This window comes from Streptomyces bullii (assembly GCF_042657145.1).
In the GTDB taxonomy this organism is placed as follows: Bacteria; Actinomycetota; Actinomycetes; order Streptomycetales; family Streptomycetaceae; genus Streptomyces; species Streptomyces bullii.
Genome location: NZ_JBHSNY010000008.1, coordinates 1 through 54799, shown reverse-complemented (window position 1 = coordinate 54799; position 54799 = coordinate 1). Strand labels below are relative to the sequence as shown.

57 protein-coding genes (1 of these 57 cut by a window edge) are annotated in these 54799 nt (G+C 71.6%); 30 read left to right on the top strand and 27 right to left on the bottom strand.

Annotated features, from left to right (window positions below):
- A protein-coding gene (locus tag ACFPZJ_RS23150) for a helix-turn-helix domain-containing protein (protein ID WP_003976983.1) crosses the window boundary here: on the top strand, window positions 1-212 show its 3' portion. Its footprint begins 10 nt before the window's first position; only the last 212 of its 222 coding nucleotides appear in the window; its start codon lies beyond the left edge, outside the window; the stop codon is at window positions 210-212.
- Between the two features lie 150 nt (window positions 213-362).
- Complete coding sequence (locus tag ACFPZJ_RS23145) at window positions 363-1166, top strand: enoyl-CoA hydratase/isomerase family protein (RefSeq protein WP_381024825.1); 804 nt, start codon at window positions 363-365, stop codon at window positions 1164-1166.
- Between the two features lie 27 nt (window positions 1167-1193).
- Here the strand turns inward: ACFPZJ_RS23145 and ACFPZJ_RS23140 are convergent, their stop codons facing one another.
- Window positions 1194-1958 carry a nucleopolyhedrovirus P10 family protein gene (locus tag ACFPZJ_RS23140; protein ID WP_381024822.1) on the bottom strand — a complete coding sequence of 255 codons (765 nt, stop codon included), beginning with the start codon at window positions 1956-1958 and terminating at the stop codon, window positions 1194-1196.
- Window positions 1959-2045: 87 nt separating this feature from the next.
- On the opposite strand from ACFPZJ_RS23140, the gene ACFPZJ_RS23135 reads away from it, so the two are divergent.
- The 5 genes from ACFPZJ_RS23135 to amaP all read left to right on the top strand — a co-directional run bounded on the left by ACFPZJ_RS23135 (window position 2046) and on the right by amaP (window position 4451).
- On the top strand, window positions 2046-2522 hold the full coding sequence (locus ACFPZJ_RS23135) for an Asp23/Gls24 family envelope stress response protein (RefSeq protein WP_381024819.1): 477 nt from the start codon (window positions 2046-2048) through the stop codon (window positions 2520-2522).
- A 105-nt stretch (window positions 2523-2627) separates the two neighbouring features.
- Window positions 2628-2813 (top strand): hypothetical protein, encoded by a 186-nt coding sequence (locus ACFPZJ_RS23130; protein WP_381024817.1) that lies wholly within the window; start codon window positions 2628-2630, stop codon window positions 2811-2813.
- A complete protein-coding gene (locus ACFPZJ_RS23125) occupies window positions 2810-3193 on the top strand; it encodes an Asp23/Gls24 family envelope stress response protein (RefSeq protein ID WP_381024815.1) in 384 nt (127 codons plus the stop codon). Before ACFPZJ_RS23130 ends, ACFPZJ_RS23125 begins: the two co-directional genes overlap by 4 nt.
- Window positions 3190-3867, top strand: a complete 678-nt coding sequence (locus tag ACFPZJ_RS23120; protein WP_381024811.1) for a DUF6286 domain-containing protein — start codon at window positions 3190-3192, stop codon at window positions 3865-3867. The genes ACFPZJ_RS23125 and ACFPZJ_RS23120 overlap by 4 nt, the downstream gene beginning before the upstream one ends.
- Window positions 3864-4451 carry an alkaline shock response membrane anchor protein AmaP gene (gene amaP, locus ACFPZJ_RS23115; RefSeq protein ID WP_381024808.1) on the top strand — a complete coding sequence of 196 codons (588 nt, stop codon included), beginning with the start codon at window positions 3864-3866 and terminating at the stop codon, window positions 4449-4451. Before ACFPZJ_RS23120 ends, amaP begins: the two co-directional genes overlap by 4 nt.
- Window positions 4452-4534: 83 nt before the next feature.
- On the opposite strand, the gene ACFPZJ_RS23110 is transcribed toward amaP, so the two are convergent.
- From ACFPZJ_RS23110 to ACFPZJ_RS23090, 5 genes are read right to left on the bottom strand one after another with little or no spacing between them, the layout of a single operon-like run.
- Complete coding sequence (locus ACFPZJ_RS23110; protein WP_381024806.1) at window positions 4535-5290, bottom strand: SDR family oxidoreductase; 756 nt, start codon at window positions 5288-5290, stop codon at window positions 4535-4537.
- 5 nt (window positions 5291-5295) lie between these two features.
- Complete coding sequence (locus ACFPZJ_RS23105) at window positions 5296-7080, bottom strand: glycoside hydrolase family 15 protein (protein ID WP_381024803.1); 1785 nt, start codon at window positions 7078-7080, stop codon at window positions 5296-5298.
- Window positions 7081-7113: 33 nt separating this feature from the next.
- A complete protein-coding gene (locus ACFPZJ_RS23100; protein WP_381024800.1) occupies window positions 7114-7422 on the bottom strand; it encodes a hypothetical protein in 309 nt (102 codons plus the stop codon).
- On the bottom strand, window positions 7419-8063 hold the full coding sequence (locus tag ACFPZJ_RS23095) for a sigma-70 family RNA polymerase sigma factor (protein WP_381024797.1): 645 nt from the start codon (window positions 8061-8063) through the stop codon (window positions 7419-7421). The genes ACFPZJ_RS23100 and ACFPZJ_RS23095 overlap by 4 nt, the downstream gene beginning before the upstream one ends.
- On the bottom strand, window positions 8060-9604 hold the full coding sequence (locus ACFPZJ_RS23090; protein WP_381024795.1) for a sodium:solute symporter family protein: 1545 nt from the start codon (window positions 9602-9604) through the stop codon (window positions 8060-8062). Before ACFPZJ_RS23090 ends, ACFPZJ_RS23095 begins: the two co-directional genes overlap by 4 nt.
- Window positions 9605-9839: 235 nt before the next feature.
- Here ACFPZJ_RS23090 and ACFPZJ_RS23085 point away from each other — a divergent pair, with 235 nt between their 5' ends.
- Together ACFPZJ_RS23085 and ACFPZJ_RS23080 are read left to right on the top strand one after the other, a co-directional pair.
- Window positions 9840-11993 (top strand): carbon starvation CstA family protein, encoded by a 2154-nt coding sequence (locus ACFPZJ_RS23085; RefSeq protein WP_381024792.1) that lies wholly within the window; start codon window positions 9840-9842, stop codon window positions 11991-11993.
- A complete protein-coding gene (locus ACFPZJ_RS23080; protein ID WP_381024790.1) occupies window positions 11990-12244 on the top strand; it encodes a YbdD/YjiX family protein in 255 nt (84 codons plus the stop codon). Before ACFPZJ_RS23085 ends, ACFPZJ_RS23080 begins: the two co-directional genes overlap by 4 nt.
- Window positions 12245-12303: 59 nt before the next feature.
- Here the strand turns inward: ACFPZJ_RS23080 and ACFPZJ_RS23075 are convergent, their stop codons facing one another.
- The 3 genes from ACFPZJ_RS23075 to ACFPZJ_RS23065 form a co-directional block, all read right to left on the bottom strand.
- Window positions 12304-13101: an SURF1 family cytochrome oxidase biogenesis protein gene (locus ACFPZJ_RS23075; protein WP_381024787.1), complete on the bottom strand. Its 798-nt coding sequence runs from the start codon at window positions 13099-13101 to the stop codon at window positions 12304-12306.
- A gap of 50 nt (window positions 13102-13151) precedes the next feature.
- Window positions 13152-13385: a hypothetical protein gene (locus tag ACFPZJ_RS23070; RefSeq protein WP_381024784.1), complete on the bottom strand. Its 234-nt coding sequence runs from the start codon at window positions 13383-13385 to the stop codon at window positions 13152-13154.
- 99 nt (window positions 13386-13484) lie between these two features.
- A complete protein-coding gene (locus tag ACFPZJ_RS23065; protein WP_381024781.1) occupies window positions 13485-14474 on the bottom strand; it encodes a DEDDh family exonuclease in 990 nt (329 codons plus the stop codon).
- Window positions 14475-14758: 284 nt separating this feature from the next.
- Between ACFPZJ_RS23065 and ACFPZJ_RS23060 the strand changes: the two genes are divergently transcribed.
- Window positions 14759-15640 carry a sterol desaturase family protein gene (locus tag ACFPZJ_RS23060; protein WP_381024778.1) on the top strand — a complete coding sequence of 294 codons (882 nt, stop codon included), beginning with the start codon at window positions 14759-14761 and terminating at the stop codon, window positions 15638-15640.
- On the top strand, window positions 15637-16329 hold the full coding sequence (locus ACFPZJ_RS23055; protein WP_381024775.1) for a lysoplasmalogenase: 693 nt from the start codon (window positions 15637-15639) through the stop codon (window positions 16327-16329). The genes ACFPZJ_RS23060 and ACFPZJ_RS23055 overlap by 4 nt, the downstream gene beginning before the upstream one ends.
- Here ACFPZJ_RS23055 and ACFPZJ_RS23050 read toward each other — a convergent pair.
- The 3 genes from ACFPZJ_RS23050 to ACFPZJ_RS23040 all read right to left on the bottom strand — a co-directional run bounded on the left by ACFPZJ_RS23050 (window position 16319) and on the right by ACFPZJ_RS23040 (window position 20627).
- Window positions 16319-17335: a CopD family protein gene (locus ACFPZJ_RS23050; RefSeq protein ID WP_381024772.1), complete on the bottom strand. Its 1017-nt coding sequence runs from the start codon at window positions 17333-17335 to the stop codon at window positions 16319-16321. The genes ACFPZJ_RS23055 and ACFPZJ_RS23050 overlap by 11 nt on opposite strands.
- Before the next feature lie 178 nt (window positions 17336-17513).
- Window positions 17514-19037, bottom strand: coding sequence for a S8 family peptidase (locus ACFPZJ_RS23045; protein ID WP_381024770.1), 1524 nt, complete (start codon window positions 19035-19037; stop codon window positions 17514-17516).
- 60 nt (window positions 19038-19097) lie between these two features.
- On the bottom strand, window positions 19098-20627 hold the full coding sequence (locus ACFPZJ_RS23040; protein ID WP_381024768.1) for a S8 family peptidase: 1530 nt from the start codon (window positions 20625-20627) through the stop codon (window positions 19098-19100).
- A gap of 318 nt (window positions 20628-20945) precedes the next feature.
- On the opposite strand from ACFPZJ_RS23040, the gene ACFPZJ_RS23035 reads away from it, so the two are divergent.
- From ACFPZJ_RS23035 to moaA, 3 genes are all read left to right on the top strand, one after another.
- On the top strand, window positions 20946-21302 hold the full coding sequence (locus ACFPZJ_RS23035; protein WP_381024765.1) for a DUF485 domain-containing protein: 357 nt from the start codon (window positions 20946-20948) through the stop codon (window positions 21300-21302).
- Entirely contained in the window at window positions 21299-22918 is a 1620-nt protein-coding gene (locus ACFPZJ_RS23030; protein ID WP_381024762.1) for a solute symporter family protein, read from the top strand. The genes ACFPZJ_RS23035 and ACFPZJ_RS23030 overlap by 4 nt, the downstream gene beginning before the upstream one ends.
- 157 nt (window positions 22919-23075) lie before the next feature.
- Complete coding sequence (gene moaA, locus ACFPZJ_RS23025; protein WP_381024759.1) at window positions 23076-24065, top strand: GTP 3',8-cyclase MoaA; 990 nt, start codon at window positions 23076-23078, stop codon at window positions 24063-24065.
- 35 nt (window positions 24066-24100) lie between these two features.
- Here the strand turns inward: moaA and ACFPZJ_RS23020 are convergent, their stop codons facing one another.
- Window positions 24101-24316: a hypothetical protein gene (locus ACFPZJ_RS23020; RefSeq protein WP_381024757.1), complete on the bottom strand. Its 216-nt coding sequence runs from the start codon at window positions 24314-24316 to the stop codon at window positions 24101-24103.
- Between the two features lie 230 nt (window positions 24317-24546).
- The gene (locus tag ACFPZJ_RS23015; protein ID WP_381024754.1) at window positions 24547-24945 is read right to left on the bottom strand and encodes a DUF3099 domain-containing protein; all 399 of its coding nucleotides are present in this window, start codon (window positions 24943-24945) and stop codon (window positions 24547-24549) included.
- A 260-nt stretch (window positions 24946-25205) separates the two neighbouring features.
- Here ACFPZJ_RS23015 and ACFPZJ_RS23010 point away from each other — a divergent pair, with 260 nt between their 5' ends.
- The gene (locus tag ACFPZJ_RS23010) at window positions 25206-25481 is read left to right on the top strand and encodes a GlsB/YeaQ/YmgE family stress response membrane protein (RefSeq protein ID WP_381024751.1); all 276 of its coding nucleotides are present in this window, start codon (window positions 25206-25208) and stop codon (window positions 25479-25481) included.
- Between the two features lie 57 nt (window positions 25482-25538).
- Here ACFPZJ_RS23010 and tyrS read toward each other — a convergent pair whose 3' ends face one another.
- From tyrS to ACFPZJ_RS22995, 3 genes are all read right to left on the bottom strand, one after another.
- The gene (tyrS, locus tag ACFPZJ_RS23005) at window positions 25539-26807 is read right to left on the bottom strand and encodes a tyrosine--tRNA ligase (protein ID WP_381024748.1); all 1269 of its coding nucleotides are present in this window, start codon (window positions 26805-26807) and stop codon (window positions 25539-25541) included.
- A gap of 66 nt (window positions 26808-26873) precedes the next feature.
- Entirely contained in the window at window positions 26874-28292 is a 1419-nt protein-coding gene (locus ACFPZJ_RS23000) for a metallopeptidase TldD-related protein (protein WP_381024745.1), read from the bottom strand.
- Window positions 28289-29812, bottom strand: a complete 1524-nt coding sequence (locus ACFPZJ_RS22995) for a TldD/PmbA family protein (RefSeq protein ID WP_381024742.1) — start codon at window positions 29810-29812, stop codon at window positions 28289-28291. The genes ACFPZJ_RS23000 and ACFPZJ_RS22995 overlap by 4 nt, the downstream gene beginning before the upstream one ends.
- A 276-nt stretch (window positions 29813-30088) precedes the next feature.
- On the opposite strand from ACFPZJ_RS22995, the gene fabG reads away from it, so the two are divergent.
- From fabG to ACFPZJ_RS22980, 3 genes are all read left to right on the top strand, one after another.
- Entirely contained in the window at window positions 30089-30793 is a 705-nt protein-coding gene (gene fabG, locus ACFPZJ_RS22990) for a 3-oxoacyl-[acyl-carrier-protein] reductase (RefSeq protein WP_381024740.1), read from the top strand.
- Window positions 30794-30798: 5 nt separating this feature from the next.
- Entirely contained in the window at window positions 30799-31566 is a 768-nt protein-coding gene (gene fabI / locus ACFPZJ_RS22985; RefSeq protein ID WP_381024738.1) for an enoyl-ACP reductase FabI, read from the top strand.
- Between the two features lie 181 nt (window positions 31567-31747).
- Entirely contained in the window at window positions 31748-32158 is a 411-nt protein-coding gene (locus tag ACFPZJ_RS22980; RefSeq protein WP_381024736.1) for a hypothetical protein, read from the top strand.
- A 4-nt stretch (window positions 32159-32162) separates the two neighbouring features.
- On the opposite strand, the gene ACFPZJ_RS22975 is transcribed toward ACFPZJ_RS22980, so the two are convergent.
- On the bottom strand, window positions 32163-32855 hold the full coding sequence (locus ACFPZJ_RS22975; protein ID WP_381024734.1) for a FadR/GntR family transcriptional regulator: 693 nt from the start codon (window positions 32853-32855) through the stop codon (window positions 32163-32165).
- A gap of 114 nt (window positions 32856-32969) precedes the next feature.
- On the opposite strand from ACFPZJ_RS22975, the gene ACFPZJ_RS22970 reads away from it, so the two are divergent.
- The 4 genes from ACFPZJ_RS22970 (at window position 32970) to ACFPZJ_RS22955 (ending at window position 35459) form a co-directional block, all read left to right on the top strand.
- A complete protein-coding gene (locus ACFPZJ_RS22970; protein ID WP_381024732.1) occupies window positions 32970-34277 on the top strand; it encodes a CynX/NimT family MFS transporter in 1308 nt (435 codons plus the stop codon).
- 84 nt (window positions 34278-34361) lie between these two features.
- Complete coding sequence (locus ACFPZJ_RS22965; protein WP_381024729.1) at window positions 34362-34478, top strand: SGM_5486 family transporter-associated protein; 117 nt, start codon at window positions 34362-34364, stop codon at window positions 34476-34478.
- A gap of 191 nt (window positions 34479-34669) precedes the next feature.
- Window positions 34670-34876 carry a hypothetical protein gene (locus tag ACFPZJ_RS22960; protein WP_381024727.1) on the top strand — a complete coding sequence of 69 codons (207 nt, stop codon included), beginning with the start codon at window positions 34670-34672 and terminating at the stop codon, window positions 34874-34876.
- A 64-nt stretch (window positions 34877-34940) separates the two neighbouring features.
- On the top strand, window positions 34941-35459 hold the full coding sequence (locus ACFPZJ_RS22955; RefSeq protein ID WP_381024724.1) for a SixA phosphatase family protein: 519 nt from the start codon (window positions 34941-34943) through the stop codon (window positions 35457-35459).
- Between the two features lie 243 nt (window positions 35460-35702).
- On the opposite strand, the gene serB is transcribed toward ACFPZJ_RS22955, so the two are convergent.
- Together serB and ACFPZJ_RS22945 are read right to left on the bottom strand one after the other, a co-directional pair.
- A complete protein-coding gene (gene serB / locus ACFPZJ_RS22950) occupies window positions 35703-36911 on the bottom strand; it encodes a phosphoserine phosphatase SerB (RefSeq protein WP_381024722.1) in 1209 nt (402 codons plus the stop codon).
- 164 nt (window positions 36912-37075) lie between these two features.
- Window positions 37076-39214: a streptophobe family protein gene (locus tag ACFPZJ_RS22945; RefSeq protein ID WP_381024719.1), complete on the bottom strand. Its 2139-nt coding sequence runs from the start codon at window positions 39212-39214 to the stop codon at window positions 37076-37078.
- A gap of 240 nt (window positions 39215-39454) precedes the next feature.
- Here ACFPZJ_RS22945 and ACFPZJ_RS22940 point away from each other — a divergent pair, with 240 nt between their 5' ends.
- Window positions 39455-42007 carry an ABC transporter ATP-binding protein/permease gene (locus ACFPZJ_RS22940; RefSeq protein ID WP_381024717.1) on the top strand — a complete coding sequence of 851 codons (2553 nt, stop codon included), beginning with the start codon at window positions 39455-39457 and terminating at the stop codon, window positions 42005-42007.
- A gap of 87 nt (window positions 42008-42094) precedes the next feature.
- Here ACFPZJ_RS22940 and ACFPZJ_RS22935 read toward each other — a convergent pair whose 3' ends face one another.
- The 3 genes from ACFPZJ_RS22935 to ACFPZJ_RS22925 all read right to left on the bottom strand — a co-directional run bounded on the left by ACFPZJ_RS22935 (window position 42095) and on the right by ACFPZJ_RS22925 (window position 45141).
- Complete coding sequence (locus tag ACFPZJ_RS22935; RefSeq protein WP_381024714.1) at window positions 42095-42856, bottom strand: transglycosylase SLT domain-containing protein; 762 nt, start codon at window positions 42854-42856, stop codon at window positions 42095-42097.
- A 300-nt stretch (window positions 42857-43156) separates the two neighbouring features.
- On the bottom strand, window positions 43157-44446 hold the full coding sequence (locus tag ACFPZJ_RS22930; protein ID WP_381024711.1) for an S-adenosylmethionine:tRNA ribosyltransferase-isomerase: 1290 nt from the start codon (window positions 44444-44446) through the stop codon (window positions 43157-43159).
- Window positions 44443-45141 carry an SDR family NAD(P)-dependent oxidoreductase gene (locus ACFPZJ_RS22925; protein WP_381024709.1) on the bottom strand — a complete coding sequence of 233 codons (699 nt, stop codon included), beginning with the start codon at window positions 45139-45141 and terminating at the stop codon, window positions 44443-44445. Before ACFPZJ_RS22925 ends, ACFPZJ_RS22930 begins: the two co-directional genes overlap by 4 nt.
- Before the next feature lie 274 nt (window positions 45142-45415).
- Between ACFPZJ_RS22925 and ACFPZJ_RS22920 the strand changes: the two genes are divergently transcribed.
- The 3 genes from ACFPZJ_RS22920 (at window position 45416) to ACFPZJ_RS22910 (ending at window position 47599) form a co-directional block, all read left to right on the top strand.
- Entirely contained in the window at window positions 45416-46561 is a 1146-nt protein-coding gene (locus ACFPZJ_RS22920; RefSeq protein ID WP_381024707.1) for a GAF domain-containing sensor histidine kinase, read from the top strand.
- Window positions 46554-47195: a response regulator gene (locus ACFPZJ_RS22915; protein ID WP_381024704.1), complete on the top strand. Its 642-nt coding sequence runs from the start codon at window positions 46554-46556 to the stop codon at window positions 47193-47195. The genes ACFPZJ_RS22920 and ACFPZJ_RS22915 overlap by 8 nt, the downstream gene beginning before the upstream one ends.
- A gap of 158 nt (window positions 47196-47353) precedes the next feature.
- A complete protein-coding gene (locus ACFPZJ_RS22910; protein ID WP_381024702.1) occupies window positions 47354-47599 on the top strand; it encodes a chaplin in 246 nt (81 codons plus the stop codon).
- A 437-nt stretch (window positions 47600-48036) separates the two neighbouring features.
- Here the strand turns inward: ACFPZJ_RS22910 and ACFPZJ_RS22905 are convergent, their stop codons facing one another.
- Entirely contained in the window at window positions 48037-48825 is a 789-nt protein-coding gene (locus ACFPZJ_RS22905) for a hypothetical protein (RefSeq protein WP_381024699.1), read from the bottom strand.
- Between the two features lie 151 nt (window positions 48826-48976).
- Here ACFPZJ_RS22905 and ACFPZJ_RS22900 point away from each other — a divergent pair, with 151 nt between their 5' ends.
- The 3 genes from ACFPZJ_RS22900 (at window position 48977) to ACFPZJ_RS22890 (ending at window position 51405) form a co-directional block, all read left to right on the top strand.
- Window positions 48977-49774 (top strand): ABC transporter ATP-binding protein, encoded by a 798-nt coding sequence (locus ACFPZJ_RS22900; RefSeq protein ID WP_381024697.1) that lies wholly within the window; start codon window positions 48977-48979, stop codon window positions 49772-49774.
- Window positions 49775-49870: 96 nt separating this feature from the next.
- Window positions 49871-50299, top strand: coding sequence for an NfeD family protein (locus ACFPZJ_RS22895; protein ID WP_381024695.1), 429 nt, complete (start codon window positions 49871-49873; stop codon window positions 50297-50299).
- A 146-nt stretch (window positions 50300-50445) separates the two neighbouring features.
- Window positions 50446-51405, top strand: a complete 960-nt coding sequence (locus tag ACFPZJ_RS22890) for an SPFH domain-containing protein (RefSeq protein ID WP_381024692.1) — start codon at window positions 50446-50448, stop codon at window positions 51403-51405.
- Between the two features lie 107 nt (window positions 51406-51512).
- Here ACFPZJ_RS22890 and ACFPZJ_RS22885 read toward each other — a convergent pair whose 3' ends face one another.
- The 3 genes from ACFPZJ_RS22885 to ACFPZJ_RS22875 all read right to left on the bottom strand — a co-directional run bounded on the left by ACFPZJ_RS22885 (window position 51513) and on the right by ACFPZJ_RS22875 (window position 53593).
- Entirely contained in the window at window positions 51513-52019 is a 507-nt protein-coding gene (locus ACFPZJ_RS22885) for an HNH endonuclease (RefSeq protein WP_381024690.1), read from the bottom strand.
- Between the two features lie 211 nt (window positions 52020-52230).
- On the bottom strand, window positions 52231-52770 hold the full coding sequence (locus ACFPZJ_RS22880; RefSeq protein ID WP_381024687.1) for a YbhB/YbcL family Raf kinase inhibitor-like protein: 540 nt from the start codon (window positions 52768-52770) through the stop codon (window positions 52231-52233).
- Window positions 52771-52810: 40 nt separating this feature from the next.
- Complete coding sequence (locus tag ACFPZJ_RS22875) at window positions 52811-53593, bottom strand: sporulation protein (RefSeq protein WP_381024685.1); 783 nt, start codon at window positions 53591-53593, stop codon at window positions 52811-52813.
- Between the two features lie 148 nt (window positions 53594-53741).
- On the opposite strand from ACFPZJ_RS22875, the gene ACFPZJ_RS22870 reads away from it, so the two are divergent.
- Window positions 53742-54392, top strand: a complete 651-nt coding sequence (locus ACFPZJ_RS22870; RefSeq protein ID WP_381024683.1) for a DNA-3-methyladenine glycosylase — start codon at window positions 53742-53744, stop codon at window positions 54390-54392.
- Window positions 54393-54799 lie beyond the last annotated feature (407 nt).

Here is a 54799-nt window from a genome sequence, read left to right as displayed (position 1 = left end):
CTCTGAAGAAGGGCAGCCGGGTGACCGGCGCCGCGCGCGACAAGCTCGCGGCAGACCTGAAGAAGAAGTACGACGCCGGTGCGAGCATCCGGGCGTTGGCCGAGGAGACCGGCCGCTCGTATGGCTTCGTGCACCGCATGCTCAGCGAGTCGGGCGTCACGCTCCGAGGGCGTGGCGGGGCGACGCGGGGCAAGAAGGCCACATCGGCCTGACCCCGGGTGGCCCCTCGGCTTCGATGGTGGCCACCCGGTCGGCCGACTGACCGGCCGGGTGGTTACTGTGCAGTCACTTAACCGTGCCGTCGTACGGCGTCATCGTCGTCGCGCGGCACGGAAGACGACCGCACCCATCGGAGGCGCCCCATGGCTTCGCCCGCCCAGGACCTCGGTCCGGTACTCGACAAGGACGGCGTACGGCTCACCGTCGACGATGCGATCGCCACGGTGACGCTGACCAACCCGGCCAAGCGCAACGCGCAGAGCCCCGCTCTGTGGCGGGCGCTGACCGAGGCCGGGCGGCTGCTGCCGGGCTCCGTCCGGGTCGTGGTGCTGCGGGCCGAGGGCAAGTCCTTCTCGGCCGGGCTCGACCGGCAGGCGTTCACGCCCGAGGGCTTCGACGGCGAGCCGTCGTTCATCGACCTCGCACGGGGCGGCGACGCCGAGCTGGACGCGACCATCGCCGAGTACCAGGAGGCGTTCACCTGGTGGCGGCGCAGCGACGTCGTGTCGATCGCCGCGGTCCAGGGGCATGCCATCGGAGCGGGGTTCCAGCTCGCTCTCGCCTGTGACCTGCGCGTCGTCGCGGACGACGTGCAGTTCGCCATGCGCGAGACCAGCCTGGGGCTCGTGCCCGACCTGACCGGCACGCACCCCCTGGTGGGGCTGGTCGGATACGCCCGCGCGCTGGAGATCTGCGTGACCGGGCGGTTCGTCACGGCCGAGGAGGCCGTCAGCACGGGGCTCGCGAACGTCGCCGTGCCCGTGGACCAGCTCGAGGGCACGGTCGGGGACCTGGCGTCGGCGATCCTGGCCGCGCCCCGGGACGCGGTCATCGAGACCAAGGCGCTGCTGCGCGGTGCCCAGGACCGTACGTACGAGGACCAGCGGACGGCCGAACGGGCCGCTCAGGCACGCCGGCTGCGTGACCTCGCCGGCCTCGGCGAATGAGGCCGTGCAGGGGCCGGGCCGTCTCCCTCAGCTGACCGACGTCACCAGGACCGCCACCGTCGGGCGGTCCGCCAGCGCGTCCGGCACCGCCGCGCGCACCGCACGGACCACGTCCAGGGGCCGGTGGTCCGCGTGCACGGCGATCTCCAGCCGGACGTGACGGCGCGGCAGGGCGCTGCCCTCTCTGGCCTCCTCGATGTGCACGGCCCTGCCCAGGCCCCCCAGGGTGCCCGTCAGACGGGCCACGCCCGGCACCGCCAGAGCGGCCGCGGCCGCGCGACCCGCGTCGGTGTCGGGCGCTTCGGCTTCCGCCGCCCGCGGTGGCTCCGGTGGTCCCGCGGCGGCGGGCTCGCCGTTCCCCGCCTCGTCGCCCTCGCCCGCCGTATCGGCCGCGTCGTCCAGCAGCGCGGTCACCCGCAGGTCCACCTCCGCCACCGTGAGGCCGAGGCGTTCCGTCGCCGCCGTCGCCAGGGCTGTCCGCAGCACGGCGGCCGTGGCCGGCAGGGGCTCCGCGGCCGTCGCAGCGAAGTCCGCCGTCAGGCGCAGGGGTCCGGGCGGCAGGGCGCTGGGCGGCGGTGGGACGGCCGGGTCCTGAATGTCCCGCGGGTCGGCGAGCGTGACGCGGAGCGTGCCGAGGCGCACGCCCGGCACGTCCCGCGCCGCGCGCCGCACCACCGCCTCCGCCGCCCGCTCCGTGATCCACGCGCCGTCGTGCGGGCCGCCCAGCGGGAGGAACCTGCCGAGGCCCAGCTGCTGTCGTACCGCCTGCGTCCACCGGTCAGCCGTCGTCATTCCTCCAGCCTGCCGCATTCCTGGCGCGCGGCCACGCAACCGTGCTTACGGTGGTTTCAGGACGACGACCGAAAAGGACGTACGGCGATGACTGAGACGACGGAGCAGAACCGGGGTCCGGAGGTCGAGACCCCAGGCAGGAGCCAGGTGACCAGGCGCGGTGGCGGAGACCCGGGTGGCCGGGGCCGGACGACCATCGCGGACGGCGTCGTGGAGAAGATCGCCGGGCTGGCGGCACGCGACGTGGACGGTGTGCACGCCATGGGCAGCGGCATCTCGCGGACCTTCGGGGCCGTGCGCGACCGGGTGCCCGGCGGGGACAAGTCGGTGACGCGGGGCGTCAAGGCCGAGGTCGGTGAGGTGCAGGCCGCACTCGACCTGGAGATCGTCGTGGAGTACGGCGTGTCGATCTCCGATCTCGCCCGCGACGTGCGCGAGAACGTGATCACCGCGGTGGAGCGGATGACCGGCCTCGAAGTCGTCGAGGTCAACATCGCGGTGAGCGACGTGAAGCTGCCGGAGGAAGAGGAAGAGGAAGAGGAACCGGAGCGGCGGATCCAGTGAGGCACCGGAGATCCCCGTGATCCCCCCCCGAATGCAGCGGCCGGGGAGTTCCTGGGCCGCTGGGCCGCTGGGCCGCTGGGCCGCTGAGGAACTGAGGAGCGCACCATGAGCATGGCCGTGGCCGGCATGATCGCCGGCATGGCGCTGGGCTTCGCCGGATACTTCGGCGGATTCGGAGCCTTTCTGCTGGTGGCGGCGCTGGGCGCCGTCGGCCTCGTCGTCGGCCGGTTCCTGGAAGGGGACATGGACTTCGGCGACTTCTTCCGGCCCCGTGACGAACGGCGGCGGTGACGTCCGTGAGCACGGGGACCGGTGAGCTCGGAAGGTCCCTCGCGACCGTTCCGCCGGGCGAGCGGGGCGCCACCCGGATCGCCGACCGGGTGGTGTCGAAGATCGCTTCCCAGGCGGCGCGCGAGGCGGTCGGGCCGTTGCCGCCGGACGCCGCGCCCCCGCACGCCACCGTCGTCGTCCACCACGACATCGCACGTGTCCGGGTCCACCTGGAACTGGACTACCCCACCGACATCGGCGGCCGGTGCGGGCACGTGCGTGGTCAAGTCGTCGAGCGGGTGGGCGCGTTGACGGGCATGGAGGTGCCGGAGGTCGTCGTCCAGGTCGAGCGGCTGCACCTGGCGGCGGCGTACGGCGCGGCACAGGGGAGGGTGCGATGAGCGAGCCCCGGGACACCGGACCGTCCGACGGCACCACGCAGCGGCTGCCGGTCCTTGAGAAGACCGAACCGGCACCGTCCGGCCCGCCCGCGGGCCGCGAACCCCCGCCTCCGCTCGACGACGGGCACGGCCGCGCCGGCCGTTTCTGGTCCGCGCGCCGTATCCCGGCGGGCCTCGTCGCGCTGCTGCTCCTCGCCCTGGCCGGTCTCTTCCTGTACGACATCGCCGCCGTACGCGCCGACCGGCCCGTCATGCGCTGGCGCCGCGCACTGGCCCGGGAGCTGGCCGAACGCTCCCTGGACGACATCTGGGTGCTGGTGGGCGCCGGTGTCGCCGCCGCCCTCGGACTGTGGCTGCTCCTCCTGGCGGTCACACCCGGCCTGCGCGCCCTCCTGCCCATGCACCGCTCCCACACCGACGTACGCGCCGGACTGCACCGAAACGCCGCCGCCCTGGTGTTGCGGGACCGGGCCGTGGAGGTGGCCGGCGTGCAGTCGGCCCGGGTGCGGGTGGGCCGCCGCAAGGCCGACGTCCGCGCGGTCTCGCACTTCCGTGAACTGGACGACGTACGGACCGATCTGGACGCCACGCTCGCGGACGCGGTCCGGGGACTGGGCCTGGCCCGGCCGCCAGCGCTGTCGGTGCGCGTCCGCAGGCCCGGCCGGAAGGGGTGAGCCAGGTGCTCAGAGCCGTCAACCGCGTACTGCTCGCACTGGTGGGCCTGGTCCTGCTCGCCCTCGGCGGTTCCGTCCTGGCCGTCGGGCTCGGCGCGCAGGCGCCCTCCTGGTGGATCCACGACGATCGGCACGACGTGCTGCTCACCGAGGCGGAGCGGACCCGGTGGCGGGACGCCGGCTGGTGGTGGCCGGTCGTCCTCGCCGTCCTCGCCGTTCTCGTGCTGCTCGCCCTGTGGTGGCTGGTCGCGGTCCTGCGCCGCCACCGGCTCGCCGAGGTCCTCGTCGACACCGGCGACGGCGAGGGGGCACTGCTGCGGGGACGGGCCCTGGAGGGCGTACTCGTCGACGAGGCGGGGGAGTTGAACGGTGTGGCACGCGCCCACGCCCATCTGACCGGGCGGCGCAGCGCCCCCGAGGCCCACGTACGGCTGTCGATGGAGCCGCACGTGGATCCCGGCACGGCTCTGCACGACCTCACGACAGGGGCGCTGGCCCACGCGAGGGACTCGGCGGGCCTCGCCTCGCTCCCGGCGGAGGTACGGCTACGAGCCGTCCGGCACCGCCCGGAGCGGGTCAGCTGACCCGCACGGAAGCCGTACGCGCACGCCGAACGTGGTTGGCCGTACTCGGAAGCCGTACTCGGTGGCCGAAGGCGGGGCCGGCCTCAGAAGCCGTGCCGTGCTCCGCCGTCCACAGGCACCATCACCCCGGTCAGATAGGAAGCCGCCGGAGACAGCAGGAACGCGGCCACGCGCCCGAACTCCTCCGTGGCCCCGTACCTGCGCAGCGGAATACGGGACTCGGCGGCGGCCCGAGTCGCCTCCGGATCCGCGGACAGGGCGTCCAGCTCCCGCACCCGGTCCGTGTCGATCCGGCCGGGGAGCACCCCGACGACCCGGATGCCCCGCGGCCCCAGCTCGTCGGAGAGGGACTTCGCGAACCCGGCGAGGCCGGGCCGCAGCCCGTTGGAGATCGTCAGCCCGGGGATCGGCTCGTGCACCGACCCGGACAGCACGAAACCGATCACCCCGCCCGGCTCCAACTCGGCCGACGCCGCGCGGGCGATCCGCACCGCGCCGAGGAACACCGACTCGAACGCCGTCTGCCACTGCTCGTCCGTGGTGTCGGCGACGAAGCCCGGCGGCGGCCCGCCGACGCTGACGAGGACGCCGTGGAAGCCGCCGAAACGCTCCCGGGCGCTAGCGATCAGCCGTGCGGGAGCCTCCACGTCCGCGTTGTCCACGGCCACGCCGACCGCGTTCGGCCCCAGTTCGGCGGCGGCGTCGGAGACCCGGTCCTCGTCCCGCCCCGTGACGACCACCTTCGCGCCGTCGGCGACCAGCTCGCGCGCGGCGGCGTTGCCCAGTCCACGCGTGGCTCCGGTGACGACGTACACCCGGTCCTTCAGTCCAAGATCCATGGCCCCTATCCTGCCCCGTCCGCACCGAACAGGGCCAGGGCGGTGTTCACCAGGCCGATGTGACTGAACGCCTGAGGGAAGTTGCCGAGCTGGCGGGCGGCCACGGGGTCGTACTCCTCGGCCAGCAGCCCCACGTCGTTGGCGAGCCCCACCAGCCGTTCGAACAGCTGCCGGGCCTCCTGCGTACGGCCCGTCATGTGTAGGGCGTCCGCGAGCCAGAACGAGCACACCAGGAAGGTGCCCTCGCTGCCCGGCAGGCCGTCGACGGCCGTGTCGTCCAAGCTGTAGCGGTGCAGGAGTCCGCCGTGCTCCAGCTCCTTGCGGACCGCGTCGATGGTGCCGAGCACCCGCGGATCGTCGGGCGGCAGGAAGCCCACGCGCGGGATGAGCAGCAGCGCGGCGTCGAGCTCGCGCGAACCGTAGGACTGCGTGAAGGTGTTGCGCTCGGGGTCGTAGCCGTTCTCGCACACCTCGCGGTGCACCTCGTCGCGCATCGCGCGCCAGCCGTCCAGGTCGCCGTCCAGCTCGGGGTGGGTCTCCAAGGTGTGCACGGCCCGGTCGGCGGCCACCCACACCATCACCTTCGAGTGCACGAACTGGCGCCGCCCGCCGCGCACCTCCCACAGCCCCTCGTCGGGCTGCCGCCAGGCCGTCCGCAGGAAGTCCATCAGGGCGCACTGCACGGCCCACACGTCCGGCTGGGCCGACAGGCCCGAACTGCGCGCCAGCGACAGGGAGTCCATGACCTCGCCGTACACGTCCAGCTGGAGCTGGTTGACGGCGTCGTTGCCGATGCGCACGGGCGTCGACTCGGCGTAACCCGACAGCCACGGCAGCTCGTGCTCGGGCAGCCGCCGCTCGCCCGCCAGCCCGTACATGATCTGCAGGTCCGCCGGATCGCCGGCGACCGCGCGCAGCAGCCAGTTCCGCCAGGCCTCGGCCTCCTCCTGGTAGCCGGCCGCCAGCAGCGCGCCCAGGGTGAGGGTGGAGTCGCGCAGCCAGCAGTAGCGGTAGTCCCAGTTGCGTACCCCGCCCGGCTCCTCGGGCAGCGAGGTGGTGGGGGCGGCCACGATGCCGCCGGTCGGGGCGTAGGTGAGCGCCTTGAGGGTGATCAGGGAGCGCACCACGGCGTCCCGGTGGGGCCCGTCGTAGCGGCAGCGGGACGTCCAGGTGCGCCAGTCGTCGACGCTGTGGCGGAGGGAGTCGTACGGGTCGACGAGCGGCGGGCGGGGCTCGTGGGAGGGGTGCCACGTCAGCACGAACGCGACCTTGTCGCCCTCCCCGACCGTGAACTCCGCGTGGGTGCCGAAGTCCTCGCCCCAGGTGCGCACCTCCGGCTCGCTGCGCAGCCACGCCGAGTCCGGGCCGGCCACGGCCACCCGGTGACCGTCGGCCCTGCGCACCCACGGCACGATCGAGCCGTAGTCGAAGCGCAGCCGCAGCGCACTGTGGACGGTCACCTCGCCACGCAGGCCCTCCACGATGCGTACGACGTCGGGGGCGCGATCGCGTTGCGGCATCAGGTCGGTGACCCGCACCGCCCCCTCGTCGGTCTCCCAGACGGTGTCCAGGACGAGGGTGTCGCGGCGGTAGGCCCGCCGGGAGCACCGCTCGGCTCCCTTCGGGGCGATGCGCCAGTAGCCGTTGTCCTCGTCGCCGAGCAGCTTCGCGAAGCAGGCGGCCGAGTCGAAGCGGGGCAGGCACAGCCAGTCGATGGAGCCGTCCTTGCCCACCAGGGCCGTGGTCTGCTCGTCGCCGATCAGTGCGTAGTCCTCGATGCGGGGGTGCACGCAGTGCGGGTTCCCGGCAACTCGGCGTGGCAATCAGAGGAGAAGCCGGGGGAGTGACGCACCCGCGGCGACCGGGGCGCCGGAGCCGGAGAAGATGACGCCCGGGTCCGACGGGGCCTGGTTGAGCACCCACAGGCCGATCAGCGTGGCCAAGGTGAACACGACGGCGATCAGCACGGCGAGCACGAGGCGCCGCCGGCGCTCACGGCGCAGCCACGCGCCGCGTGCCGTGCGGTAGGCGTCGGGGGCGGGGAGCACCCCGCCGGCCAGGGCTTGCAGGGCCTCGCGCAGTTCGCGTTCGGTGCGGCCGTGGTCCGTGCGGTCGGAACTGGTGTCGTTCATCGCCGGGCCTCCATCACCTGGGTCAGGGCGGCGATGCCGCGTGCCGTGTGTGTCTTGACGGAACCGCAGGAGATGCCCATCGCCGCCGCGATCTCGCTCTCCTTCAGCCCGAGCCAGTGCCGCAGCACCAGGGCCTCGCGCTGCCGAACCGGCAGCTGCTGGAGCGCGTCGATCAGTACCCGCTGGTCGTCGCGGAGCAGCGCGGTGTTCTCGGCCGAGGCGACCGTCTCGTCCGGCGGGGCCGGCGGGTTCTCCTCGTGTCTGCGGGCGACCTGGAGGTGGCGTATGCGCATCCGCGTCAGATTGCACACCGTGGAGCGCAGATAGGCCTCCGCCGCGGCCACGTCCTTCAGCCGCCGCCACCGGCGGTAGATCTGGTAGTACGCCTCCGCCACGACGTTCTCGGGGTCGTCGGCGCCGAGCAGGACGGCCAGACGCAGCATCGAGGAGTAGTGCAGCTCGAACAGCCGGGCGACGCCGGCCTCCCGTTCCAGGTCGGCCGGGTCGCCGACCGCGGGCGTGAGCGGCTCGGCCGGGTACGCCTCCGCCGGGGCGGCGGGCGCGGGCGCGTACGCCTCCGCCGGGGCGGCGGGGGGTGGGACCGGCGGCAGGGTGGCCGGGGTGCGCTGTCTGCGTCTCACGGGTTCGCTCCCGTCTGCGGGCGTCGCCTGACGGTCAGGCGGGACGGCAGGTCGGTCGTGTCGGCGCCGCGCGGGACGCCGAGTCGTTCGAGGAGGGCGGTGCCGGCCACCGCGACGGCCAGGTTGAGCAGCAGGGCCGCGAGCCCCGCGTAGATCTCCACCGGCCCGGTGCCGGTGCCGAGCGGCACGATCGAGGAGAACCCCTCGCGCACCACCAGCCAGGTCCCGGCCGCCATGCCCACGCCCCACCCGGCGAGCAGCGCTCTCGGGTGCAGCCGCCCGGTGAACAGCCCGAGCGCCACGGCCGGGAAGATCTGCAGGATCCACACGCCGCCGAGCAGTTGCAGGTTGATGGCGTCCTGGTCGCGCAGCCCGAACACGAACGCCACGGCCCCCGCCTTCGCGGTGAGCGAGACCGCCTTGGCGATGCGCACCTGCCGCTTGGGCGTGGCCGTCGGATGGACGTACTCGACGTACACGTTCCGTACGAAGCTCGTCGCCGCCGCGATGGACATCACCGCCGCCGGGACCAGGGCGCCGACCGCGATCGCGGCGAACACCAGCCCCGCCAGCGGCGCCGGCATCAGCCGGTCGACCAGCATCGGCACGGCGGCCTCGGCGCCGCCCTCGGGGGCCCGGACGCCCGCCGCGAGCGCGGCCACGCCGAGGAACCCGAAGAGCGCGAGCAGCGCCGTCCAGGCGGGCAGCGCCACGGACACCTTGCGCAGCGTGCGCGGCCCGTCGGCGGCGAAACCGGCGGTCAGCACGTGCGGGTACATCAGCAGCGCGAGCGCGGAACCGAGAGCGAGGGTGGCGTACGCGGGCTGCTGCTCGGGTGTCAGCAGCAGCGCCGGGCCGCCCAGCCGTCGTTGCGCGCCCTGGAAGACCGGGCCCGGGCCGCCGAACCGATCCAGGACCAGCCAGGTCACGGCGGTCAGTGACACGAACACCGCGACCGCCTTCAGCGCGGAGATCACCGCGGGCGCCCGCAACCCGTGCCGGTAGGTGGCCACCGCGAGCCCCGCGAACAGTGCCACCATCACCAGGTCCCCGGCCGCGCCGCGCGGATAGACGCCCCCGGCCGTGAGCACCGCCCGTATCCCGAGCAGCTGGAGCGCCAGGTACGGCATCGTCGCGAGGATTCCGGTCAGCGCGACCACCAGCGCCAGCGGCGGCGAGCCGTACCGGCCGCGCACGAAGTCGGCGGCGGTGACGTAGCCATGCCGGCGGGCCACCGTCCACAGCCGGCTCAGCAGCACGAAGGCGAGCGGGCAGACGATGACGGTGTACGGCACCGCGAAGAAGGCGGGCGCGCCGTTGCCGTAGGCCAGTCCCGGCACGGCGGTGAAGGTGTACGCGGTGAAGATCGTGCCGCCGAGCAGCAGCCAGGTCCATCCCGGGCCGAGGCCGCGGTCGGCCAGCGCCCACCCCTCCAGGGACGGCAGCCGGTCGGTGGGCCGCAGCCGCCGCGCGGTGACGGCGAGCAGTGACGCCCCGCCGATCACGGCGAGGAACGTCGCGGTCATGGCGCCGTCAGCCATGGGTCACCGTCCTTGGTGTGCCTGTGCTCTCCCGTGTTGGTTGCGCGGACGGCCCGTCCGGAGGACACGGAACCGGCGGGAAATCTTCTCGGAACTTCGTGTCAACCACTTCCGGCGGGAGCGCAACTCTTGCACAGACCGACAGTGATCGGGAGAGGTGCGCAGGTCACGGGAGAGCGCTCGCACCGACCCCCCTCCGTGCTGTCGCACACCACCGCCACGGTGAGGAGCCGCCATGCCCGTGTCAGCCCTGCCCGAATCCGGCCTTCCCGCGCCCGGAAAATCCCGGATGTCCCCTAGATCGATCCTGCTGTGGGTCGCCGTCTCCCTGCTCGGCGCGGTCGCCTGGGGCGTCCTCGCCCTCGCCCGCGGGGAGCGGATCTCCGCGGTCTGGCTGGTCGTCGCCGCGCTCGGTTCGTACGCCATCGCCTACCGCTTCTACTCGCGCTTCATCGCGCGCCGCGTGCTCCGGCCCGACGACCGCCGGGCCACCCCGGCCGAGCGCCTGGAGGACGGTGTCGACTTCCACCCCACCGACCGACGGGTGCTGCTCGGCCACCACTTCGCCGCGATCGCCGGCGCCGGCCCGCTGGTCGGTCCGGTCCTCGCGGCGCAGATGGGATACCTGCCCGGCACGCTGTGGATCGTGGCCGGCGTGATCTTCGCGGGTGCGGTGCAGGACATGGTCGTGCTGTTCCTGTCGATGCGGCGGGACGGCAGGTCGCTCGGGCAGCTGGCGCGTGACGAGATCGGCCGGGTGGGCGGGGCCGCCGCCCTGATCGCCGTGTTCGCCATCATGATCATCCTGCTGGCCGTGCTCGCGCTGGTCGTCGTCAACGCCCTCGCGCACTCCCCCTGGGGCACCTTCTCGGTCGCGATGACCATCCCCATCGCCCTGTTCATGGGCTTCTGGTTGCATGTGATCCGCCCCGGCAGGGTCGTGGAGACCAGCCTGATCGGCGTGGTCCTGCTGCTCCTCGCCATCGCCGGCGGCAGCTGGATCCAGGACTCCTCGCTGGCCGACGCCTTCACCCTGAGCCCCACCACGCTCGTGCTGTGCCTGGTCGGATACGGCTTCGTCGCCTCCGTCCTGCCGGTGTGGATGCTGCTCGCGCCGCGCGACTACCTGTCCACGTTCATGAAGATCGGCACCATCGCGCTCCTGGCGGTCGGCGTCCTGGTGGCCGCGCCCGTGCTGCGGGCGGACGCGGTGAGCGACTTCGCCTCGTCCGGCGCCGGACCCGTCTTCGCCGGGTCGCTGTTCCCCTTCCTGTTCATCACCATCGCCTGCGGCGCGCTGTCCGGCTTCCACGCGCTGGTCTCCTCCGGCACCACTCCCAAGCTGATCCAGAAGGAGTCCCAGGTCCGGATGATCGGCTACGGCGCCATGCTGATGGAGTCGTTCGTCGCCGTCATGGCCCTGATCGCGGCGGCGACCCTGGAGCCGGGCCTGTACTACGCCATGAACGCCCCCGCGGGCCTGCTCGGCACGACCGCCGAGTCGGCGTCCCATGCGGTGGCGAACCTCGGCTTCACCATCACGCCCGAGCAGCTCACGCAGGCCGCGAAGGCGGTGGAGGAACAGACCCTGATCGCCCGCACCGGCGGCGCGCCCACGCTGGCCGTCGGCATGTCGGAGATCTTCTCCGGGGTCTTCGGCGGCACCGCGATGAAGGCCTTCTGGTACCACTTCGCGATCATGTTCGAGGCGTTGTTCATCCTGACGACGGTCGACGCGGGCACCCGGGTCGGCCGCTTCATGCTCCAGGACATGCTCGGCAACGTCTGCAAGCCGCTCGGCCGGGTCACCTGGAAGCCCGGCATCTGGCTGTGCAGCGCCCTGGTCGTCGGGGCCTGGGGCTACTTCCTCTACGTCGGCGCCACCGACCCGCTCGGCGGGATCAACCAGCTCTTCCCGCTCTTCGGCATCGCCAACCAGCTGCTGGCCGCCATCGCCCTCGCCGTCTGCACCACGGTCCTGATCAAGTCCGGGCGGCTGCGCTGGGCCTGGGTCACCGGCGTCCCGCTCGCCTGGGTGGTCGCGGTCACTTTCACCGCGAGCTGGCAGAAGATCTTCTCCGCCGACCCGAAGATCGGCTTCTTCGCCCAGCGCGACCGGTACGCCGAGGCCCTGGACGCCGGCCAGGTCCTGCCACCCGCCAAGACGCTCGACGACATGCACACCGTGGTCACCAACTCCACCGTCGACGGCGTGCTCATCGCGCTGTTCGTGCTGCTGGTCGCCGTGGTGATCGGCAACGCGGCGGTGGTGTGCGTCCGCGCCGTCCGTTCGCCCGTACCGCTCCCCACGACCGAGGCGCCCTACGTCGAGTCCCGCATCGCGGGGGCGGGCGAGTCCGCCGAGCCCCTGGTGGGGGCCCGCTCATGACGGCCCCGCGCCAGGCGCGGGCGGTGCACCGGTGCCCGCGCAGGCGGGGGTGGCAGGTGCACCGGCACCTGCGCGCGTGGGCGGGGGCGGTGCGCTGGTACCTGCGTGAGCTGACCGGCGAGGCGGAGTACGACCGCTACTGCGAGCACCAGCGGCGCCGGCACCCGCTCGCGCCCCTGCCGACCAGACGGGAGTACCAGGTGCTGCGCACACGGCACCGGGAGAGCCATCCGCAAGGGCGCTGCTGCTGACGGGGCCCGCGGCGGGCGGTGCGGCGGCCGGTGCCGCGAGCGGCCAAACCGGCCGGCGGTCACACCGCCGCCGGCTCGGCCTCCGTCGCCGTGGTCTTCTTCGCGGCCGCCTCCGCCCGCTCCCGGGCCTCGCGGCGGGCCAGGATCACCCAGCCGACCGGGACGGCCGCGGCGAACAGCCACCACTGGACGGCGTACGCGTAGTTCAGCGCGGCGTCCTCCTTGCCGGGGTCGCCGAGCAGCTCCGGGGTGCCGCCCTTCGGCTCGGGCGCCGTCTGCGCGATGTAGCCGCCGAGCACCGGGGCGTCCAGCCGCCGGGCCTCCTGAGCGCTGTTGATCAGCATGATCTGCCGGTCCGGCAGGTCCTTGAGGTCCTTGATGCCGCTCGTCGCGGTCGTCTCGTCGGGCATCAGCCGGCCGGTGACGGTGATTTCGCCGCGGGGCGGTGCGGGGACCTTCGGGTACGTGGTCTGGCTCGTACGGTCCCCGGGGATCCAGCCCCGGTTGACGAGCAGGACCTTGCCGTCGGTGAGGACGAACGGGGTCAGGACGTGGTAGCCGACCTCGTCGTCGGAGTTGGTGCGGCGGCGGACGACCACCTCGTCATCGGGGTCGAAGCGCCCCTTGGCCGTCACGGTGCGGTACCGCTCGTCGCTGGTGATGGCGTGCCCGGGGGAGGTCAGCCGCTCCACCGGCACCGGCTCGGCGGCCAGCGCCTCGGTGACCAGCCGGTTGCGGGCGGTGCGCTCCTCGTAGCGGTGCATCTGCCAGATGCCCAGTCTGATCATCGTGGGGATGAGCAGGAGGGCGATCAGCGTGAGGATCACCCATTGGCGGGACAGCAGGAAGCGGTACACCCCACGACCGTACAACTCGGTCGTGGGGTGCATTCGGGCGGGTACCGGTCTCACACCTTGTCGACGATCCCCACCTTCCCCTCGGCCCGGGCGCAGTGCGCGCCGCAGTACCAGTGGCCGTCGGCCTCGACTCCCTGGCCGATGATCTGCACCCGGCAGTGCTCGCAGATCGGTGCCATGCGGTGGATAGCGCAGGCGAAGCAGTCGAAGACGTGCACCGACCCCTGCGCGTGCACCTCGAAGGTCATTCCGTACTGATTGCCACATACCTCACAGGTCGCCATGCGCCACAGCGTGAGCCGTCGGCCTGGCGCGGGCGAGCGGCCTCCGGGCGAGTCGCCCGCCAATCACCCGTCCGTACGGTCACTCCGACGCGGCCGCGGTCACTCGGCCGCCGCCGGTTCCACGTCCGCGAGGAGCTGCCCGAACGCCGCCTCGTCCACGATCGGCGTCCCGAACTGCCGGGCCTTGACCACCTTGGACGTGCCCGAGTCCGGGTCGTTGGTGACCAGGAGACTGGTCAGCCGGGACAGGCTGGTGGCCACGTGCAGTCCGGCCTCGGTGGCCCGGTCCTCCAGCAGTTCACGCTCGACGGACGTGTCACCGGAGAAGGCGACCCGCATGCCCTGCTTGAGACGTTTGCCCACCTCGTACCGGCCGGGGTTGGGATAGGGGCATGCGGGCCTTTTGCGCGACGGGCGCCAACTGCCCGGCCGGTGACCGCCGTACCCCGCCTGCTGTCCGATCCGGGGCGCCGGCCGGTCGTTCCACTCCGTCAGCGGCCGGCACTCGTGCAGCGGCAGCCGTACGCCGCCCGCCGCCGCGGCCCGCAGGCTGGGCCGGAACGCCTCGGCGAGCACGCGGGCGTCGTCCAGCGCGTGGTGCGCCCGCCGCTGGACGACGCCGAAGTGGGCCGCCAGCGTCTCCAGTTTGTGGTTGGGCAGCGGCAGACCCAGTTCCTTGGACAGCGCGATGGTGCACAGCCGTTGCCGCACGGGCGCCTCGCGCTGGGCACGCGCGTACTCCCGGGCGATCATCTGCCAGTCGAAGACGGCGTTGTGCGCGACGAGCACCCGGCCGTCGAGCCGGGCCGCGAACTCGTCGGCGATGTCCCCGAACAGGGGAGCCCCGTCGAGCATCTCGCTCGTCAGACCGTGGATCCACACCGGCCCCGGATCGCGCTCCGGGTTGACCGTCGTGTACCAGTGGTCCTCGACCTCGCCGCGCGCGTCCAGCCGGTAGACGGCCGCGGAGATGATGCGGTCGTTCCGGGCCAGCCCCGTGGTCTCCACGTCAACGACCGCGTATCCCTGCGGATACGCGGCCGGCCACGAGGTGGGGGAGGGCGCTGCGGTCGTGAGGTCTTCGAGCATGGTCCCTGAGGATACGGGCCGCGACTGACAGTGCGGTCCGTCAGGTCCGTGGGAGCCGCGCGGTGCTCACGTCCCGTCAGACGGGTGCCGGTCCGGCGCGGGGCGGTGCGGTTCCCCGGCCGACCGAGCCCCTGCGCCCGCCGGCCTGCCCCCCCCGCAGCGGACACGTGGCACCGGGCGGCGGCGGATTGGCGGAGATCGCCAAGAAGCAAGCGCGTACCGCCGGTAATACTTGTCGGTAACAACGTCTAGGCGCGGCCGGACGGCGGTCCTACGGTGCATGCATGCCGAACCTGCCCGATGTCGTGCTGTGGTCCATACCCGCCTTCGTGCTGCTCACCGTCGTGGAGATGGTGAGCTACCGCCTCCATCCCGACGAGGACGCGGCCGGGTACGAGGCCAAGGACGCCGCCACCAGCATCACCATGGGGCTCGGCAGTCTCGTCTTCGACCTGCTCTGGAAGATCCCGATCGTCGCGATCTACACGGCCCTCTACGAACTGACCCCGCTGCGCGTGCCCGTGCTGTGGTGGACCGTCCCGCTGATGCTCCTCGCCCAGGACTTCTTCTACTACTGGTCCCACCGCGGCCACCACGTCGTCCGCATCCTGTGGGCCTGTCACGTGGTGCACCACTCCAGCAGGAAGTTCAACCTCACCACCGCGCTGCGCCAGCCCTGGACGTCCCTGACCGTGTGGCCGTTCTACGTGCCGCTCGTCGCCGCCGGTGTGCACCCGGCCGCGCTGGCGTTCTGCTCCTCGGCGAACCTCGTCTACCAGTTCTGGATCCACACCGAGCGGATCGACAGGATGCCCCGGTGGTTCGAGTTCGTGTTCAACACGCCCTCCCACCACCGCGTGCACCACGCCTCCCAGGGTGGCTATCTCGACCGCAACTTCGGCGGCATCCTCATCGTCTGGGACCGGCTGTTCGGCTCCTTCGTGCCCGAGACCGAGCAGCCGGTGTACGGACTCACCAAGAACATCACCACGTACAACCCGCTGAAGGTCGCCACGCACGAGTACGTCGCCATCGCCAAGGACCTGAGGACGGCGGGCAGTTGGCGCGAGCGGGCGGGGCGGGTGCTCCGGGGGCCCGGCTGGCAGCCGGCGCCGCCGGCTCCGGCGCCCGTGACGGCCGCCGCCGAGGAGACCACGGCCGCGTGAGACCCGCACGCGACCGCCTCGCCCGCTTCCTCCTCGCCCTCTTTCTTCTCACCGCCGCCGTCGACCTCCTCTGCCTCGCCGTCGGTCTGGACACGGGCCACACCGTCGCCAAGCCGCTGCTGATGCCGCTCCTGGCCGCCTGCGCGGTCCTGCGCGGCACGCCCCGACTCCTCGTCGCCGCCCTGCTGTTCGGCTGGGGCGGGGACGTCCTGCTGCTGTCCGAGGCCGACCCCGCCTTCCTCGCCGGGATGGCCTGCTTCGCTCTGGGGCACGTGTGCTACCTCGCGCTGTTCACCAGGTCCGGCGAGAAGACGGTCCCACGCGCGCGTGCCGGAGTCCTCGCCCTCGGCTACACCGCGGCCCTCGTCACCACCGTCGCCCTGCTGTGGCCGGACCTGCCCGCGGACCTGCGGGTGCCCGTGGCCGGCTACAGCCTGCTGCTGACGGCCATGGCCTACCTGGCCGCCCTGCGGCTCGGCCTCGTCGCCGGGCTCGGCGGAGCGCTGTTCGTGCTGTCCGACACCCTCATCGCCACCGGCGTCGCCGACTGGCCGCAGCTTCCGGCGCCGGACTTCTGGGTCATGCTCACGTACATCACCGCACAGGCCCTGCTGGCCGGTGCCGTGCTCGGCCGCGTGGGGCCCCGACTGCAGGGTGCCGCCCCCGTACGGCCCCGGCTCACCACCTGATGGGCACCGGCAGCGCCGTCAGCAGCCCTGACACCGCGACCACCAGTCCCAGGGCGACGACTTCGGCGCGCGCGGGGGAGCAGGCGGAGAGCGGGTCGGCCGCGCGGCGCAGCCGGATCCGCGCCCACAGCGCGAGCGCGGCGACGGTGGCCACGAGGATCAGCTTGGCGAGCAGGACGCGCCCGTACGCCGTCGCCGTCAGCTGCTCCAGGATCGTCTCCGGCGGCATCCGGCGCAGCGAACTGCACACTCCCGTCGCGGTGACGGCGGCGAGCAGCAGGGTCGCCACGCGCGCGTAGCGGCCCAGCAGGGCCGCGCCGGGGCCGGTGCCGCCCCACAGCCGCAGGGTGCGCAGCGCGTGCAGCAGACCGCCCGTCCACAGCGCCGCGCAGACCAGGTGCACGAGCGTCAGGCCCGAGCCGGTCAGCGGGCTGTGCTCGGTGGTGGGATGGGCCCGCAGGGCCTCCGCGACGATGACGGCGGCCAGTGGCCAGACCTGCGTGGCCGGACGGCGCGAGAGGGCGCACACGCCCGCCACGAGGAACGCGTTGACCTCCAGCAGGGCGAGCTTGCCGTCCCGGGACGCGTACAGGCCGCCGACGTCGATCTGGGCCGGGTCCGCCGGAACCAGGTTGCCGGTGGCCACGACCGAGGCGAGCCCCAGCGCCGCGAGGAAACCGGCACCGGCCGCGGGCGCGGACCAGCTGCGGGGCGCGCGGGCGGGGGCACCAGGCACGGTGCGGGCCAGCCGGTCGACGAACAGTTCGCCGACCGGCACGCACAGCGCCGCGAACAGCACCGTGCGCAGCAGGGCTATGCCACCGGAGCCGGGCGCCGCGGCCTCCCCGGTGCCGTGCAGCGCGGGGGACGGGCCGAGCAGCGGTATCAGCGCGGCCAGCGCCACGAGCACGACAACGGCGACCGCCCGGCCGGGCCCCGGGCGACGTCCGGGCCCGTGCGCGTCGGCCGTACCGGGGGTGGATCTCGTCAGGCTCACCCCCAGCATCTTGTCAGGCTCACCCCAGGTTCTTCACCAGTCGTCCCGGAAACGGACAAGTCCGGGGAAGGGACGGGGAGTACGGCGTTCCGCCCGGAGGCAGACGTCCCTGTCGAGGACCCCGCCACCGGGACACAGCGGGCCGGGCGGATGTGCCCGCCCGGCCCGGAGTGCCTTCACACGCGCCCTACTTCGTCACGGCGTCCAGTGCGTCCGCCATGCCCCAGCCGTAGAAGCCGTTGCGGTTCTTCGGGCCCTCGCACACCGCGTCGACCTTGCCGTCGCCGTTGATGTCGTACGGGTCCGCGCACGGCACGGCGTCGGCCTGCGCGTACAGCAGCGCCTTCACCAGGGCGGCGGGGGCGTACGGGTGCGTCGACTTGATGAGGGCGGCGACACCCGCGACGTGCGGGCTCGCCATCGACGTACCCGCCATGTAGCCCCACTTGCCGCCGGGCAGCGTGCCCAGGATCAGACCGCTGGTGGCCGGGGGCTCCGGCTTCTGGTAGGCGGTCGAGTCCCCGCCCGGCGCCGCTATGTCGATCACGCCCCGGCCGTAGTTCGAGAACGACGACTTCAGGCCCTTCGCGCCGGTCGCCGCGACCGTCACGACACCCGGCAGCTGGGTCGGGATGTCGAGGCATTCGGAGGGGTCCACGACCCGCTCGCCCGGCGTGGAGTCGTTCGGCGAGACCGGGTCGGTGATCTCGTCGGCCGCGAGGTCGTAGTTCTCGTTGCCGGCCGCGGCGACGTTGACCGCGCCCTTCTTCTCCGCGTACCGCGTGGCCCGGGTGATGGCGTCCACGAGCGCCTTCTGGTCCGGGTCGTCGGCGCAGTTGAAGTACCAGGGGTCGGTGTAATAGCTGTTGTTCGTCACGTCGACGCCGTGCTCGGCCGCCCACACGAAGCCGCAGACCACGGCCTCCGTGTAGAAGAAGCCGTCCGGGTTGGACACCTTGATGCCCGACACCTTCACCCCGGGCGCGACACCCGTCATGCCGACGCCGTTCTTGGCGGCGGCGATCTCACCGGCCACATGGGTGCCGTGCGGGCTCTCCGACGCGCCCGGCCGCCACGCCCCGTCGGTCGTGTCCGGCTTGCCCGACACACAGTTGACCGACGCGGCGCGGTCGAAGTTGGGCGCGATGTCGGGATGGGTGTCGTCGACGCCGGTGTCGAGCACGGCGACGGTGACCTCCCTGCTGCCCAGCGACTTCTCGTGCGCCTGGTCCGCCTTGATGGCGGGCAGGTCCCACTGCAGGGACTCCAGCGGGTCCTTGCCCTCGGCGGCCTCGGCGTCGGCGACCTCCGCCGCGCTGAGCACCTTCGGCGTGCCGAGGTCGCCCGTCGACTGGGCCGGCAGCGGCGCGGTGCGGGTGGCACCGGCCGACTGGACGCCGCGCACCTCGCGGATCGTCCTGGCGAAGTCGGGGTTCGAGGAGTGGACGACGATGACGCCGATCTGGTCGTACGACGTCACGATCGTGCCGCCGGCCGCCGTGACGGCCTTCTTCACGTACGCGGAAGTGCCGTGCCCCGGGCGGACGTTGACGACATAGCTGAGCGAGGTCGCGTCGGCCGAGACCGAGGGTGCTTCGGCAGCCTGCGCGGCGGACGCCGCGGTGTTCGGCAGGAACGCGAGGGCCGTCGCCATCGCCATCCCGGCCGGGATGGCGATCGCGCGGCGGTAGCGCGGGTGAGGCGCTGTCATGCTGTCTCCAGTTCGTTCGCGGTACGAGCGGGCCGTGCGTGAGCTTCTAGGATTCCTGGGTCACTTGACCGCGCGCAGGGCGTTGACGATCCCGAAACCGTAGAAACCGTTGACGCGCTCGCCGCCCTCGCACACGGCGTCCTGCGTACCGTCACCGTTCTGGTCGTACGACTCGGGGCAGCCGGGGTTGTCCGCCTGCGCCTTCAGCAGCGCCTGGAGCTGGGCCGGAGACGCCCACGGGTGCTTGGACTTCAGCAGCGCGGCGACACCGGCGGCGTGCGGCGAGGCCATCGACGTGCCCTGCAGGAAGGCGTACTGGCCGTTCGGCATGGTGGACAGGATGCGCCCGTTCTTCGACGGGGTGTCGGGTATCTGGTACAGGCGGTCGCCGCCCGGAGCCGCGACGTCCACGACGCGGTACCCGTACGTGGAGTAGTACGACTTGAGGTTCTTGACGCCCGTCGCGCTGACCGTGACGACACCCGGCAGCTGGGTCGGCACGTCGAAGCACTCGTGCGGGTCGATGGTGCGCTCGACCGGCGTGGAGTCGTCGGGGCTGGTGCCGTCGACGATCGCGTCCGCGTCCAGGTCGTGGTTGGAGTTGCCCGCCGACGCGAGGTGGAGGGTGCCCTTCTTCTGCGCGTACAGCTGCGCCCTGTTGACCGCGTCGACGATGGCCCGCTGGTCCGGGTCGTCCATGCAGTTGTACAGCCACGGGTCGACGTAGTAGCTGTTGTTCGTGATCTCGACGCCGTGGTCGGCGGCGAACACGAAGGCGCACACGACGCTCTCCGGGTAGAAGAGGCCGTTGTCGGGGTCGCTCACCTTGATGCCGGACACCTTCACCCCGGGGGCGACCCCGGCGACGCCGATGCCGTTGCGGGCCGCGGCGATCTCACCGGCCACATGGGTGCCGTGGTAGTCCTCGGCCGTGTACGGGCGCCAGGCGCCCTCACTGGTGTCCGCCTTGCCGCCGACGCAGTTGGCCGACTGGGAGGCGGAGAAGTTCGGGGCGAGGTCCGGGTGGGTGTCGTCGACGCCGGTGTCGATCACGGCCACGGTGACCTTCGCGCTGCCGGGGTTGATCCGCGCGGCCTGGTCGGCGCCGATCGCGCGCAGGTCCCACTGGTCGGCCTCCAGGGGCTCGCTGTCGGGGGTGGCGGCCGAGGCGGCCGTGGTCCTGGCGGCCTGAGCGTCCGTCAGGTACTCCGCTGCGCCCTGGTCCGTCGTCCCGGCGGCGGTCAGCGGCGCGGTCCGTGTCGCGCCCGCCGACTGCACGCCGCGCACGGCGCGCATGGACTTGGCGAAGTCGGGGTTCGAGGAGTGGGCGACGATCACACCGATCTTGTCGTACGTGACGACGACCGTGCCGCCGGCCGCCGCGACCGCCTTCTTCACCGCCGCGATCGTGCCGCGGTCCACCTCGGTGTTGACGACGTACGCCAGTTTCGGCGCGTCCGCCGTCGGCGCCGCCGCCTCGGTCTGCGGTGCCGCCGACGCCGCGGCCGGCAGGAAGCCGAGGGAAGCGGTCAGCGAGAGCACGACGGGAACGGCGAGCGCCAGCCGGCGTCTGGAACGCAGATGAGCCATGGGGTCTCCACATCATCCGGAAACGAAACCGGCCCGAACACAGGTGGTGCTCGGGCAGGTACATGACGAAATAGTGCCGGTGTGAAGCTATCTCCCCAAGTCGCCGGCCAGCAACGACCTTCGGCGAGCGACTTCGGAAAGACACCGATGGCTTTGAACCGCTCCTGTCGTGCCGCCGTGACGTTGAGCAGGGAGCGCGAGCACGATTCGAGCCCCTCTGTTGGATCACGCGCGGGACGCCTACCATCGGCCCCCGGCTCACGTGATCCACGTCACTGTGAGGTCCAAGCCGTTATGTCCGTCGTCCGAGGAGACTCCGTGGCCACCGACGCACCGCCCCCCTCGAAAGAGCAACACAAACTCCCCTCGCCCGAGGAGTTCACCGAGGTGCAGCAGAGCGCGGAGTTCGGTGAACTGCGCCGCTCCTACCGCTCCTTCGCCTTTCCGCTGACCATCGCCTTCATCGCCTGGTACCTCCTGTACGTCCTGCTGTCCAACTACGCGGGCGGCTTCATGGGCACCAAGCTGTTCGGCAACATCAACGTCGCCTTCGTCTTCGGCGTCGCCCAGTTCGTCACCACGTTCCTCATCGCCTGGTGGTACTCACGGCACGCCGCCGCGAAGCTCGACCCCAAGGCCGAGGCGATCAAGACCCGGATGGAGGGCGACGCATGAGCCCCGCGATGACCTTTGCCGCCAATGAGGCCAGCCAGCACCGGCCGCTGATCATCTCCCTGTTCGCGGCCTTCGTGATCGCGACCCTGTTCATCACCGTCTGGGCGGGCCGCCAGACCAAGGACGCCGCCGACTTCTACGCGGGCGGCCGCCAGTTCAGCGCCTTCCAGAACGGCCTCGCCGTCTCCGGCGACTACATGTCCGCCGCCTCCTTCCTCGGTATCGCGGGCGCGATCGCCCTCTTCGGCTACGACGGTTTCCTGTACTCCATCGGCTTCCTGGTCGCCTGGCTGGTCGCGCTGCTCCTGGTCGCCGAGCCGCTCAGGAACTCCGGCCGCTACACCATGGGCGACGTGCTCGCCTACCGCATGCGCCAGCGCCCGGTGCGCACCGCCGCCGGCACCTCCACGATCGTCGTGTCGATCTTCTACCTGCTGGCCCAGATGGCGGGCGCCGGCGTCCTCGTCTCGCTGCTGCTCGGCATCACCTCCGACGCCGGCAAGATCCTCATCGTCGCCCTCGTCGGCGTCCTGATGATCGTGTACGTCTCCATCGGCGGTATGAAGGGCACCACCTGGGTCCAGATGGTCAAGGCCGTGCTCCTCATCGGCGGCACGATCCTGATCACCTTCCTGGTGCTGCTGAAGTTCAACTTCAACGTCTCCGACCTGCTCGGCAAGGCCGCCGAGAACAGCGGCAAGGGCGCCGCCTTCCTGGAGCCCGGCCTGCAGTACGGCGCCACCGGCACCTCCAAGCTGGACTTCATCTCCCTCGGCATCGCCCTGGTCCTCGGCACCGCCGGCCTGCCGCACATCCTGATCCGCTTCTACACGGTGCCCAACGCCAAGGCCGCCCGTAAGTCCGTGAACTGGGCGATCGGCATCATCGGCGCCTTCTACCTGATGACCATCGCGCTCGGCTTCGGCGCCGCCGCGCTCATCTCCCAGGACGAGATCATCGCGTCCAACCCCTCCGGCAACACGGCGGCCCCGCTGCTCGCCCTCCACCTGGGCGGGGTCGACTCGGCCTGGGGCGCGATCCTGCTCGCCACCATCTCGGCGGTGGCCTTCGCGACGATCCTCGCCGTCGTCGCCGGCCTCACCCTGGCCTCGTCCTCCTCGTTCGCCCACGACATCTACGCGAACGTCATCAAGAAGGGCATGGCCACCGAGAAGGAGGAGGTCCGTGCGGCCCGGCTCGCGACCATCGGCATCGGCGCGGTCTCCATCCTGCTGGGCGCCCTCGCCCGCGACCTGAACGTGGCCGGCCTGGTCGCGCTCGCCTTCGCCGTCGCGGCCTCCGCCAACCTGCCGACGATCCTCTACAGCCTGTTCTGGAAGCGGTTCACCACCCAGGGCGCGCTGTGGTCGATCTACGGCGGTCTGATCGTCGCCGTCGGTCTGGTGCTGTTCTCGCCCGTCGTCTCCGGCGACCCCAAGGCGATGTTCCCCGACGTCGACTTCGCCTGGTTCCCGCTGAAGAACCCGGGCATCATCTCCATCCCGTTCGGCTTCCTGATGGGCTGGCTCGGCACGGTCCTGTCCAAGGAGGAGCCCGACACCGCCAAGTACGCGGAGCTGGAGGTCCGGTCCCTGACCGGCACCGGCGCCCACTGACCGGCCGGCGCCCGCACGGCCCCGTCGTAGCTCCCTACGACGGGGCCGCGTCCCATGTCGTGGGTTCGGGCCTTAGGCGTTGTCGGTGCGGTCACGTAGGCTCGCAGGTGTGGGGAGATGTGCTCCGCGCAGATCCACGACGAGGGAGGGGGCCCGCGTGCTCATCGACACCTACGGCCGAGTGGCCACCGACCTGAGGGTCTCGCTGACCGACCGGTGCAACCTGCGCTGCACCTACTGCATGCCCGAGGAGGGCCTGCAGTGGCTGGCCAAGCCGGACCTGCTCACCGACGACGAGATCGTCCGCCTGATCGACATCGCGGTCACCTCCCTCGGCATCGAGGAGGTCCGTTTCACCGGCGGCGAGCCCCTGCTGCGCCCCGGCCTGGTCGGGATCGTGGAGCGCGTCGCCGCCCTCGACCCGCGCCCCCAGATGTCGCTGACCACCAACGGCATCGGCCTCAAGCGCACCGCGGCCGCCCTGAAGGCGGCGGGCCTGGACCGGGTCAACGTCTCCCTGGACACCCTCCGCCCCGACGTCTTCAAGGCCCTCACCCGCCGGGACCGCCACAAGGACGTCATCGAGGGCCTGCACGCCGCCCGCGACGCCGGCCTGACCCCCGTCAAGGTCAACTGCGTCCTGATGCCGGGGCTCAACGAGGACGAGGCACCCGACCTGCTGGCCTGGGCGGTGGAGCACGACTACGAGCTGCGCTTCATCGAGCAGATGCCCCTGGACGCCCAGCACGGCTGGAAGCGCGAGGGCATGATCACGGCCGGGGAGATCCTCGCCTCGCTCCGCACCCGCTTCGAGCTGACCGCCGAGGGCGACGAGGCGCGCGGCTCGGCTCCCGCCGAACGCTGGCTGGTCGACGGCGGCCCGCACCGCGTCGGCGTCATCGCCTCCGTCACCCGGCCCTTCTGCGCGGCCTGCGACCGCACCCGCCTGACCGCCGACGGACAGGTCCGCACCTGCCTGTTCGCCCGGGAGGAGACGGACCTGCGTGCCGCCCTGCGCTCCGGCGCCCCGGACGAGGAGATCGCCCGCATCTGGCGTCTGGCCATGTGGGGCAAGAAGGCGGGCGCCGGCCTCGACGACCCGTCGTTCGTCCAGCCGGACCGGCCGATGTCCGCCATCGGGGGCTAGAGCGGCGCATCCGCCGTTCGGGCCTCCCTCTGGTCTCAGACCTCGCGCGCTTCCCACTCCTTCAGAAGGACCACGTCCTTCAGGAAGCCCCGCACCCCGAGAAACTGCGACAGGTGCTCGCGGTGTTCCTCGCACGCGAGCCATGTCTTGCGCCGCTCCGGCGTGTGGATCTTCGGGTTGTTCCACGCAAGTACCCACACGGCGTCGGCGCGGCAGCCCTTCGCGGAACAGATGGGCGTCTCGTCACTCACAGGTTCGTCTCACCACTGCACACGTCTCACCACTGCACACGAAAAAGGCGACGCCGAGCAGCCACGGGGGGAGCTGCCCGGCGTCGGTCCGTCGCTCCGACGGGGGATGCGGAGCGCGTACGAAGTATGTCACGGGTAAGCCCTCGCCCGGCACCGGAACAACATGATTGATCTGAGCTTTTCCTGAGCTTGGCGAGGAGCAGGCTTGCGTCGCCCGTCGGCCCGCCGGCTCAGGACCGCTCCCGCGGCTCCGTTCGTGCACCCGGCGCCGGTTCGGACACCACATCTTCCGCGTCGGGTTCCGCCGTACCGTCATTCGTCCGTGGCGGCGAGATCATCGGCGGCAGCGGGGCCGTGACGAACGTCGACGGCAGGGACGGCGCGTTCTCGCGCCCGCCGTTGGCGATCACCACCGCGATGTACGGCAGTACCGCCCCGAGCACCAGCGCCACGACGGCGACGTGCCGCTCGACGTTCCAGAGTGTGGCGGCGAGGATCACCGAGAGGGTACGGACCGTCATGGAGATCACGTACCGGCGCTGCCGCCCGCGCACATCCTCCTGGAGGCCCGCCCGGGCGCCGGTGATCCGGAACACCTGGACGTCACCACCGCCACGCAGCTTCCGCATCGCATTCCACCATCCGCCCGTATCGGACTCTCCCCGCCCCGTACCCGGTCCTGGCCGGTCGGGGAAACCGGGGCCCGGACAAGCTCCACGTTACGCCGCGGCCGCGGCGCCCACGAGACCGGGGCCAGGCTGCCCGCGCGGCCGGTCTGCGCCGGACCACGTAGGGCGGATACGTCGTAAGGCCCACCCGGCGTGCGCTGTGCGCCGCCCGGTCGGACACTGGCCGTAATGCTCACGTCGAGCCGTACGAGGAGGCAGCCATGGGCTGGTTGTGGGCGATCATCGTGGGATTGGTGCTCGGCCTGATCGCCAAGGCGATCATCCCGGGCAGGCAGCACGTTCCGCTGTGGCTGACCACCATCCTGGGCATGCTCGGCGCCATCGGCGGCAACGCGATCGCACGGGCGGCCGGTGTCGACGCCACAGCCGGCATCGACTGGTGGCGTCACGCCTTCCAGGTCGTGGCCGCGGTCATCCTGGTCGCCATCGGCGACCGGGTGTACATGGCGATGCGGGGCGGCAGACGCAGGGCCTGACGGCACGCGCGGCGAAGGGCGGCCTCCGGCTTGGGAGACGGCCCTTCGCGCGTCTGCTCAGCCGCCTACGACCTCCACCGCGGCGAGGTTCTTCTTACCGCGGCGCAGCACCAGCCAGCGCCCGTGCAGCAGGTCCTCCTTGGCGGGGACCGCGTCCTCGCCGGCGATCTTGACGTTGTTCACGTACGCGCCGCCCTCCTTGACCGTGCGGCGCGCGGCCGACTTGCTGGCCACGAGGCCGACCTCGGCGAACAGGTCCACCACCGGGCCGAGCTCGGCGACCTGGATGTGCGGCACCTCCGACAGGGCCGCCGCCAGCGTCCTGTCGTCCAGCGCGGCCAGCTCACCCTGGCCGAAAAGGGCCTTCGACGCGGCGATCACCGCGGCGGTCTGCTCGGCGCCGTGCACCAGCGTCGTCAGCTCCTCGGCCAGCGCGCGCTGCGCGGCCCGGGCCTGCGGACGCTCCTCCGTCTGCTTCTCCAGCTCCTCCAGCTCCTCACGGGACCTGAAGGACAGGATCCGCATGTACCGCGAGATGTCCCGGTCGTCCACGTTCAGCCAGAACTGGTAGAACGCGTACGGCGTCGTCATCTCCGGGTCGAGCCAGACGGCGCCGCCCTCGGTCTTGCCGAACTTGGTGCCGTCCGCCTTGGTCATCAGCGGCGTCGCCAGCGCGTGCACGGTGGCGTCCGGCTCCAGCCTGTGGATCAGGTCCAGGCCCGCCGTGAGGTTGCCCCACTGGTCGCTGCCGCCCTGCTGGAGCGTGCAGCCGTACCGCCGGTACAGCTGCAGGAAGTCCATGCCCTGCAGGATCTGGTAGCTGAACTCCGTGTAGCTGATGCCCTCGGAGGACTCCAGACGCCGGGCGACGGAGTCCTTCGTCAGCATCTTGTTGACGCGGAAGTGCTTGCCGATGTCCCGCAGGAACTCGATCGCGGACAGGTTCTGCGTCCAGTCCAGGTTGTTGACCATGACCGCCGCGTTCTCGCCCTCGAAGGACAGGAACGGCTCGATCTGGCGGCGCAGCCGGTCCACCCAGCCGGCGACCGTCTCCGGGTCGTTGAGCGTGCGCTCCGCGGTCGGGCGCGGGTCACCGATCAGGCCCGTGGCACCGCCGACCAGCGCCAGCGGCCGGTGACCGGCCTGCTGGAGCCGGCGCACGGTGAGCACCTGCACCAGGTGTCCCACGTGCAGCGACGGCGCCGTCGGGTCGAAGCCGCAATAGAACGTGACGGGACCGTCCGCGAGCGCCTTGCGCAAAGCGTCCTCGTCAGTGGACAGGGCGAACAGCCCGCGCCACTTCAGCTCGTCGACGATGTCCGTCACGGTTCTCGTGTCTCCTTGATGATCTTCGGGCAGTCGGGTGACAGCCGACCACGAACGCCTACGAGGTTATACGCCCTGACTGACAGAGCTCATATTGAAATCGGGGATGCGCAGCGCGGGCATCGCGGCCCTGGTGAACCAGTCGCTCCACTCCCTCGGCAGGGTCCTTTCCGTCCGCCCGGCCTCGCTGGCCCGGCCCAGCAGGCTCACCGGCGACTCGTTGAACCGGAAGTTGTTCACCTCGCCGGTCACCTCACCGTTCTCCACGAGGTAGACACCGTCCCGGGTCAGACCGGTGAGCAGCAGCGTCGCCGGGTCGACTTCGCGGATGTACCACAGGCAGGTCAGCAGCAGTCCGCGCCGGGTGCTCGCGACCATCTCCTCCAGGGAGCGGTCCTCGCCCCCGTCCAGGATCAGGTTCTCGATCGCGGGTGCCAGCGGCAGACCCGTCAGGGCCGCGCTGTGCCTGCTGGTCGTCAGGTGCCTCAGCTCCCCCTCTCGCATCCACTCGGTGGCCGTGAGCGGCAGCCCGTTGTCGAACACCGACTGGTCGCCCCCGGAGGAGTGCGCGATCACGAACGGTGCCGACTCCAGGCCCGGCTCGTGCGGGTCGCTGCGCAGGGTCAGCGGCAGGTCGGTCAGCTTCTCGCCGACGCGGGTGCCGCCACCCGGCTTGGAGAAGACCGTGCGGCCCTCGGCCGCGTCCCGGCCCGACGCCGACCACATCTGGTAGATCAGCAGGTCCGCGACGGCGGTCGGCGGCAGCAGCGTCTCGTACCGGCCGGCGGGCAGCTCCACGCGCCGCTGGGCCCAGCCCAGGCGCACGGCCAGCTCCGCGTCGAGCGCCGCCGGGTCGACGTCCTTGAAGTCCCGGGTCGACCGGCCCGTCCACGCCGAGCGCGACCGGTCAGGCGACTTGGCGTTCAGCTCCAGCGTGCCGTTCGGCTGGTCGTGCCGCAGACGCAGCCCCGTCGAGGTGGCGACGTACGTCGAGACGAGCTCGTGGTGGGCGAAGCCGTACAGCTCCCGGCCGCCGGCACGCGCGCGTGCGAACGCCTCGCCGAGCGCCGGAGCGAAGTCGGCGAACACCGCGGAGGAGGTCTCGGCGGGTGCCTCCGTGAACTCGGGCGACTCCGTCACTCCTGTGATCAGCGGCTGCGCGTCCTCGGCGGGCCCGGCGCCGCGCGCGGCGGCCTCGGCGGCCCGCACCAGGGGCTCCAGCTCGTCCACGGTCACGGCGGACCGCGACACCACCCCCGAGGCCGTGCCCTGACTGCCGTCGATGGTGGCGATGACGGTGAGCGTACGGCCCCGGGTGACCCCGTTCGTGGTCAGGGCGTTGCCCGCCCAGCGCAGGTTGGCGCTCGACTGCTCGTCGGCGATCACCACGCAGCCGTCCGCCCGGGACAGCTCGAGGGCGCGCTCGACGACCTCGTGCGGCTTGTGCGTCAGCGAAGCAATGCCGTCAGGCACACGGGCGCTCATCGGCCGGCCTCCTGGGTGGTGTTGAGGATGTTGACGCCCTTGAAGAGGGCGGACGGGCAGCCGTGCGACACGGCCGCGACCTGCCCCGGCTGCGCCTTGCCGCAGTTGAAGGCGCCGCCCAGGACGTAGGTCTGCGGCCCGCCGACGGCCGCCATGGAGCCCCAGAAGTCCGTGGTCGTCGCCTGGTAGGCCACGTCCCGCAGCTGCCCGGCGAGCCGCCCGTTCTCGATCCTGAAGAAGCGCTGCCCGGTGAACTGGAAGTTGTACCTCTGCATGTCGATCGACCAGGACCGGTCGCCGACGACGTAGATGCCCCGCTCGACGCTGCCGATGAGGTCCTCGGTCGACATCCCGGCGGGGTCGGGCCGCAGCGACACGTTGGCCATCCGCTGCACCGGCACATGGGCGGGGGAGTCGGCGAACGCGCACCCGTTGGACCGCTCGAACCCGGTCAGCCTCGCGATCCGCCGGTCCAGCTGGTACCCGACCAGGGTGCCGTCCTTCACCAGGTCCCAGGACTGCGCCTCGACGCCCTCGTCGTCGTACCCGACGGTCGCCAGCCCGTGCTCGGCGGTGCGGTCGCCGGTGACGTTCATCAGCTCCGAGCCGTACCTCAGCTTGCCGATCTGGTCGAAGGTGGCGAAGGAGGTGCCCGCGTAGGCGGCCTCGTAGCCGAGCGCGCGGTCGAGCTCGGTGGCGTGCCCGATCGACTCGTGGATGGTCAGCCACAGGTTGGACGGGTCGACGACCAGGTCGTACAGACCCGGCTCGACACTCGGCGCGCGCATCTTCTCCGCGAGCAGCTCCGGAAGCTGCTCCAGTTCGCTCTCCCAGTCCCAGCCGGTGCCCCGCAGATACTCCCAGCCGCGCCCCACGGGCGGCGCGAGGGTGCGCATGGAGTCGAACTCGCCGCTGGACTCGTCCACCGACACGGCGGTGAACACCGGGTGCAGCCGCACCCGCTGCTGCGTGGTCACGGTCCCGGCCGTGTCGGCGTAGAACTTGTTCTCGTGCACGGTCAGCAGTGAGGCGTCCACGTGGTCGACGCCGCCGGCCGCCAGCAGCCGCGCGCTCCACTCGGCCATCAGCCCGGCCTTCTCCTCGTCGGGCACGGTGAAGGGGTCGATCTCGTACGACGAGATCCACGTCCGGTCGGCGTGCACGGGCTCGTCGGCCAGCTCCACCCGCTCGTCCGACCCGGCCGCCTTGATCACCCGCGCGGAGAGCCTGGCCATCGCCACCGCCTGGGAGGCGACCTTGGCGGCGGCGTCCAGGGTCAGGTCGACACCGGACGCGAAGCCCCACGTACCGCCGTGCACGACGCGCACCGCGTACCCGAGGTCGGTGGTGTCCGACGACCCGGCGGGCTTGGCGTCCCGCAGCCGCCAGGAGGCGTTGCGCACCCGCTCCAGGCGGAAGTCGGCGTGCTCGGCCCCCAGCGCACGCGCGCGTGCCAGGGCGGCGTCGGCCAGGGCGCGTAGGGGTAGCGCCGTGAAGGCTTCGTCGATCGTATGAGGCACCGAGGTCTCTCCCTGTCGTGTGACCTGTGGTTGCTGCGCATCATGTCGCGTCGGCCGGTGCGTGGACCACACGTTTGCCCTCCGGGCTCCGCGGCTTTCTCCACGGACCCGCGCCCTTCTGTAGGGATCCGACAGTGCGGCCCGTGAGCCACTGTGGGTGCCCGAATGTCCGCGGGCGGGTGCCGACCGATAGGTTTTCGAGGAAGCCGCCTGTCATCGCCGCCTGTCGTCCAGGTGCCGGGCGGGGTATCAGACCGCTATCGAAAGGGTGATCCGTTGAGCCGCTCGGTTCTCGTCACCGGAGGCAACCGGGGCATCGGCCTCGCCATCGCCCGCGCTTTCGCCGACGCCGGCGACAAGGTCGCGATCACGTACCGCTCGGGTGAGCCGCCGGCCGGCTTCCTCGCCGTCAAGTGCGACATCACCGACACCGAGCAGGTGGAGCAGGCCTACAAGGAGATCGAGGACGCGCACGGCCCGGTCGAGGTCCTGGTCGCCAACGCGGGCGTGACCAAGGACCAGCTCCTGATGCGCATGTCCGAGGAGGACTTCACCTCGGTCGTCGACACCAACCTCACCGGCACCTTCCGCGTCGTCAAGCGCGCCAACCGCGGCATGCTGCGCGCCAAGAAGGGCCGCGTCGTCCTGATCTCCTCGGTCGTCGGACTGCTCGGCTCCGCGGGGCAGGCGAACTACGCCGCCTCCAAGGCCGCCCTGGTCGGCTTCGCGCGCTCCCTCGCCCGTGAGCTGGGCTCGCGCAACATCACCTTCAACGTCGTCGCGCCCGGCTTCGTCGACACCGACATGACCAAGGTGCTCACCGACGAGCAGCGCGCGAACATCGTGTCGCAGGTGCCGCTCGGCCGGTACGCGCAGCCGGAGGAGATCGCCGCGACGGTGCGGTTCCTCGCCTCGGACGACGCCTCGTACATCACTGGAGCCGTCATTCCCGTTGACGGCGGACTGGGAATGGGTCACTGATCACCATGAGCGGAATTCTCGAGGGCAAGCGCGTCCTGATCACCGGTGTGCTGACGGAGGCCTCCATCGCCTTCCACGCCGCCAGGCTGGCCCAGGAGCAGGGCGCCGAGATCATCCTGACCGCCTACCCGCGGCCCACGTTGACCGAGCGGATCGCCAAGAAGCTCCCCAAGCCCACCAAGGTCATCGAGCTCGACGTGACCAACGACGAGCACCTCGCGCGTCTGGCCGACGTCGTCGGGGAGGAGCTCGGCGGCCTCGACGGTGTCGTCCACTCCATCGGCTTCGCCCCGCAGGACGCCCTCGGTGGCAACTTCCTCAACACGCCGTTCGAGTCGGTCGCCACGGCCATGCACGTCTCGGCGTACTCCCTGAAGTCGCTGACCATGGCCTGCCTGCCGCTGATGCAGAACGGCGGCTCGGTCGTAGGCCTCACCTTCGACGCGCAGTTCGCCTGGCCGCAGTACGACTGGATGGGCCCCGCCAAGGCCGCCCTGGAGGCCACCAGCCGCTACATGGCCCGTGACCTGGGCAAGCAGAACATCCGCTGCAACCTGATCTCGGCCGGCCCGCTCGGCTCCATGGCCGCCAAGTCCATCCCGGGCTTCAGCGAGCTGGCCTCCGTGTGGGACAGCCGCTCCCCGCTCGAGTGGGACCTGAAGGACCCGGAGCCGGCCGGGCGCGGTGTCGTCGCGCTGCTGAGCGACTGGTTCCCGAAGACCACGGGCGAGATCATCCACGTGGACGGTGGGCTGCACGCCATCGGCGCGTGACTCCGGCCCCCTGCTGAAGGGGCCCGTGTCCTGTTGGGCACGGGCCCTCGGCATGTCACCCGATCGGCCCATCCGGCCGGGCGGAGCGGCCGGTGCCCGCGCATTCTGGTTGAAGCGTTCACCTGGATCACGCGTTCACCCCGCCGGTCCCCTCCCCAGCACGGCCGAGGAGGTCACCCTTGTGCGCTTGTCCCGCCGCCTGGCCTCAGTGACCGTCGCCGTCGCTCTCGTTCTGTTCGTGCCGTACGAGGCGCTGCCCCACGCGCGTGGGCCCGCCGCGCCGTCCGCCTCGCAGCACGCGCGCGTGGCCGCCGCGCCGCCCGCTGCGCGGTCCGCCTCGCAGCCCGCCGCGGCGGAGCCGTTCGGCGCGGCGTGCCGGATCCGCGTTCACGGGTCCCAAGTGACCGCGTACTGTCACAACCCCTATCCCGACACCGACCGAGTGAGCCTGCACGTCGAGTGCGCCCGCTGGTGGGACCTCGACATCGACAGCGCCCCGGCGGACGCGGGTCCCGCGCAGACCGTGCGACTGACCGGACGCTGCTGGAAAGAGGTCGGCTCGGTGTGGGTCGGCCATCAGCGGGGGGACTGAGCGGTCAGTTCTCCGCGGGCGGACTGAAACGGTCCGGGCGGCACAGGAACGGGTAGCTCGCGGCCTCCGCCGCTGCCGTCGCCGCGTCGCCCGTGCGGATCGCGTCGACCAGGCGCGCGTGGTCCATGTGCGTCTCCGGCGTCAGCTCGGCACCGACGTCCGCGCGCAGCCAGTCCCGCAGCACCTCGCTCAGATCCGCGTACATCGCGGTCATCGCGTCGTTGTGGGAGGCGGCCACCACGGCCAGGTGGAAGGTCGCGTCCGCCGCCACGAAAGCCTCGGCGTCGCCCGACTCCCAGGCCTCCTCGCGCCGCAGCAGCAGCGCGTCGAGCTGCTTGAGGTCCCGCTCCGTGCGCCGCTCGGCGGCCAGCCTGGCGGCACCCGACTCCAGCGTGGACCGCAGCTCGGCGATGTGCCGGGGGTCGGCGTCGGCGAACCGGCGGTGCATCACGCCCGCCAGCTCGCTGGTGGCCACGACGTACGTGCCGGAGCCCTGGCGGATGTCCAGCAGGCCGTTGTGCGCGAGTGCGCGCACGGCCTCCCGGACCGTGTTGCGGGCGACACCGAGCTGCTCGACCAGCTCGGGCTCCGTCGGGATGCGGGATCCGACGGGCCACTCGCCCGAGGTGATCTGGGCGCGCAGCGCGGCGATGACCTGCTCGGACAGGGCCGAGCGGCGGGGATGGCTCAGGGGCATGGCACACCTTCGCACGGGCCGGGCGCCGTCCGGAAACCGCCAGGACAGCGGAGGAGTGCCGGGCGACGCCGACCCCTACGACAACCAATCATCCCATGATTCTATGATGGGCGTATGGCTAGCGAGGAAACCCGGACGCTGAAGTCCCCGACCGTACGCACTTCGGCCGCGCACGACGCCCGGGAGCCCGGCGGGCCCCCCACGCGCGCGTGGACGACCCGCCTGCTCGTCCTCGCCATCGTGCTGTCCGCCCTGAACCTCCGCCCCGCCATCACCAGCCTGGGCGCCCTCCTGGAGGAGGTCCGCGACGGGCTCGGCATGAGCGGCAGCGTGGCCGGCCTGCTCACCTCCGTACCCCCGCTGTGCTTCGCCGTCTTCGGCGTCACCGCACCACGGCTCGCCCGGCGCTTCGGACCGGGCGCGGTGGTGTGCGCCGGCATGGCCGCCATCGCCGTCGGCCTGCTCATACGCCCGTACACCGGCGGCACGGCGGGCTTCCTGGCCGCCAGCGCCCTGGCCCTCATGGGCATCGCGGTCAGCAACGTCCTCATGCCGGTCATCGTCAAGCGCTGGTTCCCCGACCGGGTGGGGTCCATGACCGGCCTGTACTCCATGGCCCTCGCCCTGGGCACCTCCGCCGCGGCCGCCGTGACCGTGCCCGTGACCGAGGCGCTGGGCGGCGACTGGCGGTCGGGCCTCGCCGTGTGGGCGGCGCTCGCCGCGACGGCCGTGCTGCCGTGGCTCCCGTTCGTACGGGAGCGGGGGGCGGCCTCCACCGAACAGTCCCACGCCACGCCCGCGCGTGAGGACGCGCCCGCGCGTGAGGACGCACCCGCGCTGCGGATCACCCGGAGCCGTACCGCCTGGGCTCTGGCGGCCTTCTTCGGGCTCCAGGCCACCGCCGCCTACATCACCATGGGCTGGATGGCGCAGATCTTCCGGGACGCGGGCGTGCCCGCGGGCACCGCGGGCCTGCTGCTCGCCGTCACGATGGTGATGGGCGTGCCGCTGGCCTTCGTCATCCCCCGCCTGGCCACCCGGCTGCCCACCCAGGGCCCGATCGTGCTGGCGCTGGGGATCTGCGGCCTGGCCGGGTACGCGGGCCTCTACTTCGCGCCGGCCGGCGGCGCCTGGGCCTGGGCCCTGCTGCTCGGCGTCTCCAACTGCGCCTTCCCGCTGGCCCTGACCATGGTCGGGATGCGGGCCAGGACCGGCGCGGGCGTCTCCCAGCTGTCGGCCTTCGCGCAGAGCACCGGCTACCTGATCTCCATCCCCGGCCCGCTCCTGGTGGGCGTGCTCTACCAGCACAGCGGTGGCTGGGGGCTGCCCATCGCCCTCATGGTGGCCCTGATGATCCCGCAGATGCTGGTGGGCGTCCTGGCCGGGCGCGACCGCACGGTGGAGGACGAGGCAGCCCGCTGACCGGGGTCCGCAGCCCGCTGATCGGGGTACGTCGACCTCACCCCCGGAGGAACGGGAGGGGACGGAGGGTGCGAGACTTGCCGCATGCCAGTGCTCGACCCGAATCCCCAGCAGGGCCAGAAGAAGATGCTCCTCGTCTTCGGCGCCTTCTTCGCGATCTTCATCATCATCGGCGTCATCGCGACCCTCGCCTCTCCCTGACCTGACCCGCGCCCGGCCCGTGGTGGGGTTAACCCCCCATCCCCTAGGGGGTGAGAGTCAGGGTCAAGTGGGTGGCTCTCCGGATGGGTTGACGGCCGTGAATTCCGTAGCTTCGAGATGTGGCCGCAGAACGGCGCGTCACGGAGCCACGGAACGAACCACGGTCCACTCGAGGACGAGCGGAGGCACTCATGTCGGCCCCTACGCACACCCCGCCCCACCCGGCGCCCCGGGGCGGCGTCGACATCCGGCTCCCCTGGTGGGCCCTCGCCCTGCCCGCGCTCGCCTTCGTCACGCTGCTCGCCCTGATCCTGCACCCGTCCGACGCCCACGCGGCCGCCGCGGATCCCGCGATCACCCACCTCTTCGAGCGTGTGCAGCAGGTGATGGCCCGCTGAGCGGGGCCGGGCCGCCCGTCAACTCCCTGCGCCCCGTGGCCTGTTTCATGCGAAGCTGGGTCCCATGAGCGTCGCAGAACCCCGCAAGATCGTCCTCTTCCGGCATGCGAAAGCCGACTGGCCCCAGGTGTCCGACCATGAGCGTCCGCTTGCTGAGCGGGGCCGCCAGGACGCCGCAGCCGCCGGGCTCAAGCTGACCGACACCGGCATCCCCTTCGACCTGGCCCTGTGCTCCACCGCCGTCCGGACCCGCGAAACCTGGAAGCTCGCCGTCCAGGAGTTCCCGCAGCGGCCGAAAACCGTCTACGAGGAGCGGATCTACGAGGCCTCGCCCGGTGAGCTGATCGCCGTGCTCAACGAAACCCCCGACGACGCGCAGAACGTCCTCCTGATCGGCCACAACCCGGGCGTGCACGGCCTCGCCGAGATCCTGGCCGCCTCCGCGGAGGGCGACGCCCGTGAACGGATGAACCGCCGCGGCTTCCCCGCCGCCGCCTTCGCCGTCCTGTCGTTCACCGGGTCCTGGAAGACGCTGGAGCCCGGCGTGGCGACGCTGCTGGACTACTGGGCGCCCACGGAGTGACCCACCGCAGGTGACAGGGGTCCGGTGCCGCCGCGGTGCCGGGCCCCGTGTGTGCCGGACCTCGTGTGCGCCTGACCCCGTCTGCGCCGGGCCCGTCGACTCCGGCCCATGAGACAGGCGTCCAGGTACCGGGCCGGTCGGGTACGGGGCCGGTGGGCTGCGGGAGAGTCGGTGCGGTGGCCGGGGCTCCCCGGGCGCTCGGCGTGATCCCGTACGGTGCGTACGTTCCGTTCCGCCCCCGGCTCAGGAGCCGCCGAGGGTGTCCGCCGCCTCGACCTCTTCGCGGGTGATGCCCAGCAGGTACAGGACCGTGTCGAGGAAGGGGAAGTTCACCGCGGTGTGCGCGGCCTCCCGCACCACCGGCTTGGCGTTGAAGGCGACGCCGAGCCCGGCCGCGTTCAGCATGTCCAGGTCGTTGGCGCCGTCGCCGATCGCCACGGTCTGTGACAGTGGCACGCCCGCCTCCGCGGCGAACCGGCGCAGCAGCCGGGCCTTGCCCGCCCGGTCCACGATCTCACCGGTGACCTTGCCGGTCAGCCTGCCGTCGACGATCTCCAGCGTGTTGGCCTGTGCGAAGTCCAGCCCCAGCCGTTCCCTCAGGTCGTCCGTGACCTGGGTGAACCCGCCGGAGACCACGCCCACCTGGTAGCCGAGCCGCTTCAGCGTACGGATCAACGTACGGGCGCCCGGTGTCAGCCGCACCTCGCTGCGCACCTTGTCCACGACCGAGGCGTCCAGTCCCTCCAGCAGCGCCACGCGCGCGTGCAGCGACTGCTCGAAGTCCAGCTCCCCGCGCATCGCCGCCGCCGTCACCTCGGCGACCTTGTCCTCGCACCCGGCGTGCGCGGCGAAGAGCTCGATCACCTCGTCCTGGATGAGGGTCGAGTCCACGTCCATGACGACCAGGCGCTGGGCCCGCCGGTGCAGGCCCGCCGCGACGACTGCCACGTCGATGCCCAGCTTCGCCGCGTCGGTCACCAGGGCGGTGCGCAACGGCTCGGTCTCCACGCCGGACACCGCGAACTCGACCGCCGTGACCGGGTACTTGGCGAGCCGGAAGATACGGTCGATGTTGCCGCCCGTCTTGGTGATCCGGGCGGCGATCGCCGCGGCGGCCTCGGCGGTGAGCGGGTGGCCGAGCACGGTGACCAGGGAGCGGCCGAGCCCACGCGGACGGTTGTCGCCGAGGCCGGAGATGATCTCCGCCTGCATCTTCATCGACTCGGCCCAGCTGTGGACGGTCGCCCGCAGGTCCCCCTCCAGTCCCCGGGCAGGCTCGGTCACGAGCGCGCACAGCACGATTCGGCCACGTGTGACGACCTGCTCGATGTCGACGACATCGACGGAGTAGGCGGCGAGGGTGTCGAAGAGGCCGGCCGTGATGCCCGGCCTGTCCTTGCCGAAGATCTTGACAAGGAGAGTGGGGACGTCGGAGGTCTGCGAAGCGCTCATGGTGCCTCCACCGTATCCGGCACGCAGTGCCTTCCGCCGCTGAGGTCCGCCTGGCGGACGGCGAACAGTGGGTGTGGCGTAGGTGGCGCACATCCTACGCGGCGCTCACCCGCGTCGCTCAGCGGGCGTGTGCGGCCCGCCTGCCCGTACACCACCCTCGCCGATCACCTCCCTGGGCCGGGTTTCCGCGGAGGTCGTGGCGCCGGTGGGGGAGGAGGCGGGGGCGGCGGCCCGTCGTCCGGTCGCGTCGGCGGCCGCCTTCCGGCCCGTGGCGCAGGAGGCTGGTGCGGCCAGCGCGGAGGCGGCCCGACGGGCCGCACCACGGTCGGTGCCCCATATACGCCTCCGTCATGAACTCCTCCGTCGTGAGCGTCTCCGTCACGAGCGTCTCCGCCGTCGTCACCCGCGGCCGACGGCGCACCAGGCGACCGTGGGGGTCGAGGGGGCTCCCCGGAGCCCCCTGCCTCTCCGGGCCGCCCGGGTTCGCCCGAACAGTAGGGCTCGCCGGGCGGCGGTACGGCACCGCGCCCCCGCCTCCCCGCCCCGTCCGGCCGACTGTCCCCCGGGCCCCGCACGTACGGATTGGTGACAGGGTCGGGCGGCCGATACGGCGTACCCGGCGCGTACGGCCCGGCCAGCGCCCCCTCGTCAGGACGTGCGGGACTCTCCCCGCCCCCTGCGTGCCGCGCACCATCGCCCCGCTCCGGCCGCCCCCCGGGAACCGCCCCGCCGGACCAGCCGCGCGCACCCGCCCCCGCACTCCCGGCGCCGACCACTGCCCAGCCCGATCCCAAGCCCGAGCCAAGGCCCACCTCCACGCCCGCATCCCCCCTGGCCAGCGGCGCCGCCTGTCGTCCCGCCGCCCCACTCGCCCAGGCGAGCAGCGCCCCGACGGCCCCCGCTCCCGCGCCCCACGCGGCGCCGAGCAGCAAGGCCGTGCCGAGATGCCCGCGCAGGCCGATCCCCGCGCCGAACGCGTCGAAGCCGAGCACCGACAGCGAGGCGTCGACGGACACCTCCGTGAGCCAGGCCAGCAGCGGCAGGGCGAGCCCGGTGGCGACCCCCAGCCGCAGCGCGCACCGCCCGGCGAAGCCGGGAGCGCCCGGCTCACGGACGGCGCCTGAGTCCGCGGCTCGCCCAGCACCACGCCGCGCCGGCGAACCGCCGACCCGTGCCGTGCCGCCACCGCCGCCCGTCCGCAGCTCCACAGGCGTCCGCACCGCCACCAGCACCCCCGCCAGCAGCATCATCGCCGCCGCCGCCACGCCCAGCAGCCACACCCGCGAGTCCAGTTCCGCCAGTCGCGCCAGCGTGACGGGCCGGTCGGAGTCCACGCGCAGCAGCTCGTCCAGCGGGTCCGGCAGGAGCCGGGCGAGTTCGCCGGTGGCCCGTCCGTCCCACGGCACGAACAGGCCGATCGGAATACCGAGCCAGACCCCGTTGGGTGCGCCGAGCAGCGCCGCGCCCGCGATCCGCTTCGGATGCTCGTCGCCGATCGCCGCGTACGCCGCCGCCGCGAGCCCGGCCGCCACCGCCACCAGCAGCACGGTCACCACCGCGGACGCGGCGGGCCGTACGACCCGGTGCAGGGCGTCCCCACCGCGCGGCAGGGGAGTGCTGCGCGAGGCCAGCAGGGCGATGAGCAGGATCCCGGCCGACCAGCCGAGCCCGCCGAGCAGCGTCGGAGCCGTGTCGACGGTGAAGCCCACCGCCGCCCGCGCGTCCACGAGGTCCCCGATCCGGTCCGGCAGCAGTCCTCCGATGTCCCCCAGCCCGGGAACCTCGATGCCTGCGTCCGCGCCCCCGCCGGGCAGGTCGTCCAGGCCCAGGGAGCTCCCGTCGAGGGTGATGACGTCGTGCCCGGCCCAGGCCAGCCCGCCCAGCATCGCCACGAACAGCGCGACCACCGCACCCGCACGCGCGAGCAGTTCGGCGGGTGCGATCACAACTCCCGCCGTGCGCAAGGACCGCAGGAAGATGAACGACAGCAGCAGCGCGCCCACCAGGCTCACCCCGAGTGGCGTGATCTCGATGGCGGTGTTCGCCTCAGCGCCCGACAGCCCGAACGCGGACACGTCGCCGGACGGCGTGACCGAACCACCCGCCCCAAGGGCCACCACGGCCGCGGTCATCGGCCCCAACGACCCTGCCCCGTCCGCCTCCAGCAGATGCAGACCCAGGGCCGCCGTCCCCGCCATCCCGATCAACGCCCAGCTCACGGCGGCGACCGCGCACAGCAGCACGTCCCCGAAGGGCACGCGTGCGCGGCCCGCCGCGCTCTGGACGCTCGTGGACGCGCTCATGGCAGACCCCCCGATCCGCAGCACGGCGCGGTCGCCGTGCTTGTCCCCCTCGCGTGGATTACCACTCTCCGGCCCGATTTCAACCCCGTCAATGCACACGGGGAAAGCGACCGTAGACGCTCCGCACAAGGCCCGACTTTCGGTCAGAGGGCCGAGCCTGAAATAGTTCCCCCCGATGTTCGACATCCCTAGACTCCCCATGTCGGGGGCAACTCGGGGGACAACTCAGTGGGGCATGGAGTGCCTGAACTCGTACTCGAAACAAACGGACGGACGTGGACGCTCGATCCGTCCAGGTCTTACAGGCTCGGACGCGATCCGCAGGGGGACGTCGTGTTCGACGACGCCAGGGTCTCCTGGCGGCACGCCACGGTCAGCTTCAACGGCCGCAGTTGGGTCATCGAGGACCACGGCAGCACCAACGGCACGTTCGTGCGGGGCCAGCGGATCCAGCAGTTGGAGATCGGGCCCGGCACCGCTGTGCACCTGGGCAACGCGACCGACGGACCGCTCGTGAACCTCTCCGGCAGCGCGTCCGCCGTCGCCACGCCGCAGAACCAGCCCCAGCAGCAGCCGTACGCCGCTCAGGGCGCCGGCCCCGGCTGGGCCCCGCAGACACCCGCACCGCAGGCACCCGCCCAGCAGGCTCCGCAGGCCGACTGGGAGCAGCCTCGGCAGGCCGCCCCGCACATCCCGCAGCAGCAGGGTCCGGGCGATCAGTACGCGCAGAAGGCGGCCGGTGGTGGCGCGGGGGCGCCGCCGGTCCACGGCGACCGCAGCCCGACCACGTTCCACCAGTTCTCCCTCGGCCGCGTGATGCGCATCGGCCGGGCCCTGGACAACGACCTGGTCGTCTCCGACCTGCAGGTCTCCCGGCACCACGCCGAGTTCCACGCCACGCCCGACGGCCGCATGGAGATCCGCGACCTCGGCTCGCACAACGGCACCTACGTCAACGGCCAGCCGATCGCCAAGGGCGGCTCGCAACTGCTGGGCCCCGCCGACGTCGTCGGTGTCGGCCACTCGACGTTCCGGATCGTCGGCGACCGGCTGGAGGAGTTCGTCGACACCGGTGAAGTGTCCTTCTCCGCCCGCCACCTGACCGTCACGGTCGACGGCGGCAAGCAGATCCTCAAGGACGTCTCCTTCGGCGTCCCCGAGAAGTCGCTGATCGCGGTCATCGGCCCGTCCGGTTCCGGCAAGTCCACCCTGCTCAAGGCGCTCACCGGCTACCGCCCCGCCGACCAGGGCGAGGTGCTGTACGACAACCGCAACCTCTACAAGCAGTTCGCCGAGCTGCGCCAGCGCATCGGTCTGGTCCCGCAGGACGACATCCTGCACAAGGAGCTGACCGTCAAGAAGGCCCTGAAGTACGCGGCCAAGCTGCGCTTCCCGGCGGACACCACGGCCGCCGAGCGCGAGGCCCGCATAGACGAGGTGCTGCGCGAGCTGAAGCTGGACATCCACAAGGAGAAGAAGGTCACCTCTCTCTCCGGCGGCCAGCGCAAGCGCGTCTCCGTGGCCCTGGAACTGCTGACCAAGCCGTCGCTGATCTTCCTGGACGAGCCCACCTCGGGCCTCGACCCGGGCATGGACCGCGACGTGATGCAGCTGCTGCGCGGCCTCGCCGACGACGGCCGCACGGTCCTCGTCGTCACGCACTCCGTGGCCGAGCTGGCGCTGTGCGACAAGCTGCTCGTGATGGCGCCGGGCGGTGCCGTCGCCTACTTCGGCCCGCCCGAGGAGGCGCTGAACTTCTTCGGCTACGACACCTGGGCCGACGTCTTCTCCGCCTTCGAGAACTACCGCGACTACGACTGGGCGGGCCGCTGGAAGGGCTCGCAGCATTACCAGATGTACGCTGCGGACCTCGACGCGGTCGCTCCGCAGTCCGTACAGGTTCCGCCGATGCAGGCGATGCAGCCGCCGAAGCCGCAGAACTGGATGTCGCAGTTCGTCACCCTGGTGCGCCGCTACGTCTCGGTCATCGCCTCCGACCGCGGCTTCCTCGCCCTGATGGTGATCCTGCCGGCCGTGCTCGGCGCGGTGAGTCTGCTCATCGACGCGGACCGGGGCCTGCTGCCCAACTCGCCCAACCCGCGCACCGGCCGGATCATCCCGAACGGCACCGCCACCACGGTCCTGCTGATCCTCGCGGTCGGCGCCTGCTTCGCGGGCGCTGCGAACTCCGTACGAGAACTGATCAAGGAGCGGGTCATCTACGAGCGGGAGCGCGCCACCGGCCTGTCCCGCTCGGCGTACCTGATGTCCAAGGTGTTCGTGCTCGGTGTGATCACCGTGCTGCAGGGCCTGCTGGTCGGCGTCATCGGCTTCGCCAGCCGGGAGATCCCCGAAGAGGGCCTGATCCTCGGCGGCGCCACGCTCGTCGAGCTCTCCCTGCCGATCATGGCGCTGGGCTTCACCTCGATGATGTTCGGCCTGATCATCTCCTCGCTGGTCAAGACGGCCGAGAAGACCATGCCGCTGCTGGTCATGTTCGCGATCACCCAGGTCGTGTTCACGGGCTGTCTGTTCATCCTGCACGGCTCGATCGGCGTCAACCAGTTCTCGTTCCTGATGCCGTCGCGCTGGGCGGTGGCCGCCGCGGGGGCCACGCTGGACTTCAACAAGATCAGCCCGCCGGAGACCGCCGGCGACACCGACCCGCTGTGGGACCACACCCTCGGCACCTGGCTCATGGACATGAGCGCGCTGATCGCCCTCGGCGTGATCTGCGGCTTCTTCGTGGCCCGCTTCCTGCGCCGCCACGAGCCCGAGGTCATGCGCAAGTGAGCGCCTGAGAACGTCCCGAAGGGCGGCACCCGTCAGGAGGGTGCCGCCCTTCGGCGTATCTGCTCGCGAGAGAGGTCCGCGCCGACCTCAGTACGCGCTGTTGACGTTGTCCATGGAGCCGTACTTGTCGGCCGCGTAGTTGCAGGCGGCGGTGATGTTGGCGACCGGGTCGTAGATGTTCCAGGACGTGCCCGGGACGTGGTAGGCCTCGAAGGTCGGCGGGATGACCTGCAGCAGGCCCTTCGACGGGACGCCGTTGATGGCGTTGATGTCCCAGTTGTTGATGGCGTTCGGGTTGCCCGACGACTCGCGCATGATGTTGCGCTTGATCCCGTCGTACGAGCCCGGGATGCCGTGCTTCTTCATGACGTCGAGCGACTCACGGATCCAGCCGTCGAGGTTGTTCGGGTAGGTCTTCTTGGCGGCCTTCTTCGCGGCGGCCTTCTTCAGCTTGGCCCGCTCGGCGGCTCGGCTCGCGGCCTCCTTGGCCTTGCGCTCCTGCTCGGCCTTCTTCTGCGCGGCCTCGGCGGCGGCCTTCTTGGCGGCTTCCGCGGCGGCCTTCTTCGTGGCCTCGGCCTGCTGCTTGGCGAGCTGCTGGGCCTTGATGCTGGCCGTGAGCTGGTCGGCGACGCCGGCCTCGACGCCCTTGATCTGCTGGGAGCTGATCTTCTCGGAGCTGAACGCCACCGCAGCCGCAGGAGCGGCCTCGGTCGTGGTCGTCGACGCGCTGCTGGGCACCGCCGAGAAGCCGAGGGCGGCGGCACCGAGGGTGGCGACACCGGCCATGGCGATCTTGTGGTGACGGGTCAGGGCACGACTGCGAACACGGCTGAGAATGTTCTTGGGCATGGGAGATGGACCTCTTCGAGTAGCGCGGAGGTCGCTCGCCGTCCGGTGGGGACAGAGGGTGCTTCCGGCACAAACGCCGTGGACCGAAACCCACGGCGCTGAGCGACGGGAGCAATTCTTAGCTGGCGCAAAAACGGCAGGCAAAGGTGTGACGTACGAAGCTGGGTAGTGGATCAGGGAAGGGCAAAACGGGGCAGACTGGACCGTCTGCCCCGCTCAAACCGGACGTATCCATCTCCTACGGACGTTCGTACGTGACCTGCGTCCTATGCGCGGGCTCACATCAGGCCCGCGGGAGTCTCACCGCGAGTTGCTGGCGCAATGCGCTGTGTGAGGGTCCTCGCCGGGCAGGACGAGATGCACGTCTCCGAACTCGTGCCACAGGTACCGCCCGCGCAGCGCCTCCGCGTAGCCCCGCTCGATCGCCGCCCGCCCCGCGACGGCCTCCAGCATCAGCAGATGCGAGGCCTGCGGCTGGTGCAGCCCGGTCAGCAGTCCGTCCACCGCCCGCACCCCGCGCTCCGGGGTCACCACCAGATCGGTCCACCCCGCACGCGCGCGTACGACCCCGTCGGCGCCGACCGCCGACTCCACGGCCCGTACGGCCGTGGTCCCGACCGCGATGACGCGGCCGTCTCCCGCCCGCACGGCGTTGATCAGCCGTGCCGACGCCTCCGGTACCGCGAACCGCTCCGGATACGGCGGCTCGTGCGCCTCCGTGGAGGCCACTCCCGTGTGCAGCGTGACCGGCGCGAACTGCACCCCGCGGCTCACCAGCTCCGCCACCATCCGCGCCGTGAAGGGCCGGGCCGCGCTCGGCATCTCCGCACTGCCCGCCCCGTCGGGCGACGGCAGCGCGAACACCGTCTGGTACACCGCCAGCGGCTGGTCCCGCTCGGTGTACGAGTAGCGAATGGGCCGCCCGTGCCCCCGCAGCAGCCCGAGCACGTCCGCCCCGGCCACCCGGGCCCACCACAGCCGCTCACCGCGCGCGTCCAGCGGCTCCTCGACGCTCAGCCGTACGCCCCCGGGAAGGCTCACCTCCGTCCCCGCGTGCTCGCCCGCACGCGCGCGCGTGGTGCCCCTCCCGTCGGGATCCCGCAGCTCCACCGCCCAGCGTCCGTCGTCCCCGCGCGTGGAGAAGTGCACCACCACGCGCGCGTGCCCGATCCGCCCGTCGACGGCGGCCGCCAGCGTGGGGGAGGTGTTGACCACGAGCAGATCCCCGGCCCGCAGCAGCCGCGGCAACTCCACGAACACGTGATGCGACACCTGGGTGCCGCGCGACACCAGCATCCGCACGGCGTCCCGCTCCAGCCCGGGCCCCCGCTGCTCGACCGGCACCCGCGCGGAGAGTTCCTCCGGGATCTGTCTGGGCAGCTCGTCGGGCACGCGCGCGGACGGCTCGTCCGGAACCTGCTCGGGCAGCTCGGCCGGCGCCGACGCGGAGAGTTCGTCCGGGGTCTGCCCGGGCAGCTCGTCGGGCACGCGTGCGGAGAGCTCATCAGGAACCCGCCCGGACAGCCCGTCCGGCACCCGTGCCTTCTTCCGGACGGACCCGGGCGCACTCCCGCCCGTCCGTGGGCTCATCGCCGCCCCTCCAGCAGAGCCGGGGCCCCATAGCGGCCGCTCACCGGACGCTCGTCCAGCAGCCGCAGGAAGGCCGGCACCACATCGGCCGGATCCGGCCGCGGACCGTCGTCGTCCGGTACGGCCGCCGCGTACAGGTCCGTGGCCATGTCCCCGGGATCGACCGCCCAGACCCGCAGCCCCGGCTCCTCCACGCCGAGCACCGCGACGAGCTGGTCAAGGGCCGCCTTGGACGCCCCGTAGCCGCCCCAGGTCTCGTACGCCTCGGCCGCCGCGTCCGAGCTGACGGCGATCACCGTGCCCGCCCGCGCGGCCCTCAGCAGCGGCAGCGCCTCCTGGACCAGCCCCAGCGCCGCCACCAGGTTCACCTCCAGCGCCCGCCGCAACCCCTCCAGGGGCAGCGCCTCCAGCCGTACCAGCGGCTCGGCGCCGAGCGCGCTCGCGTTGTGCACCAGCAGGTCGACACCGCCGAGCCGCCACGCCTCCGCCACCAGTGCGGACCGGTGCCGGGCGTCCGTCACGTCCCCGGGCAGGGCCGCCACGCGCGTGCCGTGCGCGGACACCGCCTCGGCCGCCTCCTTCAGGGCCTCGGCACCCCTGGCGTCGAGCACCAGGTCCCAGCCTCGCGCGGCCAGCGCCCCGGCGAGTGCCCGCCCCAGCCCCTTCGAGGCCCCTGTGATGATCGCAACCGGCATGCCATCCGTCCCCTCGTCGTCGCGCCTCCTGAACGGCGTGCCCTCAACGTAGGAACCAGCGGACACCGGCCGCCTCGGACGCGGGCCGCAAGGCACCGGGTCCCTTGGGCCTACGCCGCACTCCCGGCGACCTCGGACCTAGGCCACGCGACCTCGGTCCGGCGCCCCGCCCGGCAGCCCTGCGACCCGGGACCTGCGCCCTAGGCCCACCGGCGCAGCGGAGGCGGTCACAGGTCCGATCCGCGCTGTCACAGCCCGCCGGTACCGTGAGGACATGAGCCACGGTCCTCGGTCCGGCCTCGCCGCGGTGAGCTCCGCGTTGCTGGCCATGAGCAGGCACCTCGAGGTGCGCGACGTCCTGAAGACGATCGTCGCCTCGGCCCGCGAGCTGCTCGACGCGCAGTACGCCGCCCTCGGCGTCCCGGACGATCACGGCGGTTTCGCCCAGTTCGTGGTCGACGGCGTCAGCGACGCGCAGTGGAAGGCGATCGGCCCTCTGCCGCGCCAGCACGGCATCCTCGCCGCGATGCTCCAGGAGGCCAAGGTCGAGCGCCTTGCCGACGTGCGCAGGGACCCCCGCTTCGAGGGCTGGCCGAGCGCCCACCCCGACCTGGTCGACTTCCTGGGCCTGCCGATCCGCGACGGCGACGAGGTCATCGGGGCCCTGTTCCTGGCGAACAAGAACTGCCCGAAACCTGGCGGCGGATGCGGCTTCACGGCCGACGACGAGGAACTCCTCGGCATCCTCGCCCAGCACGCGGCGATCGCCCTCACCAACGCCCGGCTCTACGAACGCAGCCGCGAACTGACCATCGCCGAGGAACGCTCCCGGCTCGCCCACGAACTGCACGACGCCGTCAGCCAGAAGCTGTTCTCCCTCCGGCTGACCGCCCAGGCCGCCGCCCGCCTGGTGGACCGCGACCCCTCCCGCGCCAAGGGCGAACTCCAGCAGGTGGCGGCCCTGGCCGCCGAGGCCGCCGACGAACTGCGCGCCGCCGTCGTCGAGTTGCGTCCCGCGGCCCTCGACGAGGACGGCCTCGTCGCCACGCTCCGCACCCAGGTCCAGGTCCTCGACCGCGCCCACACCGCGCGCGTGACCTTCGCCGGCCGGGGCGTACGCGCCCTGCCCGCCGCCCAGGAGGAGGCCGTGCTGCGCGTCGCCCAGGAGGCCCTGCACAACGCCCTGCGGCACTCCGGCGCGGAGCACGTCGACGTCACCCTGGACCGCCACGGCTCCGGAGCCGTCCTGCGCGTCACCGACGACGGCTGCGGCTTCGACCCCCAGGCCGTCCGCCGCGCGGGACGCCACCTGGGCCTGGTCTCCATGCGGGACCGGGCGAGCGGCGTCGGCGGCAGCCTGACGGTGGAATCGGCGCCCGGCAAGGGCACCACGATCGAGATGGAGGTCCCCGGTGGCTGACGCAATCAAGGTGCTGCTCGTCGACGACCACCAGGTCGTCCGCCGGGGCCTGCGCACGTTCCTCGAGGTGCAGGACGACATAGAGGTCGTCGGCGAGGCGGCCGACGGAGCTGAAGGAGTCGACCGCGCCGAGGAGTTGAAGCCCGACGTCATCCTCATGGACGTCAAGATGCCGGGCATGGACGGCGTCGACGCGCTGCGCAGACTCCGCGAACTCGACAACCCCGCGCGCGTGCTGATCGTCACCAGCTTCACCGAACAGCGCACGGTGGTCCCGGCCCTGCGCGCGGGCGCCGCAGGCTACGTCTACAAGGACGTCGACCCCGACGCGCTCGCCGGAGCCATCCGCTCCGTCCACGCCGGGCACATCCTGCTCCAGCCCGAGGTCGCCGGCGCCCTGCTGTCCCAGGAGGAGGCCAACTCCGGCCAAGGCAGGGCCGGTTCCCTCACGGAACGGGAACGCGAGGTGCTCGGCCTGATAGCGGACGGCCGCTCCAACCGCGAGATCGCCCGCGCTCTGGTGCTCTCGGAGAAGACGGTCAAGACCCACGTCTCGAACATCCTGATGAAACTCGACCTGGCGGACCGCACCCAGGCGGCCCTGTGGGCGGTACGCCACGGTCTGACCGGCTGACATACCGGTAGTACGGCAATACGGAGCGTCCCGCTCCGCACCGAGATTCATACCGTCGTGGGAATGTCACCCACTTGGCGCACCCTTTCGCGATCTCCGCCGTTCTCCAGTGCGTGCTGCGGCGACTGCCGCGGTCATCACAAGGGAGGGAACAGAAAGTGAAGAAGCTGAAGAAGGCAGCGGCCGTGACGATGGTGGCCGGTGGCCTGCTGGCCGCGGGGGCCGGGATGGCCTCCGCCACCGAGGGCGCGCACGCCGGCGGCTCGACCGCGGGTTCGCCGGGCGTCGCCTCGGGCAACCTCGTCCAGGTCCCGGTGGACGTCCCGGTCAACGTATCCGGCAACAGCGTCAATGTCGTGGGCGTGATGAACCCGGCCTACGGCAACCACGCCGTCAACCACTGACACCACCTCCGTCCCCGAGCCGGAGGTGACGACCGGCCTCCCGGGTTCCCGGGAGGCCGGTCAGGCGCATCGGCCGACAAGCCACGCCCGACGCCAGGCCCCGACGCCAGGCCGATCGGCCCGGGTGGCACGGCACGCGCGACGCCAGGCCGATCGGCCCGGGTGGCACGGCACGCGGGTGCGGCACCCCGGGCGGCCGCACCCGTGATCCCCGAAGCTGTACGACCACGCCAGGGTCGACGGCGCTCACCGGCTGCTTCTGGCGGGTGACGAACCCGCCGGTCCAGCGGCGCAGCAGCTGGGCATGTGTGCCGCTGGATCGGCACGGGTGGGCACGGCACCCGCACCGCCGGACAACGCGACCCACCGCGCCCGGGCAGCAACGGCGAGCACCCAACCGCCCCCGGGCACCAACCCGAGCACCCGCCCACAAACGGTCAGCGAACGCCCCGCTCCCGCTCCTCCACAACGGAGTTGTACGCGGCGACCTGCGCCCGCCGAGCCGTCCGCTCCACCGGCCGCAACGCCTCCCGCCGCGCCGCCATCTCGGAGGCGCTCACCGCACCCCCGTGCCCGTTCTCCGTGGCCAGCGCGATCAGCGCCCCCACCCGCCGAGCCAGCTCCAGCACCCGCACCGCCCGCGGCGGATACCCCGGCGCCAGCACCTCCCGCCCCGGCTCGGCCCGCGCCCGGTACGCGTCGATCGCCGCCTCCGCCACCGGCCCCGACCCGGCCACGTCCAGACGGGTCAGCACCTCGGTCGCCTCCCGCAGCGCCTCCGCCAGCTCCCGCTCGGCCTCACCCAGGGACGGCACATCAGCCGGCGGCGCCTCCCGCACCGGCAGGCAGTGCCACACCACCTCGACATGCACATCGCCCTCGGGCCCGGCCTCGTACACCTCCGGCACCAGCCCGAACGCCGTGCCATAACAGACGACGGCCTCCTCCGCGTCCAGCGCCCGCGCGTTGAACTCCGGCGGCCCGCTCAGCCCCAGCGGATGCCCCGGCGCGGGCAGCGCGACCCGCAGCCCGGTCGTCCCGAGCGTCCGCAGCCGCCCCAGCGCCAGCGTGAGACCGACCGGTCCGGACTCCCCGGGCAGCCCCTCCACCCGGTGCACCGCGTCCTCACCGACGATCGCGACCACAGCGTCATCAGGTGAGACAAGTCCGGCCAAAAGGGCATTTCCCCAAGCGGCGAGGAGCCCAGAGCGTGGTTCCGTGAGCATGCCCCCAGCCTAAGGACCGGACCGATGGAATGGATGAGCCGACCGGTGGCGTAGATTTCGTTGAGGGCTGCGCCCACCGGCGCGGCGGACCGAGCCACAGGCGTACGCGACAGCCGAGACCGGCCACACTGCAAGGGGAGACAACGCGCTCATGAGCGATGTTCTGGAACTTCAGGACGTATCCGTCATCCGTGAGGGCCGAGCGCTGGTGGACCAGGTCTCCTGGTCGGTCAAGGAGGGCGAACGCTGGGTCATCCTCGGCCCCAACGGCGCCGGCAAGACCACCCTTCTCAACCTCGCGTCCACCTACCTCTTCCCCAGCAAGGGCACCGCGTCCATCCTCGGCGAGACCCTCGGCAAGCCCGGCAGCGACGTGTTCGAGCTGCGCCCCCGCATCGGCGTGGCCGGCATCGCCCTGGCCGACAAGCTCCCCAAGCGCCAGACCGTCCTGCAGACGGTACTGACCGCCGCGTACGGCATGACCGCCACCTGGCACGAGGACTACGAGGAGATCGACGAGCAGCGCGCCCGCGCCTTCCTCGACCGCCTCGGCATGAGCGAGTACCTGGAGCGCAAGTTCGGCACCCTCTCCGAGGGCGAGCGCAAGCGCACCCTCATCGCCCGCGCCCTGATGACCGACCCCGAGCTGCTGCTTCTCGACGAGCCCGCCGCCGGCCTCGACCTCGGCGGCCGCGAGGACCTCGTCCGCCGCCTCGGCCGTCTCGCCCGCGACCCCATCGCCCCCTCGATGATCATGGTCACGCACCACGTCGAGGAGATCCCCCCGGGCTTCACCCACGTCCTGATGATCCGGCAGGGCAAGGTCCTCACCGCAGGTCCGCTGGAGCTCGAACTCACCTCCCGCAACCTCTCCCTCTGCTTCGGCCTCCCGCTCGTGGTCGAGCAGGTTGGCGACCGCTGGACCGCGCAGGGCCTCCCGCTGTCCTGAGCCGGCCCGGCACGACCCAAAACCCCGGGTAAGAACGGCATTTCAAACTGATCGGCGCCCTGTCGGCGACAGGGCTCGCGGTCCTACCATGACCATGTGGAAATCGACGCATGGGTGTGGTGGCTGATCGGCGCGGCGGCGCTCGGCATCGGGCTCGTGATCACGGCGATGCCCGAACTCGGCATGCTCGCGGTGGGCGCCGTCGCGGCCGCGGTGGTCTCCGGCCTCTTCGGCGGCGGTGCCGTCGTCCAGGTCGTGACCTTCGTCGTCGTCTCGACCGCCCTCATCGCCGTCGTACGGCCCATCGCGAACAGACATCGCCAGCGCCCCCAACTCGCCACCGGCGTAGACGCATTGAAGGGCAGGCAGGCCGTCGTACTGGAGCGCGTCGACGGCTCCGGCGGCCGCATCAAGCTCGCCGGAGAGGTCTGGTCGGCACGCGCCCTCGACACCGACCGCGCCTACGAAGTGGGCCAGCAGGTGGACGTCGTGGACATCGAGGGAGCCACGGCGATCGTCATGTGACCTCGTACGTCTCAACTGGGCGGAACCGCCCACGAGGTTCACGACGGTCTGTCAGACTCGACGAGCAAGATCTTCTACAGCAAGATCTTCATCAGACATAAGATCTGCCGAGGCGCCGAGGCGGAGAAGGGTACGGGGAGTCGACGATGGAACCGGTCATCATCGTCCTGATCATTCTGGTGGTGTTGGTCTTCATCGCCCTGATCAAGACGATCCAAGTCATCCCACAGGCCAGCGCCGCGATCGTCGAGCGCTTCGGCCGCTACACGCGGACGCTGAACGCGGGCCTGAACATCGTCGTCCCGTTCATCGACACCATCCGCAACCGCATCGACCTGCGCGAACAGGTCGTCCCGTTCCCGCCGCAGCCGGTGATCACCCAGGACAACCTGGTCGTCAACATCGACACGGTCATCTACTACCAGGTCACCGACGCGCGGGCCGCGACGTACGAGGTCGCCAGCTACATCCAGGCGATCGAGCAGCTCACCGTCACCACGCTGCGCAACATCATCGGCGGCATGGACCTGGAGCGCACCCTGACCTCCCGCGAGGAGATCAACGCGGCCCTGCGCGGCGTCCTCGACGAGGCCACCGGCAAGTGGGGCATCCGCGTCAACCGCGTCGAGCTCAAGGCGATCGAACCGCCCACCTCCATCCAGGACTCGATGGAGAAGCAGATGCGCGCCGACCGTGACAAGCGCGCCGCGATCCTCCAGGCCGAAGGTGTCCGGCAGTCCGAAATCCTGCGCGCCGAGGGCGAGAAGCAGTCCCAGATCCTGCGCGCCGAAGGTGAGGCCAAGGCAGCCGCCCTGCGCGCAGAGGGCGAGGCCCAGGCCATCCGCACGGTCTTCGAGTCCATCCACGCCGGCGACCCCGACCAGAAGCTGCTCTCCTACCAGTACCTCCAGATGCTCCCGAAGATCGCCGAAGGCGACGCCAACAAGCTCTGGATCGTCCCCAGCGAGATCGGCGACGCGCTCAAGGGCCTGTCCGGCGCCATCGGCAACTTCGGCCCGATGGGCGGCGGTTCGGGCGGCGGTGGAGCCAACGGCTCCTCCGGCAACGGCACCACGGAACGCCGCGAAAAGCCGTCGATCGACTGACATGCCCTGACAACGCGGTTCCCCGCAGCCACCGGAGGGGCGCGGGGAACCGCGCGACAACCGCACACCACTCGCAGCCGCAGGACGGCCGAACGGGGGGGCAGACGCTAGGCGGCGTTCAGGCTCAGCCAGTCCGGCAGAGCCGCAAAATCGTCCGACGCCAGCGCGAGCAACATCGCATCGGCCGGAGTCGGCTCGAACGGCTGCCGCAGCAACGCCATGCCGGCCTCCTCCGGAGTCCGGTTCGCCTTACGGTGATTGTCCTCCGCACACGCGGCCACCGTGTTCAGCCACGTGTCCTGCCCACCCTTCGACCTCGGCACCACATGGTCCACGGTCGTCGCCCGCCTGCCGCAGTACGCGCACCGGTGCCGGTCGCGGACCAGCACACCCCGCCTGGACCACGGCGCTTGTCTTCGAAAGGGCACCCGTACGTACTGGCAGAGCCTGATCACACGGGGCGCCGGTATGTCGACCGCGGCTCCACGCATCCGCAGTTCGGGATGGGCCTGCTCGACGACGGCCTTGTCCTGCAGCACCAGAACGACGGCTCGGTTCAGCGTCACCGTCGACAGCGGCTCGAAGCTCGCGTTCAGTACCAGCGTGTCCCGCATACCAGCCCACCTCCCGTGTGCCCTGGCCCACCCCTCGGCGGGCTGGGATCAACTCTGGCCGGGCACGCCGGGATGGACAACGCAATATCTGCTGCTCCCACGGGGGGTGACCCCCGCGACCCCCGGCAACAAAAATGCCCGCCTCTGATCAATTCCAAGACCAGAGGCGGGCAAACGTTCCGTGAACCCTGGGATCACCCCAGAGGCCCACTCAGCTTTCGGCGAGCACCTCGTACTCACCGATCAGCTGCGCCCGCGCGATCGTGTGGAACCGCAGGTTGAAGCCGACCACAGCAGGCGTGGCGTCCGCGTCCGGACCGAGCTTGTCCTGGTCCACGGCGTACACCGTGAACACGTACCGGTGCGGCCCGTCCCCGGGCGGCGGCGCGGCACCGCCGAAGTCCTTGCTGCCGTAGTCGTTGCGCACCTGGACGGCGCCCTCCGGCAGCCCCTCGAACTTGCCGCTGCCCGCGCCCGCCGGCAGCTCCGTCACCGAGGCCGGGATGTCGAACACCACCCAGTGCCAGAAGCCGCTGCCGGTTGGGGCGTCGGGGTCGTAGCAGGTCACGGCGAAGCTCTTGGTCTCGTCCGGGAAACCCTCCCACCGCAGCTGCGGCGAGGTGTTGCCCTTCGCGTAGACCTGAGCGTCCTTGAGCGTCACACCCTCCTCGACGTCCTCACTCGTCACCGTGAACGACGGCACGGGCGGGTGGAAGTCGTGGGGGAGCGGCCGCCGCTTGAGCTCGGTCACCTCGGTACCTCCTGATCGGTTCCTTGCGGGGGACTCGAGCCTAGAACCAGTTGCGCTTGCTGCCGACTTCGGCCAGCCACTGGTTCAGGTACGCAGCCCAATCAGTCCCCTGGTAGTCGTTCAGCCCCACGTGGAACGACCGGAAGGTGTCACTGCCCTCGCCGAACAGCCCCGGCTTCTTGTCCATCTCCAGTACGACGTCCATCGCGTGCTCGTCCGCGACGAAGCTCAGCTCGACCTGGTTCAGCCCCCGGTACTGCTGCGGCGGGAAGAACTCGATCTCCTGGTAGAAGGGCAGCTTCTGCCGCGTGCCCCGGATGACGCCGCGCTCCATGTCCGCGTTCTTGAACCGGAAGCCCAGCTGGATGAACGCGTCCAGGATCGCCTTCTGCGCCGGCAGCGGGTGCACGTTCACCGGGTCCAGGTCGGTGGAGTCCACGGCGCGCGCGATCGCCAGCTCCGTCGACACCCCGATGTTCATCCCGCGCAGCGGCTGCCCGTCGATCATGGTGATCGGCGTCTCCCACGGGATGTCCAGGGTGAACGGCACCGCGTGCACCGCGTTCGGCTGCAGCGTGAAGGCACCACCGAGCTGCACCTTGGTGAACTCGATGTCCTGCTTGACCTCCTGGTCGCCGCTCTCGACCTCGACCCGGGCCTGCAGACCGACCGACAGACCCTGGATCTCCTGCTCCACGGACCCGCCCTGGATCCGCACCTCGCCCTGGACGACACCACCCGGCACGACATTGCTCTCGGTCAGCACCGTCTCGACCGAGGCCCCACCGGCCCCCAGACTCGCGAGCAGCTTCTTGAACGCCATGACTCTCCCTATGTGTGGACCCGTACGTCGGAACCCTTGATCCCTACAAACGCGATCCGGCCGTGGCCGGTTCCGTGCCCCACCCTGGCAAGCCGAGCGCCCTCCGGCCACCCCGCCGCGCCACCGGTCTCCAGTACCCTCGGACGGCATGATCGCGACCCCTGACCGTACGCCCCTGCCCAGGGAGTTCTTCGACCGGCCCGTCCTCGACGTCGCCCCCGACCTCCTTGGCCGCATCCTCGTACGCACCACCCCGGACGGTCCGATCGCCCTGCGCCTGACCGAGGTCGAGGCCTACGACGGTCCGAACGACCCCGGCTCCCACGCCTACCGCGGCCGCACGGCCCGCAACGAGGTGATGTTCGGTCCGCCCGGGCACGTCTACGTCTACTTCACCTACGGCATGTGGTTCTGCATGAACCTGGTGTGCGGACCCGAGGGCAGGGCGAGCGCGGTCCTGCTGCGCGCCGGCGAGATCATCGAGGGCGCCGAGCTGGCCCGCACCCGTCGACTCTCGGCCCGCAACGACAAGGAACTGGCCAAAGGCCCCGCCCGTCTGGCGACCGCCCTCGGCGTGGACCGCTCCCTCGACGGCACGGACGCCTGCGCTTCCGGTGATACCCCTCTCCGCATCCTCGCGGGGACCCCCGTGCCCTCCGACCAGGTACGCAACGGCCCGCGCACCGGTGTGGCCGGCGAAGGAGGCAACGGAGACGCACACCCCTGGCGCTTCTGGATCGCCAACGACCCGACGGTGAGCCCCTATCGGGCCCACGTCCCGAGGCGCCGCCGAAGTTGACGCGCCCCCGGAAGGTGCGTAACGTAGCCCGAGCCGCTGAACCGGGTACTGCGATCGTCAGCAGCCGGAGCGGCCAAACCACTACCTACGATCACCCCTCAGCGGGGTCGATTCCGGCGTGCCCGCATGCCTGAATTCGAATCCGCGGAGCCCGATTATGAATCGGGCGGGGGAATCGGCTAGCGTAGTGAATGTCGAAAGGCCGACGGGCAAAAGCCCGAGCCCCACGACAATCCCGCTGACCGGGAATCGGGTCCGAGAGGATCTGATAGAGTCGGAAACACCGAAGGGAAGCGCCTGGAGGAAAGCCCGAGAGGGTGAGTACGAAGGAAGCGTCCGTTCCTTGAGAACTCAACAGCGTGCCAAAAGTCAACGCCAGATATGTTGATACCCCGTCTCCGGCCATT

Excerpts from the sequence above, each read along its gene's own strand:
- ACFPZJ_RS23060 (WP_381024778.1), top strand. The coding sequence starts at position 14,759 with ATGCCGAACCTGCCCGATGTCGTGCTGTGGTCCATACCCGCCTTCGTG.
- ACFPZJ_RS23085 (WP_381024792.1), top strand. The coding sequence starts at position 9,840 with ATGCCCGTGTCAGCCCTGCCCGAATCCGGCCTTCCCGCGCCCGGAAAA.
- ACFPZJ_RS22870 (WP_381024683.1), top strand. The coding sequence starts at position 53,742 with ATGATCGCGACCCCTGACCGTACGCCCCTGCCCAGGGAGTTCTTCGAC.
- ACFPZJ_RS23040 (WP_381024768.1), bottom strand. The coding sequence starts at position 20,627 with ATGGCTCATCTGCGTTCCAGACGCCGGCTGGCGCTCGCCGTTCCCGTC.
- fabI (WP_381024738.1), top strand. The coding sequence starts at position 30,799 with ATGAGCGGAATTCTCGAGGGCAAGCGCGTCCTGATCACCGGTGTGCTG.
- ACFPZJ_RS23000 (WP_381024745.1), bottom strand. The coding sequence starts at position 28,292 with ATGAGCGCCCGTGTGCCTGACGGCATTGCTTCGCTGACGCACAAGCCG.
- ACFPZJ_RS22930 (WP_381024711.1), bottom strand. The coding sequence starts at position 44,446 with ATGAGCCCACGGACGGGCGGGAGTGCGCCCGGGTCCGTCCGGAAGAAG.
- ACFPZJ_RS22900 (WP_381024697.1), top strand. The coding sequence starts at position 48,977 with ATGAGCGATGTTCTGGAACTTCAGGACGTATCCGTCATCCGTGAGGGC.
- ACFPZJ_RS22935 (WP_381024714.1), bottom strand. The coding sequence starts at position 42,856 with ATGCCCAAGAACATTCTCAGCCGTGTTCGCAGTCGTGCCCTGACCCGT.
- ACFPZJ_RS22975 (WP_381024734.1), bottom strand. The coding sequence starts at position 32,855 with ATGCCCCTGAGCCATCCCCGCCGCTCGGCCCTGTCCGAGCAGGTCATC.
- ACFPZJ_RS22875 (WP_381024685.1), bottom strand. The coding sequence starts at position 53,593 with ATGGCGTTCAAGAAGCTGCTCGCGAGTCTGGGGGCCGGTGGGGCCTCG.
- ACFPZJ_RS23090 (WP_381024795.1), bottom strand. The coding sequence starts at position 9,604 with ATGGCTGACGGCGCCATGACCGCGACGTTCCTCGCCGTGATCGGCGGG.
- ACFPZJ_RS22885 (WP_381024690.1), bottom strand. The coding sequence starts at position 52,019 with ATGCGGGACACGCTGGTACTGAACGCGAGCTTCGAGCCGCTGTCGACG.
- ACFPZJ_RS23030 (WP_381024762.1), top strand. The coding sequence starts at position 21,299 with ATGAGCCCCGCGATGACCTTTGCCGCCAATGAGGCCAGCCAGCACCGG.
- ACFPZJ_RS22970 (WP_381024732.1), top strand. The coding sequence starts at position 32,970 with ATGGCTAGCGAGGAAACCCGGACGCTGAAGTCCCCGACCGTACGCACT.
- serB (WP_381024722.1), bottom strand. The coding sequence starts at position 36,911 with ATGAGCGCTTCGCAGACCTCCGACGTCCCCACTCTCCTTGTCAAGATC.
- ACFPZJ_RS23135 (WP_381024819.1), top strand. The coding sequence starts at position 2,046 with ATGACTGAGACGACGGAGCAGAACCGGGGTCCGGAGGTCGAGACCCCA.
- ACFPZJ_RS22960 (WP_381024727.1), top strand. The coding sequence starts at position 34,670 with ATGTCGGCCCCTACGCACACCCCGCCCCACCCGGCGCCCCGGGGCGGC.
- ACFPZJ_RS22965 (WP_381024729.1), top strand. The coding sequence starts at position 34,362 with ATGCCAGTGCTCGACCCGAATCCCCAGCAGGGCCAGAAGAAGATGCTC.
- ACFPZJ_RS22890 (WP_381024692.1), top strand. The coding sequence starts at position 50,446 with ATGGAACCGGTCATCATCGTCCTGATCATTCTGGTGGTGTTGGTCTTC.
- ACFPZJ_RS23145 (WP_381024825.1), top strand. The coding sequence starts at position 363 with ATGGCTTCGCCCGCCCAGGACCTCGGTCCGGTACTCGACAAGGACGGC.
- ACFPZJ_RS22955 (WP_381024724.1), top strand. The coding sequence starts at position 34,941 with ATGAGCGTCGCAGAACCCCGCAAGATCGTCCTCTTCCGGCATGCGAAA.
- ACFPZJ_RS23130 (WP_381024817.1), top strand. The coding sequence starts at position 2,628 with ATGAGCATGGCCGTGGCCGGCATGATCGCCGGCATGGCGCTGGGCTTC.
- ACFPZJ_RS23110 (WP_381024806.1), bottom strand. The coding sequence starts at position 5,290 with ATGGATCTTGGACTGAAGGACCGGGTGTACGTCGTCACCGGAGCCACG.
- ACFPZJ_RS22920 (WP_381024707.1), top strand. The coding sequence starts at position 45,416 with ATGAGCCACGGTCCTCGGTCCGGCCTCGCCGCGGTGAGCTCCGCGTTG.
- ACFPZJ_RS23120 (WP_381024811.1), top strand. The coding sequence starts at position 3,190 with ATGAGCGAGCCCCGGGACACCGGACCGTCCGACGGCACCACGCAGCGG.
- ACFPZJ_RS23045 (WP_381024770.1), bottom strand. The coding sequence starts at position 19,037 with ATGACAGCGCCTCACCCGCGCTACCGCCGCGCGATCGCCATCCCGGCC.
- ACFPZJ_RS23070 (WP_381024784.1), bottom strand. The coding sequence starts at position 13,385 with ATGGCGACCTGTGAGGTATGTGGCAATCAGTACGGAATGACCTTCGAG.
- ACFPZJ_RS23100 (WP_381024800.1), bottom strand. The coding sequence starts at position 7,422 with ATGAACGACACCAGTTCCGACCGCACGGACCACGGCCGCACCGAACGC.
- ACFPZJ_RS23050 (WP_381024772.1), bottom strand. The coding sequence starts at position 17,335 with ATGCTGGGGGTGAGCCTGACGAGATCCACCCCCGGTACGGCCGACGCG.
- ACFPZJ_RS23140 (WP_381024822.1), bottom strand. The coding sequence starts at position 1,958 with ATGACGACGGCTGACCGGTGGACGCAGGCGGTACGACAGCAGCTGGGC.
- ACFPZJ_RS23010 (WP_381024751.1), top strand. The coding sequence starts at position 25,206 with ATGGGCTGGTTGTGGGCGATCATCGTGGGATTGGTGCTCGGCCTGATC.
- ACFPZJ_RS23015 (WP_381024754.1), bottom strand. The coding sequence starts at position 24,945 with ATGCGGAAGCTGCGTGGCGGTGGTGACGTCCAGGTGTTCCGGATCACC.
- ACFPZJ_RS22925 (WP_381024709.1), bottom strand. The coding sequence starts at position 45,141 with ATGCCGGTTGCGATCATCACAGGGGCCTCGAAGGGGCTGGGGCGGGCA.
- ACFPZJ_RS22905 (WP_381024699.1), bottom strand. The coding sequence starts at position 48,825 with ATGCTCACGGAACCACGCTCTGGGCTCCTCGCCGCTTGGGGAAATGCC.
- ACFPZJ_RS23080 (WP_381024790.1), top strand. The coding sequence starts at position 11,990 with ATGACGGCCCCGCGCCAGGCGCGGGCGGTGCACCGGTGCCCGCGCAGG.
- ACFPZJ_RS22945 (WP_381024719.1), bottom strand. The coding sequence starts at position 39,214 with ATGAGCGCGTCCACGAGCGTCCAGAGCGCGGCGGGCCGCGCACGCGTG.
- ACFPZJ_RS23065 (WP_381024781.1), bottom strand. The coding sequence starts at position 14,474 with ATGCTCGAAGACCTCACGACCGCAGCGCCCTCCCCCACCTCGTGGCCG.